The 52,877-nt window shown below is 35.2% G+C and carries 41 protein-coding genes (1 of these 41 only partly in view); 9 read left to right on the plus strand and 32 right to left on the minus strand.

The features are described from left to right. The 3 genes in view from mukB to mukF are tightly spaced (at most 43 nt apart) and all read right to left on the minus strand, a layout consistent with a single transcriptional unit that may run on beyond the window. Window positions 1-3,044: the 5' portion of a chromosome partition protein MukB gene (gene mukB / locus ACYIAM_RS05360; protein ID WP_483747526.1), read on the minus strand. Its footprint begins 1,375 nt before the window's first position; only the first 3,044 of its 4,419 coding nucleotides appear in the window; its start codon is at window positions 3,042-3,044; its stop codon lies off the left edge, out of view. A 2-nt stretch (window positions 3,045-3,046) separates the two neighbouring features. Then, a complete protein-coding gene (mukE, locus tag ACYIAM_RS05365; RefSeq protein WP_174796748.1) occupies window positions 3,047-3,778 on the minus strand; it encodes a chromosome partition protein MukE in 732 nt (243 codons plus the stop codon). Between the two features lie 43 nt (window positions 3,779-3,821). Continuing rightward, the gene (mukF, locus tag ACYIAM_RS05370) at window positions 3,822-5,144 is read right to left on the minus strand and encodes a chromosome partition protein MukF (protein ID WP_174796663.1); all 1,323 of its coding nucleotides are present in this window, start codon (window positions 5,142-5,144) and stop codon (window positions 3,822-3,824) included. Window positions 5,145-5,466: 322 nt separating this feature from the next. Here mukF and pntA point away from each other — a divergent pair, with 322 nt between their 5' ends. After that, on the plus strand, window positions 5,467-6,999 hold the full coding sequence (pntA, locus tag ACYIAM_RS05375; protein ID WP_483747527.1) for a Re/Si-specific NAD(P)(+) transhydrogenase subunit alpha: 1,533 nt from the start codon (window positions 5,467-5,469) through the stop codon (window positions 6,997-6,999). Window positions 7,000-7,014: 15 nt separating this feature from the next. After that, window positions 7,015-8,406, plus strand: coding sequence for a Re/Si-specific NAD(P)(+) transhydrogenase subunit beta (gene pntB / locus ACYIAM_RS05380; protein WP_483747528.1), 1,392 nt, complete (start codon window positions 7,015-7,017; stop codon window positions 8,404-8,406). A gap of 1,341 nt (window positions 8,407-9,747) precedes the next feature. On the opposite strand, the gene fabR is transcribed toward pntB, so the two are convergent. Next, window positions 9,748-10,392 carry an HTH-type transcriptional repressor FabR gene (gene fabR / locus ACYIAM_RS05385; RefSeq protein WP_065638342.1) on the minus strand — a complete coding sequence of 215 codons (645 nt, stop codon included), beginning with the start codon at window positions 10,390-10,392 and terminating at the stop codon, window positions 9,748-9,750. A 39-nt stretch (window positions 10,393-10,431) separates the two neighbouring features. Then, window positions 10,432-11,358 (minus strand): DNA-binding transcriptional regulator OxyR, encoded by a 927-nt coding sequence (gene oxyR / locus ACYIAM_RS05390; RefSeq protein WP_065638341.1) that lies wholly within the window; start codon window positions 11,356-11,358, stop codon window positions 10,432-10,434. A gap of 436 nt (window positions 11,359-11,794) precedes the next feature. Here oxyR and pcnB point away from each other — a divergent pair, with 436 nt between their 5' ends. The 6 genes from pcnB to sppA all read left to right on the plus strand — a co-directional run bounded on the left by pcnB (window position 11,795) and on the right by sppA (window position 20,442). Beyond that, entirely contained in the window at window positions 11,795-13,129 is a 1,335-nt protein-coding gene (gene pcnB / locus ACYIAM_RS05395) for a polynucleotide adenylyltransferase PcnB (protein WP_483747556.1), read from the plus strand. 75 nt (window positions 13,130-13,204) lie between these two features. Then, window positions 13,205-15,571 (plus strand): LPS assembly protein LptD, encoded by a 2,367-nt coding sequence (gene lptD / locus ACYIAM_RS05400; RefSeq protein WP_483747529.1) that lies wholly within the window; start codon window positions 13,205-13,207, stop codon window positions 15,569-15,571. A gap of 82 nt (window positions 15,572-15,653) precedes the next feature. Then, window positions 15,654-16,967, plus strand: a complete 1,314-nt coding sequence (gene surA, locus ACYIAM_RS05405; RefSeq protein ID WP_483747530.1) for a peptidylprolyl isomerase SurA — start codon at window positions 15,654-15,656, stop codon at window positions 16,965-16,967. Further along, window positions 16,960-17,757 carry a 16S rRNA (adenine(1518)-N(6)/adenine(1519)-N(6))-dimethyltransferase RsmA gene (gene rsmA, locus ACYIAM_RS05410; protein ID WP_483747531.1) on the plus strand — a complete coding sequence of 266 codons (798 nt, stop codon included), beginning with the start codon at window positions 16,960-16,962 and terminating at the stop codon, window positions 17,755-17,757. The genes surA and rsmA overlap by 8 nt, the downstream gene beginning before the upstream one ends. A gap of 4 nt (window positions 17,758-17,761) precedes the next feature. Continuing rightward, complete coding sequence (gene apaH / locus ACYIAM_RS05415) at window positions 17,762-18,595, plus strand: bis(5'-nucleosyl)-tetraphosphatase (symmetrical) ApaH (protein WP_483747532.1); 834 nt, start codon at window positions 17,762-17,764, stop codon at window positions 18,593-18,595. Between the two features lie 14 nt (window positions 18,596-18,609). Continuing rightward, window positions 18,610-20,442, plus strand: coding sequence for a signal peptide peptidase SppA (sppA, locus tag ACYIAM_RS05420; RefSeq protein WP_483747533.1), 1,833 nt, complete (start codon window positions 18,610-18,612; stop codon window positions 20,440-20,442). Window positions 20,443-20,515: 73 nt separating this feature from the next. Here the strand turns inward: sppA and ACYIAM_RS05425 are convergent, their stop codons facing one another. The 5 genes from ACYIAM_RS05425 to moaC form a co-directional block, all read right to left on the minus strand. Further along, window positions 20,516-22,360 carry a sulfatase-like hydrolase/transferase gene (locus tag ACYIAM_RS05425; RefSeq protein ID WP_483747534.1) on the minus strand — a complete coding sequence of 615 codons (1,845 nt, stop codon included), beginning with the start codon at window positions 22,358-22,360 and terminating at the stop codon, window positions 20,516-20,518. Window positions 22,361-22,533: 173 nt separating this feature from the next. Next, entirely contained in the window at window positions 22,534-23,232 is a 699-nt protein-coding gene (locus ACYIAM_RS05430) for a Bax inhibitor-1/YccA family protein (protein WP_483747535.1), read from the minus strand. Between the two features lie 59 nt (window positions 23,233-23,291). Next, window positions 23,292-23,735: a molybdopterin synthase catalytic subunit MoaE gene (gene moaE, locus ACYIAM_RS05435; RefSeq protein WP_483747536.1), complete on the minus strand. Its 444-nt coding sequence runs from the start codon at window positions 23,733-23,735 to the stop codon at window positions 23,292-23,294. 4 nt (window positions 23,736-23,739) lie between these two features. Beyond that, window positions 23,740-23,985 (minus strand): molybdopterin synthase sulfur carrier subunit, encoded by a 246-nt coding sequence (gene moaD / locus ACYIAM_RS05440; RefSeq protein ID WP_483747537.1) that lies wholly within the window; start codon window positions 23,983-23,985, stop codon window positions 23,740-23,742. 10 nt (window positions 23,986-23,995) lie between these two features. After that, complete coding sequence (gene moaC, locus ACYIAM_RS05445; protein WP_342354062.1) at window positions 23,996-24,481, minus strand: cyclic pyranopterin monophosphate synthase MoaC; 486 nt, start codon at window positions 24,479-24,481, stop codon at window positions 23,996-23,998. A 218-nt stretch (window positions 24,482-24,699) separates the two neighbouring features. Between moaC and priA the strand changes: the two genes are divergently transcribed. Then, entirely contained in the window at window positions 24,700-26,874 is a 2,175-nt protein-coding gene (gene priA, locus ACYIAM_RS05450) for a primosomal protein N' (RefSeq protein WP_483747538.1), read from the plus strand. A 43-nt stretch (window positions 26,875-26,917) separates the two neighbouring features. Here the strand turns inward: priA and ACYIAM_RS05455 are convergent, their stop codons facing one another. From ACYIAM_RS05455 to ACYIAM_RS05560, 22 genes are all read right to left on the minus strand, one after another. After that, entirely contained in the window at window positions 26,918-27,229 is a 312-nt protein-coding gene (locus ACYIAM_RS05455; RefSeq protein ID WP_174796676.1) for a ComEA family DNA-binding protein, read from the minus strand. A 153-nt stretch (window positions 27,230-27,382) separates the two neighbouring features. Beyond that, complete coding sequence (locus ACYIAM_RS05460; protein ID WP_483747539.1) at window positions 27,383-29,242, minus strand: SurA N-terminal domain-containing protein; 1,860 nt, start codon at window positions 29,240-29,242, stop codon at window positions 27,383-27,385. A gap of 133 nt (window positions 29,243-29,375) precedes the next feature. Beyond that, window positions 29,376-31,811 carry an endopeptidase La gene (lon, locus tag ACYIAM_RS05465; RefSeq protein ID WP_483747540.1) on the minus strand — a complete coding sequence of 812 codons (2,436 nt, stop codon included), beginning with the start codon at window positions 31,809-31,811 and terminating at the stop codon, window positions 29,376-29,378. Window positions 31,812-32,001: 190 nt separating this feature from the next. Continuing rightward, window positions 32,002-33,267, minus strand: coding sequence for an ATP-dependent protease ATP-binding subunit ClpX (gene clpX / locus ACYIAM_RS05470; RefSeq protein WP_446718882.1), 1,266 nt, complete (start codon window positions 33,265-33,267; stop codon window positions 32,002-32,004). 19 nt (window positions 33,268-33,286) lie between these two features. After that, window positions 33,287-33,889: an ATP-dependent Clp endopeptidase proteolytic subunit ClpP gene (gene clpP / locus ACYIAM_RS05475; RefSeq protein ID WP_174796680.1), complete on the minus strand. Its 603-nt coding sequence runs from the start codon at window positions 33,887-33,889 to the stop codon at window positions 33,287-33,289. A gap of 92 nt (window positions 33,890-33,981) precedes the next feature. Continuing rightward, window positions 33,982-35,283, minus strand: a complete 1,302-nt coding sequence (gene tig, locus ACYIAM_RS05480) for a trigger factor (protein WP_483747541.1) — start codon at window positions 35,281-35,283, stop codon at window positions 33,982-33,984. 107 nt (window positions 35,284-35,390) lie between these two features. Further along, window positions 35,391-36,419, minus strand: coding sequence for a UDP-3-O-(3-hydroxymyristoyl)glucosamine N-acyltransferase (gene lpxD / locus ACYIAM_RS05485; protein WP_483747542.1), 1,029 nt, complete (start codon window positions 36,417-36,419; stop codon window positions 35,391-35,393). A gap of 2 nt (window positions 36,420-36,421) precedes the next feature. Beyond that, the gene (locus tag ACYIAM_RS05490; RefSeq protein WP_174796683.1) at window positions 36,422-36,907 is read right to left on the minus strand and encodes an OmpH family outer membrane protein; all 486 of its coding nucleotides are present in this window, start codon (window positions 36,905-36,907) and stop codon (window positions 36,422-36,424) included. Between the two features lie 34 nt (window positions 36,908-36,941). Then, window positions 36,942-39,365 carry an outer membrane protein assembly factor BamA gene (bamA, locus tag ACYIAM_RS05495; protein WP_483747543.1) on the minus strand — a complete coding sequence of 808 codons (2,424 nt, stop codon included), beginning with the start codon at window positions 39,363-39,365 and terminating at the stop codon, window positions 36,942-36,944. 25 nt (window positions 39,366-39,390) lie between these two features. After that, window positions 39,391-40,710, minus strand: a complete 1,320-nt coding sequence (rseP, locus tag ACYIAM_RS05500) for an RIP metalloprotease RseP (RefSeq protein ID WP_483747544.1) — start codon at window positions 40,708-40,710, stop codon at window positions 39,391-39,393. Window positions 40,711-40,724: 14 nt separating this feature from the next. Continuing rightward, complete coding sequence (locus ACYIAM_RS05505) at window positions 40,725-41,567, minus strand: phosphatidate cytidylyltransferase (protein WP_483747545.1); 843 nt, start codon at window positions 41,565-41,567, stop codon at window positions 40,725-40,727. Continuing rightward, entirely contained in the window at window positions 41,561-42,292 is a 732-nt protein-coding gene (locus ACYIAM_RS05510) for an isoprenyl transferase (RefSeq protein WP_483747546.1), read from the minus strand. Before ACYIAM_RS05510 ends, ACYIAM_RS05505 begins: the two co-directional genes overlap by 7 nt. A 52-nt stretch (window positions 42,293-42,344) precedes the next feature. Next, on the minus strand, window positions 42,345-42,974 hold the full coding sequence (gene crp / locus ACYIAM_RS05515) for a cAMP-activated global transcriptional regulator CRP (RefSeq protein ID WP_174796688.1): 630 nt from the start codon (window positions 42,972-42,974) through the stop codon (window positions 42,345-42,347). Window positions 42,975-43,063: 89 nt separating this feature from the next. Beyond that, complete coding sequence (locus ACYIAM_RS05520; protein WP_174796689.1) at window positions 43,064-43,270, minus strand: YheU family protein; 207 nt, start codon at window positions 43,268-43,270, stop codon at window positions 43,064-43,066. A 279-nt stretch (window positions 43,271-43,549) separates the two neighbouring features. Then, the gene (locus ACYIAM_RS05525; RefSeq protein WP_483747547.1) at window positions 43,550-44,569 is read right to left on the minus strand and encodes a hypothetical protein; all 1,020 of its coding nucleotides are present in this window, start codon (window positions 44,567-44,569) and stop codon (window positions 43,550-43,552) included. Window positions 44,570-44,683: 114 nt separating this feature from the next. Further along, entirely contained in the window at window positions 44,684-47,362 is a 2,679-nt protein-coding gene (locus ACYIAM_RS05530) for an inverse autotransporter beta domain-containing protein (protein WP_483747548.1), read from the minus strand. Window positions 47,363-47,776: 414 nt separating this feature from the next. Next, window positions 47,777-49,294: an amidophosphoribosyltransferase gene (purF, locus tag ACYIAM_RS05535; protein ID WP_483747549.1), complete on the minus strand. Its 1,518-nt coding sequence runs from the start codon at window positions 49,292-49,294 to the stop codon at window positions 47,777-47,779. A gap of 18 nt (window positions 49,295-49,312) precedes the next feature. Then, a complete protein-coding gene (locus ACYIAM_RS05540; RefSeq protein ID WP_483747557.1) occupies window positions 49,313-49,798 on the minus strand; it encodes a CvpA family protein in 486 nt (161 codons plus the stop codon). A gap of 72 nt (window positions 49,799-49,870) precedes the next feature. Further along, window positions 49,871-50,449, minus strand: a complete 579-nt coding sequence (locus tag ACYIAM_RS05545; protein ID WP_483747550.1) for an SPOR domain-containing protein — start codon at window positions 50,447-50,449, stop codon at window positions 49,871-49,873. Between the two features lie 12 nt (window positions 50,450-50,461). Further along, the gene (gene folC, locus ACYIAM_RS05550) at window positions 50,462-51,733 is read right to left on the minus strand and encodes a bifunctional tetrahydrofolate synthase/dihydrofolate synthase (RefSeq protein WP_483747551.1); all 1,272 of its coding nucleotides are present in this window, start codon (window positions 51,731-51,733) and stop codon (window positions 50,462-50,464) included. Between the two features lie 6 nt (window positions 51,734-51,739). Next, window positions 51,740-52,630 carry an acetyl-CoA carboxylase, carboxyltransferase subunit beta gene (gene accD / locus ACYIAM_RS05555; protein WP_065639050.1) on the minus strand — a complete coding sequence of 297 codons (891 nt, stop codon included), beginning with the start codon at window positions 52,628-52,630 and terminating at the stop codon, window positions 51,740-51,742. 160 nt (window positions 52,631-52,790) lie between these two features. Next, window positions 52,791-52,871 carry an integrase core domain-containing protein gene (locus tag ACYIAM_RS05560; protein ID WP_141670356.1) on the minus strand — a complete coding sequence of 27 codons (81 nt, stop codon included), beginning with the start codon at window positions 52,869-52,871 and terminating at the stop codon, window positions 52,791-52,793. Window positions 52,872-52,877 lie beyond the last annotated feature (6 nt).

Raw genomic sequence — 52,877 nt, forward strand, 5'->3', positions numbered from 1 at the left:
TGATATTGTTGCATTTGACTACGCGCTTCAGATCTTTGCGCTTCAACCACTTCTAATCGAGACCGCAATTTTTCATTTAAATCACTATTTTCACTCAACATGCCAGCCGAATCTTCATAACTAAAGTGAGCTCGGCGTTGTATGACTTCAGTTAACGCAAAGACTTGTTGGCGAATCGTTTGTTGCTGTGCTTTGACCATGTTGTAATGTTCACGAAGCGATTCATTTTGTTCAGGATCACTTTGTAATACTGCCACAATCGGTTCAAGTTCTGAAACGGTATTACAATTACGGTTAACATATTGCACAGAATCTTGCGCTTCAGCTAATTGTTCACGTAATTCATCAACCCGATCCGCTAAATCTTCATCTGCAAGCAAGTGCATCTGAGCAGCAAGCTTATTAACAGTAGCTAATTGCTCTTTGCAATTAATAACTTGCTGTTGGTTTTGCTGATCAATACTTTCTTGAGATGATAATTGACGTTCAATTTCGGTGCGTCTTGTCGCTAATTTTTGCGCTTCCGCTTCAGGGTCGATATCAAAAGCAACCGCAAGATATTGACCTATAAATTGTCCAACATTTTGCTCAATGCGTTGTAATTTTTGTAAATCAAATGAAATTGTTGCATAACGTTCATGTAATTCATCACGTTCAACCGATAGTTTTTCAAGATGAACTTCACGCGCTGCTCGACCAAATAGTGGTACACTTGGAAAACTTGAAAATCGCCATTGGCGATCGCCTGTTTTGACTAGTACGGATTTATTCATCTCTTCACAATCAAAAACGCTATCATCAAATGATGAAGGATCACCTTCAATAAAGTAGATATCTTCAGGATAATCTTCATCACTTGCAGTAAGGCTTTCTAATTGCTGTTTAACTAATGATAAGTCTGGTACAACGATAGCTTGCCTTGCTGGACCATAGAGCGCTGAAAAGTAAGGCGCATCATCAATGGTTACGTCTTCATAAATTTCAGAAAGTAATACACCGTTGAAGCGTTCAGACAATGCAGATAAACGACCATCATCAACACCACTAGGTTGGTTAAGTTGCTCAATTTGGACATCTAATTGATTACGTCTAAAGCTAATTTGATCTCGTTCAGTAACTAATATTCGCTCTCTTTCAAGCAACTTTTGCATATGTTGAGTTACGGCTTGACTGTTATTAAACGTTTCACCGGTTTGTTCTTGCAAAGCAATTAACGCATCTTGAGCTTTTAACCATAATGGTGCTTTTTGGTGATAATCAGTAATTTTCGATTGAATCTGCTCAAGTTCTTGTCTAAATTCAATACGCTTTTCGCTTGATTCGTTAGCCCGCTCCGCATTCTCATCTAGTTGGGATTCGATCTCTTGTTTTAATTCGTCAAGCTCATCATAATTAATTTGTCGTCCAATACGTTTACAAAACTGTGTTAGTAATGATTCTGCTTCTTTTTGCTCAAAAAAGCGTTGTTCTAGTTCATCAAGTTGTAGCTGTAAATGTTGCGCTTGTTCAGCTTGATAACATTGTGATGGCCATTTTCTTAATGCTTCTTTCGCTGCAACAAAGGCATCACTACGTGTCACATCACCAACTAATTTAATCACCAATTGATAAGCCCGATCAAATTGATTAATGGCTGCATCAGATACACTTAATTTTTGTTCAAGTTCAAGAACTTGTTCGGTGATCTCTTTTTGCTTTTCATCAAACACGGCAAAGTGATCTTCGATATTGCTAATACCTAGTTTTGGTAGCTGACATAATGACTGCGCATTTTTTAGTGCCTGTAAAGCCTGTTGGTATTGAATTGCTCGTGTTTGTTGAACATCAAGTGCTTGCTGATAATCCGCCAACTGTGTTTTGATTTCATCGACTTCTTGCTCTGTTTCGTTAACCTGATCACGATAAACTTGGTACTGTTCATTCGCTTCAAGTACCACTTCGTTTTGTTCTTCAAGCTTTAAATTTAAGTCATCTAAATCTGCTTGATAGCGGTCGATTTTTTCTTGTTGGCGTAGCGCTGTTTGTGCTAAGTTGAGGTGATCATTAGCGGCTTGTAAATCAGTTTCCAAATCGCTTTGCGCTTCTTGATACTCTTTAAGTTCTTTCGCCGTTTCTACTTGGCGGTATTGATTACTAATAAGCTGATCTTGCGTTTTAAACATATCACGACGCAAGCCAAGTACCGATTCAATATGCACTCGGCGTTCGTTAGCATGACGCATATAATCGGCCGCGACATAATTGGTCGATTCAGTAATAAGATGTTTGAATAAATCCCGATCGGATTGTGTAACTCGAATCGCTTCTAATGTCATTCGGTTTTCACGCAGTGCCGCTTCCATATCTTGGAAAGCTTTACGCACCCCACCATTTTCAGGTAATAAATAGTCACGTAGTGAACGTGTAATAGCACTTGAGATACCACCATAAAGTGAAGCTTCGATCAATCGGTAATATTTACTTCTATCTGATGGTGAACGTAAGCGTTTTGGTAAAATGCCAAAATCAAACATAACTGAATGATAATCAGTAATCGAGTTAAATTGTTTGAAGATAATACCATCCATCAATTCAACTTTATCTTTTAGTTCGGGTAACGATAAAATGCGAGCTTGTTTGTCATTGAGTCGTTCTGTTACCAATTCTGTTGGGCTTATACCAATAGGTAAACCTTGCAGTAAAAATGGTTTGATATCGACTTTTTTATCGCGACCTGCAACTTGTTGTAAGCGGACACCACAAATAATACGTTGGTTACGAGAATTAATCACATCAAGCATAGAATAACAAACACCCGGTTTTAATTTACCATGCAAGCCTTTGTCTCGTGAACCTGAAGTCGCCCCTGCCTCCGTTGTATTTCTAAAGTGTAATAAGGTTAAGTCAGGAATTAATGCAGTTACAAATGCCGCCATTGTGGTTGATTTACCAGCCCCATTACCACCCGATAGTGTTGTGACTAATTGGTCTAGCTCAAAAGTTCGCGCAAAAAAACCATTCCAGTTAATTAACGTTAATGAGTGAAATTTACCGTGTCCAATCATGTTTATTCTGTCTCCTCATTAACGTCTTCATCTTGTTCTTCGCTGTTATCATTATCTAAAGTCAGTGATGATTCAATTTTAATTGCTTCACCATCTCGGATTAAGCGCAATTGCGCTTCTTGCGCATCATCGCTACTACGTACATCTGCCCCAAAACGGAAGATAGCTTCGTTAATACGAAAACGATTGCTGTCATTGCCAACAATAAAAAAAATCATGCCTAACCGACGTAAGCGATTTAAGGCTGTTTTTACTTTATCAAAGAGTTTTTGGCGATCTAAATCTGAACCGGTTGAACGCTGGTTGACTAATTTTAGTAATTTATTTTCATCAGCTAACGAAACCAGCTCATCAAATAGCTCTTGTAAGGTAAAAATGCCTTCATGAGCCAATCGTTCTGGACTTAAATATAGATAACAAAGTACTTTACCAACAAGCATATCAAGTTCCGATAATACTGAACGAGGAATTAATGTTGTAGAGCGTGGACGCAAGTAGAAAAAGCCTTCTGGCGCTCGAATCAATTCAACATTATAACGTTGATAAAATTGCTCAAGCTCAAGTTGGAAATCCATTAGAAAGGCATGATGATCAAGCTCATCAATACCAATATGCCGCCCTGATCGTAGTAAGCTATCAAGTTCTGGAAAAATTGGATTAGCAATCGCCTGCGCTAATTTTACAGGCATATATTTATCGATTGATGCTTGAGAACTGGCTGCAATACGCCCCATAACTTTATCAAGGTGCTGGGCTGTTGATTCTATTTCTAAATTTTTAGTATTTGTTGATGACATGTGCTTGTACCTTAGCTCCATAATCGTTAATCAGTTTCCATTCGGCAGGGATACCTAGCAAATCGTCTTCGGCAATACCTAAACGAATAGCTTGATCGATAAATAACCTTGCAATATCAAAATGTTGTTCGCGTGGGAACTGCGCTAAATAACTGCGAATGGCAATACTCATATCAAGAGGTTTATTTTCTTGCTTAAAGATCAGTAGATTTTGTTCAATATGCGCAATAATATGCTCTTGGATTTCTTCAATCATTTCAAATTCGAGCTCTGATGGTAATTCGCCAGTTACCTCTGCTTCGTGTAAGACTAATTCTTCATCACGCATATCAAGCAAACGATCAGCATTAGCAAAAGTCAGTGACCAAGGCAAATCAAAGTAATTTTGAATTGATTTACGTAAACGCTGCGAAAAAACGCGATTCTTATCTAAATCAATTGCGGTACGAATAAACTTATGTACATGGCGATCATAACCTATCCAAAGATCTATCGCTTTTTGCCCCCAACCAATAATCCGGTCAAGTTTGCCCTGTAAATCTATAATCACATTGTTAATTTTATCAAGATCAGGATTGTCCAATATTGCATCTTGGATCAAAAGAAGACTAGCTTGTAGCTTATCCCCTGCAGCAGCTAAAGTATCTTGTAACTCACGCAAGGTCTGCGATGTTTCGGTGAGTAAACCTTCACAACTGCTAATTGCTGCTTGCCAATCTTGGCTTAATAAGGCTGAAATGTTTTGCTTCACATCTGCCTGCTGCTCATCCATAACACGTTGCGTGATATCAATACTGTCAAAAATCTCAGCAACAGAATATTTTAACGGCGCAAAAACATTTCGATGCCAATGCAGATCATCTCCCCCTTCAAGCGCAGCGTCGGCAGCACGTTTTAACTCTTGTGCAACTATAGAAAGTTGAAGAGATAAACGTAAGGTAGAAAACTCTCGCTGACGAATATAATAATCAGTAATACCTATTCCCAATGGCGTCAAACGGTAGATAGAAAACCCATCAGTCATTTCACTCGTAAATCGAGTAATAAAACGTTGGCGAACGAGATCGTTTATCGCATTGTTAGCTCTAACAGTTATCGTTTCTTCACTCTGTTCGAAAATTTGCGACACATGGCGAAAGGCATCAACTAATTCAGATTCCGTCATTTCACCATCAAACCGTTCACTATTTAATACCGCTATTGCTAATAAAAAAGCAAGCCGTTCAACTGGTAATAAGATCGAAAAATCATTTTTTTTTGCCCAAGCAACCAATTCTGGCACTGATTGGGAAAAATCAATCATAAAGAATCCTTAATTCAAGGAGAACAAAATCGAAACATACCTCAGAGGTTTTATCTCTGTGCGGTATCAATAAAAATGCTATCAATTATATAACAATATAGAGTAAATTTGTAATGGAATTCGATGAAAGGGTTAAAACTGTATTATTTAAATTATGGCTATTTAGAGATAGCTTCATAATAATATTAATTAATAAATATCACTAAAATAATTTAAAATCTTATTTCTTGAATAAAAAATAGATTCCCTACTCGCACAGAAACCTATTTATGCTAAAATCACCATACATTCTATCTATAAACTAACATAAGGACGTAACGAAATGCATATCGGTATACCTAAAGAACGGTTAGCCAATGAAGCTAGAGTTGCAGCAACTCCTCAAACTGTTGGACAACTGTTAAAACTTGGCTTTACAGTCTCTGTAGAACAGGGCGCTGGACATGCTGCTCATTTTGAAGATCAAGCTTTTATTGATGCTGGAGCAACCATTCAAAACACGCAAGAAATTTGGCAAAATGATCTGATTTTAAAATTTCATGCGCCAACAGATGATGAAATTGCTTTAATGAAAGAGGGATCAACCCTTATCAGTTATATTTATCCAGCCCAACATAAAGAACTATTAGAAAAACTTGCCACTAAAAATATTACTGTTATGGCAATGGACTGTGTGCCACGTATTTCACGCGCACAATCTTTAGATGCATTGAGTTCAATGTCTAATATTGCCGGTTACCGTTCAGTTATCGAAGCAGCAAATCAATTTGGTCGATTCTTTACCGGTCAAGTTACTGCTGCAGGTAAAGTTCCTCCAGCTAAAGTATTAGTTATTGGAGCTGGTGTTGCTGGACTGGCAGCTATTGGCGCAGCGGTGAGTTTAGGTGCGATTGTTCGTGCTTTTGACACCCGTCCTGAAGTTGCTGAGCAAATTAACAGCATGGGGGCCGACTTTTTAGAGCTAGATTTTGAAGAAGAAGCCGGTTCTGGCGATGGCTATGCTAAACAGATGTCAGCCGCCTTTATTGAAGCTGAAATGGCCCTATTTGCTGAGCAAGCGAAAGATGTTGATATTATTATCACAACAGCATTAATTCCAGGCAAGCCTGCACCAAAACTTATTTCGAAAGAAATGGTTGAATCAATGAAACCTGGCAGTGTTATTGTTGATTTAGCAGCATTAACTGGCGGAAACTGTGAATTGACTAAACCAGGTGAAGTTTTCGAAACAGATAACAATGTAAAGATTGTTGGTTATACTGATTTAGCTAATCGTATGCCAGCGCAAGCATCACAACTTTATGGTACGAACATTGTTAACCTATTAAAACTGCTTGCTAAAGAAAAAGACGGGAATATTGATATCAATTTTGAAGATGTCGTAATCCGTGGTGTAACGGTGGTTAAAGACAAAGAAATTACTTGGCCAGCACCGCCAATTCAGGTATCAGCTCAACCTCAGAAAAAAGCAGCTGAACCAATTGCTAAACCTGAACCTAAACCAATGGATCCTCGTAAAAAATATGGCATTTTAGCTTTGGCTCTCATTGCTTTCTTCTGGCTTGCTCACTCTGTTCCTGAAAGCTTTTTAGGACATTTTACTGTATTTGCATTATCTTGTGTTGTTGGCTATTACGTAGTATGGAATGTCACACACTCTTTACATACTCCTCTGATGTCGGTAACAAATGCAATTTCTGGGATTATATTAGTCGGTGCAATATTACAAGTCGGCGATGATAATAGTTTAACTACGGCGATTGCCTTTGTTGCTATTTTGATTGCTAGTATCAATATTTTTGGTGGATTCTTTGTTACTCAAAGAATGCTGAAAATGTTCCAACGTGGCAAGTAAAGGAGAGCATACATTATGAGTAATGGAATCATTCAAGCAGCCTATGTTATTGCTGCATTACTTTTTATCTTTAGCTTACGGGGTCTTTCTAACCAAGAATCGGCCAAATCAGGAAATATCTACGGTATGATTGGAATGGCAATTGCACTTATCGCGGCAGTTGCTAGTATCAAAGGTGGATTACACTGGATCATCATTGCTATGGTTATCGGCGCTGCAATTGGTTTATATCTGGCCAAAAAAGTTGAAATGACACAAATGCCAGAACTTGTTGCACTACTTCATAGCTTCGTGGGAATGGCTGCGGTTCTTGTTGGCTTAAATAGCTTTTTAGATTCTCACATTCAAGATTTTCACGGTGGTGAACTGACTGTACATTTAGTAGAGATTTTTGTTGGCGTCTTTATCGGTGCAGTAACCTTCTCAGGCTCTATTGTCGCATTTGGTAAATTAAATGGACGCATTAGCTCAAAACCATTATCCATACCAAATAAGCATTATTGGAATCTAGCTGCAATTGTTGTTTCTACCATTTTAATGTTTGTCTTTGTTAAATGCGAAAGTGGAGTAGGTGCTACAATTAGCTTATTAATCATGACAATTATTGCATTCGTTTTTGGTTTCCATTTAGTGGCCTCAATTGGTGGTGCTGACATGCCTGTTGTTATTTCAATGCTAAACTCTTATTCGGGTTGGGCAGCGGCAGCGGCAGGCTTTATGCTAGGTAATGATCTTCTAATTGTAACTGGTGCATTAGTTGGTTCATCAGGTGCTATTCTTTCATATATTATGTGTAAAGCAATGAACCGTTCATTTATCAGTGTTATTGCTGGCGGTTTCGGTAGCGATGGTAGCGCAGCTAGTTCATCTGATGAAGAACAAGGTGAGTACCGTGAAATGCAACCAACCGAAGTTGCGCAAACATTAAAAGAAGCGCGTTCTGTTATCATCGTTCCTGGCTATGGTATGGCTGTTGCACAAGCACAAGGTGCTGTAAGTAATATTACCGAAAAACTACGCGCAATGGATATCGAAGTAAGATTTGGTATTCATCCTGTTGCTGGACGTTTACCTGGTCATATGAATGTATTGCTCGCAGAAGCCAAAGTGCCTTATGATATTGTTCTTGAAATGGATGAAATCAATGATGACTTCCCTGATACGGATGTTGTTTGGGTTATTGGTGCAAATGATACAGTAAACCCAGCTGCTGAAGAAGATCCAAATAGTCCAATTGCTGGCATGCCAGTTCTTGAAGTTTGGAAAGCAAAAACGGTCGTTATTTCTAAACGATCAATGAATACAGGGTATGCAGGTGTACAAAATCCACTATTCTTTAAAGAAAATAGCTATATGCTATTTGGCGATGCGAAAGATAGTGTTGAAAAAGTATTACAAAACCTTTAATTAACCGCAACCAATACTATTGTGGCATTTTCCACAATAGTATTGGATATATGTCCTTACCACTTATCTGCAAATTTGAGTAATAAAAATTCAGACTATTGATAATAACTCAGCTAGCCAAATAATATTCATCTGTAGAAATTAATCGCCCGATTGACAGTAATTTAAGAAAATACGGTAATAAATACACAGAAAAAAACAAAACTAATGCCGTATCACAGACGAGAGATATAACAGTTATATCATAAAGAAAAGATAACCATTACCACTTTAGCCAAATGCTTTATGGTTAGTCGACCGACCATCTATAATGTGTAAAAAAAAGCCCAATTGAAACTGTTTATCCTCTTTAACCGGTAAGAACAAACGTTATAAAAACATGAGTGATGGTATTAACCATCTGGTTAAAATAGAAAAAGCCAATGAATATAAAACATGAATACAGGTAACGTAATTTTTTACGTGAGTTTTGCACTCACTATGGGATATTTACACAACTGCTCACTTTTTCAGTTATATTTTTTGTAAAAAATATTCAGGATTCTATACCGTTTCGCGATTAATTGAAAATTCACAGCATCGATTGGTTAAACAAAAAATAACCATGGTATCAATCAAAACTTCGCAAAATCTGACAGTTAATAAATGAATGAGCAAGCCGAAAGCGATAGGTGCTTTAATGGAGATGTGATATTTACTTTTAGGTTAAATTTTTGTAAAAAATATTCAGGATTCTATACCGTTTCGCGGTTAATTGAGAATTCACAACATCGATTGGTTAAACAAGAAATACCCATGGTATCAATCAAAACTTCGCAAAACCTGACAGTTAATAAATAAATGAATGAGCAAGCCGAAAGCGATAGGTACTTTAATGGAAATGTGATATTTACTTTTAGGTTAAATTTTTGTAAAAAATATTCAGGATTCTATACCGTTTCGCGGTTAATTGAGAATTCACAGCATCGATTGGTTAAACAAGAAATAGCCATGGTATCAATCAGAAATTCGCAAAACCTGCCAGTTAATAAATGAATGAGCAAGCCGAAAAGCGTGATACGGACTTTCATGGCAAGGTGGCATCATCAACAAATCGTTAGCGATTAAAAAGATAGAAAACAAAAGATTAAGTGATTTATTCACTTTTATAATGTGGTTCAACCGTATAAAGCGATTCCCAGTAAAATACTTTATGCATTTTTAGAGGATTATTTTAATCATAACGAATAAACAACCCAATGTTTTCCTACAATTAATCTATTTATTACTCACTAAGTACATATTTTATTTTGTTAAATAGTTTCAGGAAAGTATGTGTTTCAGTATAAAATAGCATTTATATTAATGATTATCTTTTTTGATTTGTTCTTTATGATAAAGATAATAAGCACCTCGAGATACCATTCTAAGTTGGAAAATAAGATCCTCAATTAATTTTTCACGCTGTACCAAATCAAAATCAATCGCTTCTGCACCCGCATTAAATGCAATAGTAACCATTGCTTCTGCTTGAGCTTCGTTATAATGATGAGGCATTTGGTTGGCATCATCAAGATAATCGACAAGCTCTACAATAAAGTGTTGAATTTCTCGAGCAATAGCAGAACGAAAAGCTGCTGATGTTCCCGCTTTTTCACGAAGAAGTAATAAAAAGACTTTTGGGTTTTTATCAATAAATTCAATAAATGTGGTGACTGATGTCCGTAATACACTACCGCCTTTTTCAATACGTTTACGTGCTTGGCGTAATAATTGGCGAAGAGTTAAACCACTTTCATCAACCATGGCTAAACCCAACTCATCCATATCACGAAAATGGCGATAAAATGAAGTAGCCGCAATCCCTGCTTCACGTGCTACTTCTCGTAGGCTTAAACTAGCAAAACCTTGCTCAGCATTGAGTTGATTAAATGCTGTTTCAATTAAAGTACGGCGAGTTCTTTCTTTTTGTTGAGCTCGAACCCCGCCGATCTTGATATTTTTCATTTGATAGCTCAATTTTAATATTTTATACCTAACCTACCATTAATTAGCGGCTTTTAATAATTGCTCTTTTTCAGCAAGGACTTTTGGCATATGTTCGCGAATAATTTTAGCTATGGTCTCATAGCGAGCACGTAATGGCGAACCAGGGCGATAAATCAAGGTAATCCTACGTGATGGTACCGGATCTGTACACGGAATATAGCAAATATTATCACGAATTCGCTCGTTAGGTGCAGCAAGCTCTGGAAATAAAGTGATACCACGACCTGCTGAAATCATACTTCGCAGTGTTTCAAGGCTGGTTGCTTTGAACTGTTTATCTTCATCAATGCCAACTTGGAAACAATACCCCATTGCATGTTCACGCAAACAATGCCCATCTTCTAACATTAAGAATTTTTGTCCTTTTAAAGCAGATAATTTAACGGTCTTTTTGCTAGCTAACTCGTTATTTGCATGAACCGCTAAAAACATAGGTTCATCAAATAATGGCAGTTCAATAAATTGTGCAGTTTCCTTAACTTGCGCAACAATGGCACAATCAAGTTTACCGCTTTCGAGCTGAGCAACTATGCTTGCAGTTTGTGCTTCGTGTAAATAAAGCTCTAATTGAGGAAAAGATTCATGTAAAACAGTAATGACATGTGGTAAAAGATAAGGCGCTATAGTAGGAATCAATCCAATATGCATTGGTCCAGACATTTCTTCACCTTGACGGCTAGCCATTTCTTTTAAAATTTGGATATTACGCAAAATCTCTTTGGCCTGTTCAACTAGCATCATACCCGTTTGTGTAAATAACACCTTGCGGCTAGTACGTTCTAATAACATTACGCCTAATTCATCTTCTAATTTTCTAATTTGACCACTAAGAGTTGGTTGACTCACATTGCAAGCATCTGCTGCTTTACGAAAATGGCGAAATTCAGCTAACGAAACAAAATATTCCAAATCACGAATATTCATAATGTCCCCAATAAGTTATTAGTTAATGGTATATACTCAAACAACTTCCATATGTAAGGTTATAACAAATAACATTAAAAAGCTCTTCATAATTTTTTTAAACTATAATGCTTTATAAATAATATTCTGTGAAACAAATAAGTAAGAAGAAGTTTTGAGTATAGTTTTATTTATCTTAATCAGTTAGTTAAAACATTCTAACCAGAGCAAAACAAAATTTGTCGTTTTTAATTAAATACTACTAATATTACTATACTAATTACTATTGTTGATAATTATGTTTAAAAAATCAAATATAATATTTAAGTCATCTTAGAAAATATAATTTTACTGAGTGAAAAAACCGATTCTAAGAAACATGGAAACTTATTATCAATTACGATATAATCGCGCGCTATGATTGTTATTAAGCCAAAAATACTTTTTGAGGTGCACTATTTTTAAACAAGTTACACGTTTTTATCAAAAGTTTTTTCGTCATGAGGAACAACAAAAAGTTGGCTATGTGTCCATTCCACGCAATGAACACAATATATCCCGTAAAGAAATTAGTGAAAATGCATTAAAAGTCCTTCATCGATTAAATAAACAAGGGTACGAAGCTTATTTAGTTGGTGGATGTATCAGAGATCTCATCTTAGGTAAAACACCAAAGGACTTTGATATCACAACCAATGCAACCCCAGAACAAGTTCAGAAAATCTTCCGTAACTGTCGCCTAGTCGGAAGACGATTTCGTCTTGCTCATATTATGTTTGGTAAAGAAATTATTGAAGTAGCTACTTTCCGTGGCGATCACGGTTCTCAGGAAGGAAAAACCAATATTTCTAAACGTTCACAATCAGGTATGCTATTACGCGATAATGTCTATGGAACCATTGAGCAAGATGCAATTCGTCGCGATTTCACCATGAATGCACTTTATTACAGTGCAAATGATTTCACCTTACGCGATTACTGTGGGGGACTAAAGGATTTACAAAAAGGCATTATCCGATTAATCGGCGATCCACAGACACGTTATCGAGAAGATCCTGTTAGAATGCTAAGGACTGTTCGTTTTGCTGCAAAATTGAATATGAAAATTGAGCCAACTACAGCTGAGCCAATTCGAGATCTTGCGCCATTATTGAAAAATATCCCCTCTGCTCGACTTTTTGATGAGTCACTTAAACTATTACAAACTGGAAATGGCTATAAAACTTATAAATTACTAAGAGAATATAATCTTTTCGAACAACTATTTCCTATTATTGAACGTTTGTTTGCCAACAATCAAAACGGTTATTTAGAAAAAATTATTGAGCAAGTCCTAAAAAATACTGATTATCGTATTGCAAACAACAAACGAATCAATCCTGCATTTTTATTTGCTGCGTTTTTCTGGTATCCAATTATGGAACAAACACAAGCAACATGTGTCGAAAGTGGCTTACCATTCCATGATTCGTTTTCGATGGCAATTAACGAAGTGCTAAGTGAACAATGTAAAAATATTGCCATACCTAGACGCTTAACCACCATCATGGGGGATATTTGGCGTTTACAACTACGTATGAAAAAACGAGATGGCAAACGTGCATTTGTTATTTTAGAGCACCCTAAGTTTCGAGCTGCTTATGACCTTTTAGAAATGCGAGCCTCCATCGAAAAAGGAGAACTATTGGAGTTAGCTAAATGGTGGGATGAGTTTCAATATACTTCTGTCGAAAAAAGAATAGTGATGGTAAAACAACTTAATAAAATCAATAAACGCAAAATGAAACGTTAATTTTTAATTCGCACTTTTATAAATAACCGCTATAATGTTGTAATTAAAATAATCATAATAACTTTTTAATCATTGATGAAAAAATTAGCGCCTTCTCTTATTGCAATAGCCATCACCCTTTCTTTGTATAACAGCTCTAGTTATGCTATAGATTTCCCTAAAGCAGCTGTTAGCAATAATCCTCAATGTCTTATAGACGTTCCTAGGTTTGATCGCCCTTTAGTCAATGGAGATATCGATACCTTACCTGTGAATGCTGAGGCTAACCAATTTGAAGCAGTCTATCCAAGCATTGCTATCTATAAAGGTGAAGTATTAATAGAACAAGGTAACCGCACTGTTCAAGCAGATAAAGTCACAATTGACACCCATGATAAGAATAATCGAACCGTGACATTAGAAGGCGATATTACTTATCAAGATAATTTAATAAAAATGAAAGGCAATAATGCATCAATGAATCTAAATAATAATGATGCAAATATGACTCCAAGTGACTATCATCTTGTCAATAGACTTGGTCGTGGTAATGCTGATCAAATGAAACTGGCAAAAAACCGCTATGTTATTTTAAAAAATGGTAGTTTTACATCTTGTCCTGTTAATGACAGCACATGGGATATAAAGGGAACAACGGTTATTCATGACAATGAAGAGCAGTTACTAGAAGTTTGGAATGCCGTATTTAGTATTGGCAAGGTACCCGTTCTATACTCGCCTTATTTACAATTACCAACCGGAGATAAACGTCGTTCAGGATTATTAATGCCTAATTTAGGCTATGACAATATTGATGGAATTGATTTTTCACAACCAATATATTGGAATATTGCCCCAAATTATGATGCTACCTTTACGCCAAGATTCTTGCAAGAACGTGGTGTACAACTACAAACAGAATTTCGCTATTTAAATAAACTGGGCTTGGGCACACTTGCGTTTGACTGGCTACAACATGATAGTAAATATGATAAAGATAGAACCACTCATTTAAATGGCAATAATTATGATGACAATCGCCACCGGTGGTTATTTCATTGGAAAAATGAAGAATTAATAAACTATAATTGGCGTTTTTATGCTGATACAACTCGAGTTAGTGACAATCAATATCTGACAAATCTAAGCTCTAAATATGCTTCCCAGACTGCTGGGTATTTAACGCAGTTTTATAAAATTGCTTATAATGACGAGTATTGGGATATCACGTTAGGCTATAAACACTTTCAGCCATTTCACTCAGAATTAAAAAATTCACTTTACCAAACCGAACCACAGTTGGATATGAGTTATTATAATAATGATTTAGGTCCTTTCAAATTTAGAGCATTTTCTCAAGTGTCTCGTTTTTTGACATCTGGGCAACATAAACCTAAAGCATGGCGAGCACATTTTGAACCTACACTTAATTATACCTTAACCAATTCTTGGTCATCATTAGCCACTGAAATGGGTTTTATGGCAACTCATTATAATCAAGATAATATTAGAAAAAATATTGATCAATATAAAGATTTAGATAAAAACGTAAATCGTTTTTTACCAAAATTTAGTATTGATGGTAAAGTCATCTTTGAGCGAGATATACCTATTATTGATGGCTATACACAAACCTTAGAGCCACGCGTAAAATACATCTATATTCCATATCGAAAACAATCCAATATTGGCGCCTATGACTCGACTATATTACAATCGGATTATATTGGCTTGTTTAGAGATCAGCCTTATAGTGGCCTAGATAGAATTGCTTCAACTAATAAAATATCAACGGGAGTAACCACTCGGTTTTATGATAATAACAAAGTTGAAAAGTTTAACCTATCAATTGGACAAATCACTTATTTTACAAAATCAAAAACGAGTGAACACAATAATGATTTAGATGAAAATTCTGATACCGGTAGTATTACTTGGGCAGCAGATAATTTTTGGCGCATAAGTGATGATATAATCTTTAGAAGTGGCGTTCAGTATGATACTCGAATTGATACCATTTCATTAGCCAATACAACATTTGAGTATCGACCATCGGGCGATAAGTTAGTGCAATTATCTTATCGCTATGCAAACCGTAACTATATTGATACTGTAGATAAAAATTCTTTTTATAGAGGTTATAGACAAGATATTTCCCAAGCAGGAATGATGACAGCTTGGCCACTATCACAAACAGTCAGCGCTGTTGGTTCATATTATTATGATGTTAAATTAGGACAATCAGCAGACAGTTTTGTTGGATTGCATTATAGTGACTGTTGTTGGGGCACTACGGTGCAATATGGTAGAAAACTCACAGACTGGGACAATACTTCTCGCAAAAGTAAGTATGAAAATAAGCTATCTATTAACTTCGAATTACAGGGATTAGGTAACAACCGAGATACCAAAGCTAAAATGCTAAATTTCGGCAAGCTACCCTATACAACAACATTTGAATAAGATATTACTTTAAACTAAATTACCAATAAATTTATTGCAAACATGTCAATCATGCTGCAACAACAAAATGAGTTGAGTGAATATGAAATTATTAAAACTATTTATCGTTTTAAACCTAAGTGTAAGTTTAGGTATTTTAACTCCATTATCAGCCAATGCCGCACCTAAAGTTATAGAAAAAGTTGCAGCAATTGTTAATAATAATGTCATTTTAGAAAGTGATGTTAACGATATGTTAAAAACGATTAAAGCGAGTACCGATCCCAAAAACCTGCCTAACGATAAAGTACTTAGACAACAAATTATTGAGCGTTTAATTATTGAAAATCTAATTTTACAAAAAGCGGCTAAAGCTAAAATTACAGTTAGTGATGACGAGGTAACCGGTGCTATCGATAGAATCGCAGCTGAAAACGGTATGACCATCGATCAACTACGAAGCAGACTTTCGACAATGGGAATCAGCTATGGCGCCTATCGTGAAAGGATCCACAATGACATGTTGATAGAAGAAACGCGAATGCATGAAGTAAGACCTAGAGTCAAAGTTTCAGAAAAAGAAGTGGAAAACTTGGCAAAAAATATTGCTCGCCAGTCAACCAACAATATTGATGTAAAAATCAGTCATATTTTGATTTCTGTTCCCGAAAAAGCATCTAAACAACAAATCGATAACGCTACAAATAAAGCACAAGATATTATTAATCGAGCTCAAAAAGGTGAAAACTTTGCCAAATTAGCCACTTCATATTCAAATGATGATCTTGCTTTAAAAGGTGGCAGTATGGGTTGGCGTAAACTTAATGAATTACCCACTATCTTTGAAGAACGTTTAGTGCGCGCGCCAAAAGGTAGTATTATTGGTCCTATCCGTTCAGGGGTTGGTTTACATATTCTCAAAGTTGATGATACACGTTCTGAAGCACCAAAAAAAATTACAATTCAAGAAGTCAATGCTCGCCATATATTGATTAAAACCAATGTATTAGTTACTGACCAAATTGCAAAACAAAAACTAACCGATATTCGAAAATCAATTACCAGTGGTGCAACAACCTTTGAGGCTGCCGCTAAAGCGAGTTCAGAGGATACAGGTTCGGCTAGTAAAGGAGGCAACTTAGGTTGGAATCGCCCAGAAGTTTATGATAATGGATTTAAAGTTGCTCTAACTCAGCTAAAAAAAGGAGAAATTAGTCAACCAATAAAGTCATCTTATGGTTGGCATTTAATTCAATTAATTGATACAAGACAAGCTGATGGAACAAATGCAATGAAAAAGGATCAAGCTTATCGACTTATTTTTAATCGTAAATTCTCTGAAGAAGCTCAGGTTTGGATTCAAGAAGTAAAAGGTGACGCTTATATTAAAATCACAGGTGAAGATAACCATGAATAGTCGCGTTCACCAAGGTCATTTCGCTCGTAAGAGATTTGGGCAAAACTTTTTACATGATAATGGCATTATCGAAAGTATTGTTGCCGCTATACAACCGAAAGCAGATCAAGCACTAGTCGAAATTGGTCCAGGACTTGCAGCATTAACAGTACCTGTCAGCAAACATGTTGATCATTTAACCGTTATAGAAATTGACAGAGATCTAGCCAGTAGATTAATTGAGAATCCATTTTTAAACAATAAAATAACGGTTATTGAACAAGATGCGCTAACCTTTGACTTTAATCAGCTAGCAGATCAATTCGGTAAACCATTAAGAGTGTTTGGTAACTTACCTTATAATATCTCAACACCGTTGATGTTCCATTTATTTCAATATGCAAATATCATCACTGATATGCATTTTATGCTACAAAAAGAAGTAGTAACTCGTTTAGTTGCAGCTCCTAACAGTAAAGATTACGGTAGATTGAGTGTCATGGCGCAATATTATTGTCAGATAATTCCTGTTCTTGAAGTCCCGCCCACATCATTTAAACCAGCCCCAAAAGTTGACTCAGCAGTCGTTAAATTAATACCTTATAAGGAAAAACCTTATTTTGTTAATGATATCAAAATACTTTCTCGGGTGACTACAGAGGCATTTAATCAACGACGTAAAACTATTCGTAACAGTTTAAGTAATATGTTTACTGCTGAACAATTAACTAAATTAAATATTGATCCAAGTTTACGTGCTGAAAACTTAACAGTTCAACAATACTGTCAACTTGCAAACTCATGGAATTAACAGTATGGCAAACTTACTTATTGGCGATATTCATGGTTGTTATGATGAGTTTATGCGAGTGCTTGAAAAAGCAAAATTTTCATCATCAGACACCTTATGGCTAACAGGTGATCTCGTTGCTAGAGGCCCAAAATCATTAGAAGTCCTAAGATTTGTTAAACATAATGCCAAGCAAATTCGACTGGTATTAGGTAATCATGATCTACATTTATTATCTATCCATGCCAATATTACGCTGGCAAAAAAAAAGGATAATCTTCAAGATGTCATTCATGCAACAGATTTTGATGAATTGATGAATTGGCTCCGTAAACAACCTTTGGTGCAAATTGACGAATCTTTAAAGTTGATTATGACTCATGCTGGCATTTCCCCACAATGGGATCTGGAAACGCTAAAAAAGTGTGCTCACGATCTGAATGCTATCTTATCGAGCGATTCTTATCTCCTATTCCTTGATAAAATGTATGGTAATTTTCCTGATGAATGGTCTTCTGAATTACAAGGTTTAGATCGACTGCGTTATATTGCTAATGCGTTAACTCGTATGCGTTTTTGCTACGAGGATGGCCAACTTGATTTTTATTATAAGCAATCACTTGAGCAAGCACCCTCAAAACTCAAACCTTGGTTTTTGTTACCCAGTAAAATTCCAAGCGGATATAGCATCGCGTTTGGACATTGGGCAGCATTAAACGGAAAGGGTACGCCAGAAAACATTTATGCACTTGATACAGGATGTTGTTGGGGAGGAAAGCTAACATGCTTACGTTTTGAAGACAAAAAATACTTTAAAAAGAAAAATATCGAAGCAAAAAAATTAGATAAACTACTATGAAAGGGTCATTTATTATGTCTGCTTTATCTGTCATTAAATCAATATGGAAAATAATTAACTTTATTAGAGAAATATTTCTTAACCTAATATTTTTAATTATTATTATTTTAATCTTTAGTACTATCGCACTAATCAAAGAAGCAAAAAAACAAGAAATTGTGCCACAATATGGTTCATTGGTTTTGGACATTGAAGGTGTTATTGTCGATAACACACTTTATAGTGATGAAATCTATGCTTTACAGAATAAAATTTATGGCAAAAAAGTAAATACCTCACGTGAAAATAGCTTGTTTGAATTAACTCAGAAAATAGCTCAAGCAACGACAGACCCAAAGATTACAAGCATCATCCTTAAATTAGATCATTTCGTTGGTGCAGATATGAGCTCACTACAATATATTGGCAAATATTTAACCAAATTTAGTGAGGCAAATAAACCAATTTATACATATGGTTCAAATTTCAACCAAAGCCAATATTATTTAGCCAGCTATGCTAATAAAATCTATTTAACACCACTTGGTGCTGTTAATGTATATGGATTAGCAGCAAACAACCTATACTATAAAACCTTACTTGATAATTTAAAAATTAATACGCACGTTTTTAGAGTGGGAACCTACAAATCAGCCATAGAACCATTTATTCGGGATGATATGTCTGAAGAAGCAAAAAGCAATACAACACGTTGGTTAACACTTATGTGGAACAACTACCTTAATGATATTTCGTCACAACGAAAAAAAGCCGATACACAATTAGTTCCGACACCAGAGACTATGTTGGCAAATTTAAAAGCGACTAATGGCAATATGGCTCAATATGCTATATCTAATGGATTAGTCGATGTCATTGCATCTAATTACCAATTTGAATCTGAGCTGACTCATCAACATCAAATCAGCATTTATGACTATCAACTTAAATCAAAAAATAAAAATTTAGATGGTGATAACGAGGGCAACAAACCACTGATTGCAGTTGTATTTGTCAATGGCACTATCACCGATGGTGAAAATAGTAGTAATATCGCTGGTAGTCAAGACATTGTGGAACAGCTAAGAAACATCCGTAAAAACTTAGATAAACATAACATACAAGCAATAGTTTTACGAGTAAATAGCCCTGGGGGGAGTGTAGATGCATCAGAAGCAATTCGTAGTGAATTAGAGGCTTTACGTGGTTATCAAATTCCCATTGTTATCTCTATGGGAGGAATGGCTGCATCGGGTGGATATTGGATATCAACTGCATCTGATTACATAGTTGCAAGCCCAAATACAATTACTGGCTCTATCGGTATCTTTGGTATTATTCCAACATTTGAAAAATCTTTATCTCATATTGGTGTTTATAGCGATGGCGTAACCACATCACCATTAGCAAATAATACAGCGACTAAAGATCTACCACTCGAAATGAATCAATTAATTCAAATGAATATTGATAATGGCTATCAAACATTTATTTCTTTAGTAGCAAAAGCACGAAATATGACAACCGAGCAAGTTGACAAAATTGGTCAAGGCCAAGTTTGGTTAGGCTCAGAAGCCAGCAAAATTGGACTTGTTGATAAATTAGGTGATTTTGATGATGCCGTTGAAACTGCTGCAACATTAGCTAATTTAACTGATTATGAAATTGACTGGCAAAAACCACAAGGAAATTGGTTTAATGCATTTTATTCAGATATGATAGCTATGTTACCTAAATCAACTGCAGAGATATTTTTTGAACAACTTCCAGAAGCAAAAGAGCTTCAACAGCATGTTTCCTTATGGAATAAATTTAACGACCCTCAAAATCGCTATATTTATTGCCTAAATTGTGCCGATGTACGTTAATAACCAGATCATTATCCACCACCTCGTGTGGTAGATAATGATTCCCCCGTTTTTTTCTCACCAATTTTATAACTTAATTGTTTTTATTTTTTAAACTATTTTTTCCTGGTTGAAAAAAATAACGCATATGATTCATCGCCTCTTGAATAGATTGATAATTCGGTGTTTCATCAGTTTCACGATTATGCAAATCCATATAATGACTAATTCCTAATCGATTTACAAAATAAATATTTTCAGATGTTCTAACCGCATACGAGCTATAATTTGACATCAAAAGCCAATTACGATTAGTTATCGGATTAAATAAGTCATAACCCGTCGAGTAATCGCTTATATCATTTTTCACATATAAATAATGTTTCATTAAAGTAGGAATGACATCTTCATGACTCGTCATTTTGACACTATTATTTTTAAGGTTTTCTAACTCTCTTGCCCCAATAAGAATAAAAGGCACCTTTGTTTGTGCATCAGTATAATTACCATTATGCCCCCAAAAGCCTAGTTTATTATCATTCATCTCTTGGGCATGATCACCAGTGATAATCAAAATTGTATCATCTAACGAATTTGATTTAGCAAGTTCATCATAGACATTTTGTAATAGAGAATCATCATAATAAACACTTTGTTTATAACGATTAAAAATTGGCAAAGGATCTGTGTCATTATTCAACGTCATATAATTAAGATCACCAATAGGTTTAAATTTCACTGGAAAACTGTCGGGAAAGTCATAAGCATGGGGAGCATCATAAAATAAAAAAGAAAATGTCGGTCTAGAAGTATCTCGTCGTTTATACCATGCGAGCCAATCATCAGTGATTTGCTTATCTCGACTAGCAGCCGAACCATCATTACTACTGATTCTCAAATTTTTGATAGTGACAAATGCTGTTCGATCAAATTCCGGAGCGGTAACTTTAGCGGAAGTAAAAATACCAATATTATAGTTTTCTTTCTGTAAAGTTGTGATAAATAGTGAAGGAATACTATTACGTAAAAATGAATCCCAATATGTACCAGGAATACCATAAAACAACCCAAAAATACCAGTACGCGTCGCATTACCTGTTGAGTGATGGTTATTAAAAATCACGCCATTATTTTGCTTAACAAAATGAAATGTATTAGGAGAAATATCTTCACTAAAGGTATCATATCGCCAAGAATCTAATACAATAAACATAATATTTTTAAGTTTATTATTTTGAGGGTTAATCACTAATGGATTTTTCGGATAATCAACGCTAGCATTGCTATTATCCTTGCTATACACAACTTTTCGTTGCCCTTTTTCATCAAAAAAACTCATGATTTTTTTCGACGTAAATGGCCGATAAAGTGGAATATATTCCTTCACTACCATAATAGGCGAATAGGCATAATAAAAAGCAATCATGTGCACAACATGACTAATTAAAAATGAGCTAAAAAGAAAAACTGTTGATAACAAAACAATTCTCGATTTTTTATGCGGTAAAATCAATTTATTGTTGACTATGTAAAGAATAAAACACTCAGCGCAAAACGAAATAACAATAAGCACAAACATTAAAAAGTAAGTCAATATAGAGAAATCAACAACTTGTCCAGAAAAAACCATTGATAAAACAGACTGATTTATATGAAATCGGTATTGCTGAAAAACAATAGTATCAACATATAACCCTATTTGAAAAAAGCTGAATAATATAGCAAGAATAATATTACGAATAGGTGGTTTAAACCAAAGCAAAGGAGTGCAAACAATTAAAAGCAATAGGTAGGCGGAAAAAAAATGCCCCAAAACAGCAAATACTGAAAATGCCACCCCTACAAAATTAAATGATGCACCAGGAACAAAGAAGAATCGAATTGCTATTATTGATGAGATAAGGATATTAATTAGAACAAAGAGATATAATTTTTTCATAATATTTGCGATTAAGTAATTCAATATACATTATACGCATATTACAGCATTTTATACTTAAACGTAGTGCTTTCCTGAATTTTTTTAATAAAGTAGCACTACAAAATAAATTACTAATAGAATTTTAACAAAAAGGGCTCAACTTAGAGCCCTTTTATTTGAATTAAATAAAATTATCGACGATCTGCAAAGATTCTTAATAACATAATGAATAAGTTAATGAAATCAAGGTAAAGGGTTAGTGCACCTAAAATAACAAACCGTCTAAACATATTAGGGTCATCTTGTGATAATTGATCACCTAATGCTTTAAGTTTTTGCGTATCATAAGCAGTTAATCCTGCAAAAACAAATACACCAATATAAGTAATAGTCCACATTAACGGCTCGCTATGCATAAAGATATTAACTATTGAAGCAATAACGATACCAATTAATCCCATAAATAAGAAACGTCCAAAACCAGATAGATCTCGTTTAGTTGTATAGCCGTAAAAAGCCAAAGCAGCAAACATACCAGCTGTAATAAAAAATACGCTTGCTATTGAAGATGAAGTATAAACAATAAAGTAAATCGAGAACGTACACCCATTTAAAACTGAATAAAGCATAAATAATGTGGTCGCAACCGATCCAGACAGGCGATTAATCAAGCCCGAGATGACAAAAACTAAACCAAGTTCAGCTATAAGCAATACCCACATACCTTTATATAGTATGTTCAAAAGCTCAAGATTATTAGATGCAAACCAAGCTACCAAAGCTGTTAATAATAATCCGACTGTCATCCAACCATAAACATGGCTCATATATGTTTGAATGCGACTACCTGTTTGTTCAATAATTGAACCGTTAGGTGAATAATTGTTCATTAATTACCTCTCAATAAAAAGAATGATATAACTTTGTACTATTATAACCTAAATAACCGCTAATACCATTTTTTCAATGCCTTTATATCTGTTTTTTTTGCCTCAATCCAACTTTCTCCATAAGGCGTTCGCTCTTTCTTCCAAAAAGGAGCTTCGTTTTTTAAAATATCCATAATAAACTCTGTGGCAGCAAACGCATCTGAGCGATGTGCACTACTTACTCCCACAAAAACAATCTGTTCATTTGCATCAATTTCGCCCACTCGATGGATTATTGCAATTCGGCTTAATTGCCACCGCCCTCTAGCTTGAGCAATAATATTCGCCAATACTTTTTCAGTCATTCCGGCATAATGTTCTAAAAAGAGACTTATCGTTTGTGATTCATTACAACGGACTTTGCCCATAAAAGAGACAACAGCACCATCTTGCGGTAATTGTGAAAGCCAATCGTTTAGCTTATTAACATTGATAGGCTCTTTACTAACTTTGATAAGATCCATAACGTTACCCGCCTGTTACAGGCGGAAAGAATGCAATTTCATCGCCACCTTGAATTATATAATTAAGATCAACCAATGTTTGATTCACCGCACATAAAACAGTATTTTCCTTAAATGCTAATAACCATTTCTCGCCACGTTCACTTAACTGATCGATAAGGTGAGATACTGAAAGTTGATTAGCATCTAACATAATACAATCAGTTCCGACTAATTCTCTAATTTGAGCAAAAAAAATAACTTTATTCATCTTATCTCTATTAAACTTTTTGGGCGATAAAATCGCCTGACTTGCCACCACTCTTGGTTAATAACCTTACTTGACTAATTACCATATCCTTTTGTACTGCCTTGCACATATCATAGATAGTTAAGGCTGCAACTGATGCGGCAACCATCGCCTCCATTTCAACACCTGTTTGTCCATTTAATCGACAAAAAGATTGGATTCGAATACAATTTTTGATTCTATCTGCTTCTATGTTAATTTCAATTTTACTTAAACAAAGAGGATGACAAAGTGGAATAAGCTCCCAAGTTTTCTTGGCTGCTTGAATGCCTGCAATTCTTGCCGTTGCAAAAACATCGCCTTTATGATGTTTACCTTCAATAATCATATTCAGTGTATCAGAATTCATTAAGACCAATGACTCAGCGCTGGCTTCTCGCGTTGTTATCTGTTTATCTGAAACATCAACCATATGAGCATCACCACGCTGATTAATATGAGAAAATGATTTGTGCACCCTTAAATCCTCAATAATTTATAAATCATCAACTATATCCAAGATAGCAAATTTTACCAATAGTTACCACTTTTCGATTTTATCCTATGAAGAAATAAATACCGATAAGTAAACAAAATATTCTAATAATAATAAATTGCTTCTCATAGTTTTTGCGGGTTAAGTAAAAACTGCGTACAATATAGTTTTATATTAATTATAATATTTGTGATTTTTTAATGCTTATCGCTCATATAGCCTTACCTGTTCCACTTTACCAACTATTTGACTATCACCTAACAAAGCCTGCCCAAATCGGAATGCGGGTTAGAGTTCCTTTTGGCAAACGTGACGCAGACGCAATAGGGATTATTGTTAGTATTGATGAAAAAACTGAATTTGATATTAAAAATTTAAAAACTGTTACTACAATTATTGATACGGAGCCTGTTTTTACGCCATCTATTTGGCAGTTATTAAACTGGGCTGCTGGTTATTACCATTATCCAATTGGTGAGGTTCTATTCCATGCTATGCCTACTTTACTCAGGCAAGGACATCTGGCAGTCAAAGGTGAAACCAAACAATGGCAATTAACAAAATTGGGGAAGCAGATTGATTTGCAATCGCTATCACGAACCCCAAAACAAAAATTATTACTATCATCATTTAGAAATAATACTATTTCTGACACTAACGTAAGTAACACCATCTATCACGAATTACAGAAAAAACAACTTATAGAACAAGTCAGCTACCAGCCAGAAGATGTTCAATGGCAAACAAACTTTTCGACTAATGCGAGTTCAATTCAGTTAAATAAGGAACAGTCATATGCTATAGAAACAATCAATAAACAAAATCACCAATTTGAGGTATTTTTGCTGGAAGGTGTCACTGGCTCAGGCAAAACAGAAGTTTATTTAAATGTACTCTCTAATATTTTAGCTGCTGGTAAGCAAGCATTAGTACTCGTTCCTGAAATTGGATTAACACCACAAACAATTAAACGTTTTGAACAGCGTTTTAATGCACCAATTGATATTTTACACTCAGGATTAACCGATAAACAAAGATTCACAGTTTGGTTAAGAAGTAAAAAAGGAGAAAACGCAATTGTTGTAGGTACACGATCGTCGCTCTTTACCCCATTTAAAGATTTGGGTGTAATTATTATTGATGAAGAGCATGATAGTTCTTATAAACAACAAGAGGGGTGGCGGTATCATGCACGAGATTTAGCGATTATTCGAGCTAAATTTAACAATATTCCGGTTATTTTAGGATCTGCAACACCATCGCTTGAAACACTCAATAATGCACAAAACCATAAGTACCATTTATTACAGTTAACCGAAAGAGCCGGTAATGCAACACTGGCCAGACAGTCGATTTTGGATTTGCGAGGGTTAGTACTTGCGGCCGGTCTATCTCAACCACTAATAGAGCAAATAAAAAAACATTTAGCTAATAATAATCAAGTAATGTTATTTTTAAATCGTCGAGGATTTTCACCATTATTAATATGTCATGATTGTGGTTGGATTGCTGAATGTCCTCGTTGTGATAGGCCTTATACACTTCACCACAAACAACAAAAATTGATTTGCCACTATTGTGATACACCTAGAACAATCCCAAAACAATGTCCAAAATGTGGCTCCACTCATCTAATACCGATTGGATTTGGGACTGAACAACTGGAACAACAGCTTGAGATTCTTTTTCCAAAAATTAAAATTAGTCGTATCGATCGAGATACAGTGAGTAAAAAAAGTGCATTAGATAACTATCTACAAAGTATCGAACAAGGTGGGGCTCACATTTTAGTTGGCACACAAATTTTAGCTAAGGGACACCACTTTCCCGATGTTACTTTGGTTGGAATTGTTGATGTTGATGGTGCTTTATTTTCAAGTGATTTTCGAGCAACAGAACGGTTTGCGCAGATTTATACTCAAGTATCAGGAAGAGCCGGCCGTGAAGCAAAAGCAGGCCAAGTTATTTTACAAACGTATCATCCGGATCACCCTTTACTCAACGTTTTACTTACTGAAGGCTACCCAAAATTCGCTAAACTGACACTACAAGAACGGCAACAGACACAATTACCACCATTTAGTTACCAAGCATTAATCCGTGCCGCAGATCGCAATAATCATAATGCTCCAGCATTTTTACAGCATATTCATGATTGGCTAAAAGTTCATTGTGATCATACTTTATGGCAACTTGGACCAATGCCGGCTAATCAACCAAAGAAAGCGGGTTATCATCGTTGGCAATTACTTCTTCAACATACAAATAGGCAACAATTACAACGAATATTGGATCAATTATTAATCATAATCGCTAAATGGAGTGAAACATCAAAAGTAAGATGGAGTATTGATGTAGATCCTATTGATAATTAGGATGCTATTATTTCCACCAATATTAATTGGTGGAAATAATAAATTATAATGTGATTTTGCCAGCATTTTTGTCCAGTATTGCCTGTCCAATACCCGAAACATCTTTTAATTGCTCAACTGAAACAAAAGGTCCAAATTTTTCTCGATACTCAATAATTCTTTTTGCTTTACTCACTCCAATCCCCGTCAATACTTTTGATAGTTCTTCTGCCGTTGCAGTATTAATATTGACTTGGACAACTTGTTTTTGTTCCTGTTTAACTGGTGCAGGCGTTGCAGGAACCGAGTCGGCAAAACTTGTATTTGGAACAACAAAACTTGATAACAAAATACCTAATAGTAAAAATGCTTTCATTTGATTAACCTCTAAAAATAGTTACGCAAGTAAATTTGCTTTATCACTATCTCAATTAATCAAATAAAAAAATTTCATGAATTATAAAAATGCGAAAAGCCACCTAGGTGGCTTTTCTTTTTTTCTTTTATTGCTACTATTTTGGGAGTTAAATCACAAATTCGAATCAGGCATAATTTCTATTTTGGCTTTAGAACGTATATCTGCAGCAAGATAAGAATGTGTATTATTAATGAATAGAGGTAACAACTCAGAAGAAATATCTTTATATTCATTTGGTGTATCTACCTTAGTTAGTGCAACAATATAAGCATTTTTATCATCTAAAACTTCCGCACCATAAACAGGTTTTCCTGATGCAGAAAGATTTAAATTAAAGACCATATTAACAACTTTTTGATCGAGTTCAGTTGAATTTCGACTCAAAGTGTATTTTTTTGCAAACTTCACATTTTTAGCACTGCCAGTTTCATTTAATTGGGTCAATATATTATTAACACTCGATTTAAATTGGTTTTGAGCCATTTCGTTAAAGAGTTTTTTATGAATTTTATCTTTAACTTCATCAAATGGTGCTATACCTTCAGGGCGATAGTCCATTGTTTGCACAACAAAATCATACTGCCCATAATTTCTGTTAGCTGTGATTAAATCAGAAATTTTTTCCGTTGCTTTACCATCTACGATCATTTCTTCACTAAAAACGACATCGCTAACTTCAGGATGAGTAGTAATTGATAACTTATCATTGAAAGACATCCAATCAGTACTTCTTACTTCAAGCCCAACTTTGTTAGCAAGTTCTTCAATAGTCTTTGGAGAATCTTTCAATGCATTTTTAATTTTATTTTCTTCACTTTCTAAAGCTTGTTGTATTTTTTGTTTATTAAGTTTTGAGTCAATTTGATACTTCACAAAATCAAAAGCCATAGATTTTGCCGGTTGTACACCGTCTAATTTCACTATTGCATAACCACCATCAACGGGGATTGGTGTTGAAACTTTCCCAATTTTTTTTAACTGGGCATCTTTAAACACTTGAGGTAAAGAGTCATCATCAGCAAACCAACCCAATGAACCATTTTTGCCATATGGTGAAAGATCACTATTTTGATTAATTGTTTTAGCTATACGTTCAAAATTAGCCCCAGATGAAAGGTTTTTAGCAATATTCCTAGCTTGTTCTTTATCCGTAGTAAAAATTATACTATAAGCTTTCTTAGCAGGATATGAATAAATTTTGATATTTTTATTATACTCATTTTTAAGCTCGTCTTCAGTAACACCAATTGTTTTTCTCACTATATCTTCAGAAATCACAATATATTTTACTTTTACGCGCTCATTTTTAAAAAACTCTTTTAAATGTTCGTTGTAATATTTTTGTTCGTCTTCTAAGGTAATATTCGCCTCATCAATATCACTTACAGAAGTATCAACTGAGGTTGCATATACGCTTCTAATTTGATTTTTGAGTGAAGATATTTCAGAATCAATTGGCAAAACAAAACTACTACTTGTTAGCGCATTAATTGCTTGTTGTTGCTGTAATACAGTTCTTATAATTTCAGCATAACTATTTGGAGTAAAATTATTTTCAGCTAAAAGATTTAAATACGTCTGATTATCAAATTTACCATTTTTAAAAAAATCTTTCTGTTTTACGATAAATTTTTTAATCTGATCATTACTGATAGCCAGATTAATATTTTGTGAAAATTTATAAGCTAAATAATTATCAATCTGATAAGATAACACATTACGACGCAGCTGTTTAATAAAGGAACTATCTCCTCCAGCATTTGCTGTTACTGCTCTAGCTTGAGCTTCAAATTCAGCTCGACTTATACCATCACCATCAACTTTTGCGATATATTGCTGCTGATCGCGTGCACTATTACCACCTCCAAAGCCTAAAAATCCGACGCCAGTGAAAATAAAACATAAAATAATTATTGCAAAAATAATCTTAACAACAATATTATTTGCTGCTGTCCGGATTGTTTCCATCATTTCTTGCGATTCTCCAAATACCTAATGTGAATTTTGAAAGTATAGCATATTTAACTAAATTGGCTATTGTCTGAATGTTAAGTCTCCAAAAAAAAAGATCAACATTAAGTTGATCTTTATTAATAAAAAATAATTAGTTTAATCTGACAGAACTATCAACACTACTTTTTAATTTATTAATAGCCTTTTTAGACGTTTTTTTTAATGTTACTTTTTTATCCACTGGTTCCATACCAAATGGGTTATTTTGCAGTGCAATTGTGAGCACCTCGTCAATCCATTTGACTGGATGTATATCAACTTCAGATTTCACATTATCGGGGATTTCTTCCAAATCTTTTACATTATCTATTGGAATCAATACAGTTTTAATTCCCCCTCGGTGTGCAGCTAATAACTTCTCTTTTAGTCCACCGATAGGTAAAACTTCGCCACGTAATGTTATTTCGCCCGTCATTGCAACATCAGAACGAACAGGATTACCCGTTAATGTTGAAATTAGCGAAGTACACATTGCAATACCTGCACTTGGTCCATCTTTTGGCGTTGCTCCATCGGGTACATGCACATGGATATCGCGTTTTTCATAAAAATCACTACTAATACCCAATTTTTCTGCACGAGATCGAACAACCGTTAATGCGGTTTGAATTGACTCTTGCATAACATCACCTAATGAACCCGTGTAAGTTAATTTTCCTTTACCTAATACACTTACTGATTCAATGGTAAGCAAGTCTCCACCGACTTCAGTCCATGCAAGACCAATAACTTGACCGATACGGTTTTCATTATCCGTTTTACCATAATCAAAACGCTGTATTCCCAAGAAATCTTTTAAGTTATCTTGTGTCACAATAACTTTCTTCAATTTGCTATCTAACGCTAATTGTTTAACAACTTTACGGCAAATTTTTGCAATTTCTCTTTCTAAACTTCGAACACCTGCTTCCCGAGTATAATAACGAATAATACCGATAATAGCTGAGTCATCAATACTAATTTCTTTTGTTTTTAAACCATTATTTTCTATCTGTTTAGTAATCAAGTGCTGCTTGGCAATATTCATCTTTTCGTCTTCCGTATAACCAGAGAGACGAATAACTTCCATTCTATCCAACAATGGCGCAGGAATATTCATAGAGTTAGCGGTAGCAACAAACATCACATCAGATAAATCATAATCAACTTCTAAATAATGGTCGCTAAAGGCATTATTTTGCTCTGGATCAAGTACTTCTAATAATGCTGACGCAGGATCACCTCGCATATCCGAAGCCATCTTATCAATTTCATCTAATAAGAATAATGGGTTCTTAACGCCTACTTTTGCCATACGCTGAATTAGTTTTCCTGGCATTGAGCCAATGTAAGTGCGTCTATGCCCACGAATCTCTGCCTCATCGCGCACACCACCTAAAGCCATGCGAATATACTGGCGTCCTGTTGCTTTAGCTATCGATTGACCTAGCGAGGTTTTACCCACCCCAGGAGGTCCAACCAAACATAAAATAGGACCTTTAACTTTATTAACACGCCCCTGAACTGCCAAATATTCTAAAATTCTATCTTTTACACGTTCAAGTCCATAATGATCCTTATCTAAAACTTTTTGTGCACCTTCAATATCTTTTTTAACTTTACTACGCTTATACCAAGGAACTTGAATCATCCAATCAATATAACTTCGAACAACTGTCGCTTCAGCAGACATTGCCGGCATCATTTTTAATTTATTAAGTTCAGCTAATGCTTTGTCTGTAGCCTCTTTTGGCATTTTAGCTTTAGTAATTTTTTCTTTTAACTCTTCATATTCATCAGGTTTACTATCTATATCTCCTAACTCTTTATGAATAGCTTTAATTTGCTCATTAAGATAATACTCTTTTTGAGCCTTTTCCATTTGCTGTTTAACACGTTGTCGAATGTTTTTTTCAACTTGTAATAAATCAATTTCTGATTCCATCAATGAAATAAGCAATTCAAAACGCTTTACAAGATTAGCGGTTACCAAAATCTCTTGCTTTTGTTCGACCTTTAAAAATAGCGTAGCGGCAATAGAGTCTGCTAAACGAGACGGTTCTTTAAGTAAGCGAATAGAATCAACAACTTCCTGAGTTATTTTTTTGTTAAGCTTTGAGTATTCATCAAAATTAGATAAAGTTAAGCGAATCATAGCTTCACTTATATCATCAGCTTTTTTTACTTCGCTTAATGGCTTAACTTCTGCAATCAAAAATTCATTGCTCTCCTGCTCAACAACATTAATCATTTGAGCCCGTTCAACACCTTCAACTAGGACTTTTACTGTTCCATCAGGCAATTGAAGTAACTGTAAAATATTAGCCACAGTTCCGACTTCATATAGATCATCAATCTTTGGATCATCTTGAGAAGGATTTTTTTGAGTTACAAGAAAGACTTGCTTATCCATTTCCATTGCCCCTTCTAGGCAACGTATTGATTTACTTCGACCAACAAAGAGAGGGATTACCATATGTGGAAATACAACAACATCACGCAATGGTAAAATAGGCATAGTCATGTGTTTGGTTCGTTTTATTTTCATTTCATTCTCTCTAGTAGTACAAATCCATTAGATCAATATTGGGATCGTTTTAAGATATTCAAGTCGATCTTTCTGGATTTAAACATACACTATTTCTGGAACATTTTGACAGCATTTATGGAAATTTGACTTAAATATGAGTTTGAGGTTATCGTTCTTGCCATCATATATATGATGGCAAGTTTTTATTTCAAGCAGAAAGTTCAGCACCTTCACAATGCACTAACTTCGGCGATTGGGATCGCTCAACAGTTTCTTTTTCTACAATCACTTTTTTTATAGCAGTCATTGATGGTAAGTCGTACATAGTATCTAATAATATATTTTCCACAATCGAACGCAAACCTCGCGCACCAGTTTTTCGTTGCATTGCTTTTATAGCAATAGCATCCAACGCTTCTTTAGTAAACTCAAGTTCGACACCATCTAACTCAATTAAAGTTTGAAATTGTTTAGTCAAAGCATTTTTAGGCTCAGTTAAAATATTAATTAAGGCATTTTTATCCAGTTCAGATAATGTACCTATAACGGGTAATCTTCCTATAAATTCTGGAATTAATCCAAACTTCACTAAATCTTCAACCTCAATTTGTGCTAATAATTCTGATTCAGAAACTTTATTTTTAGTGCTTTTTACATCAGCGCCGAAACCTATTCCTGTATTAGTTGACACACGATTTTCGATAACTTTATCAAGCCCGCTAAATGCTCCGCCACAAATAAACAAGATCTTTGAAGTATCCACTTGTAAAAACTCTTGCTGAGGATGCTTACGTCCACCTTTTGGCGGAACAGAAGCAATAGTACCCTCAATAATTTTCAATAAGGCTTGTTGAACCCCTTCGCCTGATACATCTCGAGTAATAGAGGGATTATCCGATTTTCGCGAAATTTTATCTATTTCATCAACATAAATAATCCCGCGCTGAGCTTTTTCGACATCATAGTCACAGTTCTGTAATAATTTTTGGATAATATTTTCTACATCTTCACCAACATAACCAGCTTCAGTTAACGTTGTTGCATCCGCCATTGCAAAAGGTACATCTAAAAAGCGAGCTAATGTTTCCGCTAATAATGTTTTACCACTACCTGTTGGTCCTATGAGCAAAATATTACTTTTACCTAATTCAACATCACTGCGACGTGCATAATTACGTAATCGCTTGTAATGATTATACACAGCGACTGCTAAAACTTTTTTTGCACGTTCTTGACCAATCACATACTCATCAAGATGTTTTCTAATTTCATGTGGTGTTGGTAATGGTTGATTGATAAACTCTTCGTGAGAAAGGAAACTTTTTGTCTCTTCTTTTAGAATATCATTGCATAATCCTATGCATTCGTTGCAAATATAAATAGATGATGGACCAGCAATAAGTTTACGGACTTCATGCTCGCTTTTACCACAAAAAGTACAATAGAGTAATTTTTCTGAACTTTCTTTATTCACTTTTACCACCTATTTAATATTAAGATCGTTTACTATATATGGCATCAACTAAGCCATATTCAACCGCTTTATCGGCAGACATAAAATTATCACGATCGGTATCTTTTTCAATCACACTAATGTCTTGACCTGTGTGCATTGCTAAAATTGTATTTAAGCGATTTTTTACCTGTAAAATCTCTTGCGCATGTATTTGAATATCAGAAGCCTGACCTTGGAAACCACCTAATGGTTGGTGAATCATTACTCGAGCATTAGGTAAACAATAACGTTTACCTTTAGTACCCGCTGTTAGAAGTAATGATCCCATTGAACACGCCTGTCCTAAACAAATTGTACTGACATCTGGTTTTATAAATTGCATTGTGTCATAAATAGCCATGCCAGCAGTCACAACACCACCTGGTGAATTAATATATAAATAGATATCTTTATCAGGATTTTCAGCTTCTAGAAATAACATTTGAGCGATAATTAGATTTGCCATATTATCTTCAACTTGTCCAGTCAAAAATATAACTCGCTCTTTTAATAATCGTGAGTAAATATCGTAAGCTCGTTCGCCACGAGAACTTTGCTCAACAACCATTGGAATAACACCCATATATGGTTCTAAAGGCATTTTTATCTCCTAATTAAACAAAATAGCCCAAACAGACGATCCTTATTTGGGCTTTTAAGTGATTTTTTAAATTAAATGAAAAAGCTAATAGATTAAGCAATTTGCTGGTTCATTAATTCGGAAAACGAATAATTCTTTTCTGTTACTTTTGCACTAGCTAATAATAGATCAACAACTTGATCCTCTAATGCTACAGCTCGAATATTTTCCATCGCTTTTTTATCTTTGCGATAATATTCTAAAACTTCTTTTGGATCTTCATATGCAGTTGCAATCTCATCAATTAATGTCTGAACACGCTCTTCATCAGCAGTCAATTTATTACTTTCAATAATTTCACTAAATAATAAACCAGTAGCAACCCGTTTTCTTGCCTCAGCTTCAAATAGTTCTTTAGGTAACTCCATACCTTGTTTTACATTACCACCAAAACGAGATAATGCTTGTTTACGTAATACATCAACTTCACGATCAATTAATGCCACTGGTACATCAATTTCATTATTTTTAACTAAACCATCAATAGCTTGTACTTTGACTTTATTACGAATTGTTGCATTGAGCTCACGTGTCATGTTCTTACGAACTTCAGCTCGCAGGCTTTCAACAGTACCATCAACAATACCAAATCGTTTAATAACATCTTCAGTAAGTTCTGGTAATTCAAGTTCTTCAACTTTTTTTAGTGTTGCCGCAAATATAGCCGGCTTACCTTTTAAATTTTCAGCATGATAATCTTCAGGGAAAGTCACATTAATATCAAATTGATCACCTACTTGACGACCAATAATTGCATCTTCAAAACCAGGAATCATACGACCTTGACCCAATACCAATGCAAAATCATTAGCCTTACCACCTTCAAATTCAGCACCATCGACTTGACCAACAAAATCCAAAGTAACTCGATACTGCTCTTTAGCGGCTTTTTTAACTTCTTTCCAAGCACCTTGTTGCTTGCGTAAAGTTTCAATCATTGTTTCGATATCAGCGTCTACAACTTCTGCTACAGGCTTTTCAACTTCAATTTTGTCTAAATTCTCAACTTTGATTTCAGGGTAAACTTCAAATTCAACAGTAAACGTATAGTCTTCGCCATCTTTATATTCTTGTGGCGTATAAGTTGGGGCACCTGCTGGATTTAATTTTTCTTGAATAATTGCTTCAACAAAATTTCGTTGCATTAAATCACTTAATGCATCTTGCAAAATAGAAGCGCCATAACGTTGCTCAACAATTTTTAAAGGTACTTTTCCTTTACGAAAACCGTCAATACGTACTTTTTTTGCAGTACTAATGAGTTCTTTATCAACCGCTTTTTTGATGTCTTCTGATTTAATTGTAATTGATAAACGTCGACCTAAACCTTGTGTTGTTTCTATCGAAACTTGCATCTTTATACCTCGAGATTATTGAATATTATCTGCCCATAATTATATAAAAACGATAACTGAGCTAAAAAATTTAAAAAATAGGCATGCATTATACCGACCGTAACCGCCTACGTCGAGACATTTAATAGTTTCTTCTCAAGCGATTTCAAACGTTTATTCATTTCGTCAATATGTAAAACTAATGAAGCCGTTTTTCGCCATACTTTATTCTTTTGTAATGGAATACCTGATGAATAAACACCCGGCTCAGTTATTGGACGCATCACCATCCCCATACCAGTGACTGTAACTTGATCACATATTTCCATGTGCCCATTAATAACACTAGCACCGCCAATTAAGCAATGGCGTCCAATGGTTAGGCTTCCAGCCATAATAACACCACCCGCTACCGCTGTATGATCGCCAATAATATCGTTATGCGCTATTTGGCATTGATTATCAATAATCACACCGTTACCTATAACAGTATCATCTAACGCACCACGATCAATTGTTGTTGAGGCACCAATTTCAACATTATTACCAATAACAACACGACCTAATTGGGGAATTTTAATCCATTTCCCTTTATCATTTGCATAACCAAAGCCATCTGCACCAATCACAGTGCTTGATTGCACTAAGCAATTTTCGCCAATAACACAATTATGATAAACTGTGACATTAGCCCACAATTTTGTACCTGCACCTATTGTTGTATCTTTACCAATAAAGCAACCAGCACCAATAATACAATTATCGCCTAATACAACACCGCTTTCGATAACTGCATTAGCGCCTATCGAAATATTGTGACCGAGCTGAGCAGTTGAATCAATGACTGCCGTTGGTGCAATATCTTTTGCTGGTGTTGGCGTTGTATCAAGGATTTGCGCTAATTTTGCGTATGCAAGATAAGGATTTTTTACAATAAGAGCAGCCCCGTTCCAATGTTCAAGGCTTTCTTCAGTCATGACAACTGCAGAAGCTCTACACTCTAATAAATTACTTTGTAACTTTTTATCAGACAAAAAAGTAATTTGTCCAAATACTGCACTTCTCATTGATGCTATACCAGTGATAGTTAAATCACTATCACCGTGTAACTTAGCATCAAGTTGCTCAGCCAGTTGCGCTAAACGAAAAGCAAACATTATTATTTAACCTTTTCCAGCACTTTATCTGAAATATCAACTGCATCTGACGCTGATAATGTTGCTTCGGCTTTTAAGATAATATCGTATTTTTCGGTTGCAACAATATCTTTTACAGCCTCTTGGATTTTAGTTAATAATTTACCTGCTTCTTCAGTTTCACGTTTACGATAATCCGCTGAAAACGCCTTTGCTTTATTTTCAAAATCAGAAATTGTCTTATTTAATTTCGTCTTTTCAGAAGAAGACAATGTTAAACCATCTTTCTTCAGACGAGCGGCAGCTTCGCCTGCCTTTTTTTCTTCTGCTTGTAATGATTTAGCTCTCGCTTCAAATTCACTATCCAATGCTTTACCAACCGATTCGCGTTGAGGCATACGTTGTAATACACCCATAACATCAACGACACCAATTTTAACTTCAGCATTTGCAAAACCTGCAAATAGTAATGCTGCACTAACACCAAGAACAGATATAATTTTTTTCACTTTAATCACCTATGTTTTTATTTATAACATGGAATTACCATGTAGAACCTATATTAAATTGAAACTGTTGCGATGAGTCACCGTCATATTTCTTAAATGGTTGAGCATAAGAAAAGACCAAAGGACCTAATGGTGACATCCACTGAACCGCAAGACCTGCTGACATTCTAATATCCGATGGCGAACTATAATCAGGGATATTATGTCCTTTTAAGCCCCACTCGGTATCCCATACAGTACCTGCATCAAAAAATAGCGATGTTCTAATATTATCGGCATATTTTTCGCTAGCAAATGGAGTTGGAACAATCAGCTCAGTACTGGCAAACGCTATGGCGTTACCGCCTACTGCGTCTTTTGATTTTGTGCATCCAGATGTATTTTCTAAGCTATCACAAACATTACTTTTATTAAAGTATACCGCTTTAGGACCAACAGTATTTGATTTGAAACCACGTAGTACTGACGCCCCACCGGCATAGAAGTTTTCGTAAAATGGTAGCTCTTTACCACCAAAACCACCACCATAGCCGAATCGAGCACGAGTTAGGAAAATCCAATTATGTTCATTATCAATTGGGTAATAGTAAGAGGCATCTGAAACTAGTTTATAGAAGCGATTATCAAACAATGGCGCTGTGACTTTAGCGCTAGCAGTCATCTTTAGACCATCTGTTGGGAAGAACCCACGATCTAAGGAGTTATATGTCCAATAAGCATTTAATAATAAATCATTGGTATCAAAAGAAATAGAGTTTCTGTCTTTTACCTTTTTGCCCACGGATTCAAAATAACGCCACATACCGTATTGCGCTTGCATATCGGACAACTTATGATTGGCATATTCAGTACCAAAACGAACAAAGTTATTTTCACTAATTGGAAAACCTAAATTAGCAGATGCCCCCCAAGTCTTACTTGAATATTCAGACTCATCATCTTTATCGTCATTTTTATAGGTATTATAATAAATGCTACCACCTAGGCTTACACCATCGACCGTAAAATAAGGGTCAACGATAGAAATAGACGCAGTTTTATCAGTATCAGTAGTGTTAATATCAAATGAGACACTATTGCCTGTACCTAACCAGTTATCTTGAGAAATACCCGCATTGAAACTAAGACCACTATCAGAACCGATACCTACACCAAATTTGATACTACCTGTATTACGTTCAGCAACTTTATAAATAATATCAACTTGATCATCCACACCAGACACTCGTTCGGTATTTGCTTCAACAGTATCAAAAAAACCAAGACGACTTAAACGCTCTTTTCCTAATTCAACTAAACCATTACTTAGCCAAGCTCCTTCCATTTGACGAAGCTCACGACGGATTACGCTTTCGCTTGTTACCGTATTACCAACGATTTTGATATTACGAATATAATAACGTTGACCAACATCAACCAGTACATTTAATTTAACTGTATGTGCACTATCATCCATTTCTGGTTGGATTGAAACCCTAGGATATGCATAACCAAAATTAGCAAGTAAACGCTTAACCTTATCTTCAATTTCGGTAATCTTTTTACCATTATAGAGCTCACCAATTGATACTTTTTCATTAGCAATTTTGGCAATCGCTTCTTTATGACCTGCAAAATTACCCATCAATTCAAGTTTAGATAGTTTATACTGTTCACCCTCATGAATATTGATTGTCACGTAAATGCCTTTTTTGTCTGGCGTTAAACTGACTTGAGTTGACTCGATATTAAAACGGGCATAACCGCGGTTTAAGTAAAAACTTTGCAATTCATCTAAATCAGAGGCTAATTTTTGTTTTTGATATTTACGATCGCCAAGCATGTTCCACCAAGGTACTTCATCGCGCAAAGTAAAACGCGAAATAAGTTCTTCTGATGAAAACGCTTTAGCTCCGACAATGTTGATCTGATCGATTAATGCTGATTTACCTTCAGCAACAACTAATTTTAAATCGACACGATTACGAGATAGCGGGGTGACAACAGCTTTAATTTGAGCATTATATTTACCAACACTGTAGTAAAAATCTTCTAGGCCCTTTTCTATACCAGAAAGCATTGTACGATCTAATGCTTCGCCTTCACGAATACCAGAACTATCTAGATTCTTTTTAAGCATGTCGTTTTTGACTGATTTATTACCAGAAAAAGTTATGCTAGCTATCGTCGGGCGTTCTTGAACATGAACAATTAGTCTGTCGCCATCACGAGAAACAGTGATATTATCAAAGTTACCACTAGAATACAGTGATTTGATTATACGACCTAAATCAGCTTCATTAACATAGTCACCAACTTGGATTGGCATTTCAAGCAGTGCAGCACCAAGAGTGACACGCTGTAAACCTTCGAATTTGATATCTTTTACTACAAAATCATCAACACAAAATGCATTGGAACTATATACAGCTGTAGTACCGAACAGCAAAGATGCTATAAGTAATTTATTTATTTTCATCGTAAATGTTTATAACCTCATCCCATCACAATCGTAAAATATCATTAAATAGTGCAATTCCCATTATTACCATTAATAAAACAAACCCAATACGAAAAAAACGCTCTTGTGATTTATTTGATAAGGCACTTCCTTTTATCTTTTCAAATAATAAAAAAACAAGGTGTCCGCCGTCTAATATAGGTAATGGAACAAGATTGATAACTCCCAAACTTATACTAATAAAGGCTAGAAAATATAAGTAAGAGGTTAAACCATAACTTGCTGTTTGCCCTGCGCTTTTTGCGATTGTTATTGGTCCTGATAAATGTTGTAGACCAATAACACCAGTTACTAATTGATAAAGCGAACGAATAGTTAACTTTGTAGTTAATACTGTTTGCGCTATACCTTTATTAAATCCTTCTAAAAAACCATACTGTACAACTCTAGCATCAGATGTGGGATATAAACCAGCAACGCCTTCTCCGTTTTTTTTGACTGTTGGTACGAGTTTAAGATAAATATTTTTATCTTCTCGATTAATCTCTAAAACCATTGCTTGAGCTTTTTTAATTGTACTGGAAAAATCATTCCAATCTACATATGATTGATTATTATAACCGATAATTTTATCACCAACACGTAAACCTGCTTGTTCTGCAGCCGAACCCGATACAATTTTACTCACTATTGGATAAATTTCCAACTTTTTAGGCACAATCCCAAATGCGGTAATCGCCGAGTCTTTTTCTATATCAAAATGCCAATTACTAATATCTACACTATTTTTAACTTCTTTTTGATCACTACCATCTGTACTATCAATATAAGAAAAAGTGACATTAGCTTTTCCCATCGCACTAATTAAAGCTAAATTGACATCATTCCAAGTTTCTACTTTGACATTATCAATGGTTTTCAATTCGGCATCAGCTGGAATTGCTACAGTAGCAGCGGGTGTATTTGGTATCACGTTTTTTATTTTAACAGGGTAAGTTACTGCACCTGTCAAAAAAATAACCCAGTAAATAAGCAAAGCTAATACGAAATTAGCAAATGGGCCTGCAAAAATAATTGCCGCTCTTTGCCAAATTTTCTTTTGATCAAACGCAAATTTTTCGTTATTGCTTGATAATGTTGTTGCTCTACCATCAAGCATTTTAACATAACCACCCAGTGGAATCATAGCAATTACCAATTCGGTTCCACTTAAAAATTTATAAGACCACAATTTTTTGCCAAAACCAATTGAAAAACATTCAACACGAACCTTACATAAGCGAGCAACGCAAAAGTGCCCAAACTCATGAATAGTAACTAATATACTCATGGTAATAACAAATAATAACAGTGACCACAACAAAATCTATCACCTTTTTATAATATGTAAAAAGATAATGCAGCAAAAACAGGAACTGCAGCAGTTAAACTATCAATGCGATCTAATATTCCACCATGTCCAGGAATTAAGTTACCACTATCTTTAACACCAGCTTCACGCTTAAACATACTTTCAGTTAAGTCACCTAAAACTGAAACTAAAATTGCTAACAAAGAGCTAATAAAAAATGCGCTGAATCGAATATTAAAAAAATTGAACATGTAAGCAATTACACTAAGTGCAATCGCTAAACTAACACCACCAATAAAACCTTCTACAGTCTTACCGGGTGAGACTTTTACTGCTAATTTCCGTTTACCAAAAGTTCGTCCTGCAAAATAAGCGCCAGTATCTGTCGCCCATACTAGCACAAAGACATAAAGCAACCAAATTGCACCTGTATAAGAATTAGAATTATAGTTTATTGATCTTAATTCAATCATACTAATAAAAAACGGCACTAGCGTAAAAAAAGCAAATAGTAATTTTGTAACAATTGAATTGCCCCAATATCTAGTGGTAGCGGGATAGCTGCCCACTAAACACAACGCAATGAGCCACCATACAATTGATAAAGATAAGATAGTGGTATATAGCCTCATTTTTAACTCAACTGAATTTGGAATCAAATAAAGTACACTTAATAAAATGACGATTGAAAGGGCAAAGATTAACCTTGAGGACTTTTTAGTAATATGAAGAAACTGAGTCCACTCCCACGCGGCTAATCCACAAACTAGAATAATAGTTAAAGAAAATAAGGGTAATGGAACAAAAAAAAGAACCACTATTACAAGTGGAATAAGTACAATTGCAGCAAGTATACGATGGATTAACATAAATGTTCCTTATTATGAAGGCCACCAAAACGTCGCTCTCGGGTATTAAATACATTGATTGCTTCATCGAATAAATTTTGGTTAAAATCAGGCCATAAAGTATCAGTAAAATAGAGTTCAGAATAAGCAATTTGCCATAACAAAAAGTTACTGATTCGGTATTCACCGCCAGTGCGAATAACTAAATCAACTTCAGGAAATTCACTCATACACATTGCTGAAGCAAAACGGCCTTCTGTCATTTCATCTAGAGTGATTTCGCCTGTTGCAACTTGCATGGCCATTTTTTTAGCTGATTGCAAAATATCCCAACGACCGCCGTAGTTGGCAGCAATGTTCAGCACTAAACCAGAATTATTTTTGGTCAAATTTTGCGCATTAATAATCATATTTTGCAAATGCTCACTAAAGCGAGAAATATCACCAATAATATTTAAGCGGACATTATTTTTATTCAAACTTTTAATTTCTCTATTTAAAGCATAAATAAAAAGAGAAATTAACGCTGAAACTTCATTAGCTGGTCGCTTCCAGTTTTCGCTGCTAAATGCGTACAAAGTAAGAACTTTTATCTTTAAGGTTGCTGCATAAGTCACAATTTTTCGCACAGTCTTTAAGCCTGCTCGATGACCACTTGCACGCATTTGATTACGCTCTTGCGCCCAGCGACCATTGCCATCCATAATTATAGCCACATGACTTGGAATATATCTTTCTTGTGTCATGCAATATCTCGTATTATATCAATCATTGTAGTAATTATATTATTTTGGTCAATTAACGTGTTCCATAAACGACAATCGTTTTACCATGTGCAGAAATCAAATGTTGATCTTCAAGCATTTTTAAAATTCGTCCAACTGTTTCACGTGAACAGCCAACAATTTGACCGATTTCTTGACGTGTGATTTTGATTTGCATGCCATCAGGATGTGTCATTGCATCAGGTTGTTTTGCAAGGTTTAAAAGTGTTTGCGCAATACGCCCAGCAACATCTAAAAAAGCTAAATTACTCACTTTTTCAGATGTAACTTGTAACCGACTTGCCAGTTGGCTAGCTAAGCGCATTAAAATATCAGGATTGACTTGGACAAGCTGCTTAAATTTTTTGTATGAAATTTCGGCCACCTCACAACTTGTTTTGGCTTTAACCCAAGCACTTCGTTCGGTACCTTCTTCAAAAAGACCTAATTCACCTAAAAATTGATTTTGATTTAAATAAGACAAAATCATTTCATTACCTTCGTCATCTTTAATCAATACTGCTACAGAACCTTTTAAAATATAATAGAGAGTTTCTGCTTTTTCGCCTTGGTGTATAAGGGTACTTTTAGCTGGATATTTATGAATATGGCAATGAGATAAAAACCATTCTAAAGTTGTATCCGATTGCTGTTTACCAATCATTACGCCTACCTCTCCATTTAATTTACAACTATGACACTATAACAAAGTTAGACAATAAATCATATACTAACAAACAATCATTTTGACCATTATTTAATTCGCTTAATATCAATTGTTTCATGTAATTGCGACCAATAGATTGCAACCGAACCATTTGCTAATTGAAGTTTAACATCATTAACTTTTTCTTGTAGTGATTTTTCTTGTAAACCGTAGTCTGTACCCTCGCGCAACACGAAGTATTCTATAAGGTTATTTAACGTTTCAGGATCTAAATCTTGCCAAGGAATATTCATGTAAATTACATTAATTTAAAATTAGTGCTATTTTAAATTATTAATTTAAGAATAAGAAGTGTGAATTTAATTATCTTTGCTCTGCTTGCTGTACATTTTACATTAAGGAACAACATAGGCCTATTGAGAGTTTATTTAAAATAGTCACGCCATATTTTTGACAGAGATATAAGTAGGTTCTAAATAGTATTTTATAAAATATGTTTAATATTAAATTAACAAGATAAATGAATACAAAAACCACTCCGAAGAGTGGTTTTAATAGTTTTATAGCTTAACTTATGGGGTGGTGACAGTTATAAACGAAAGTTGGTAACCTTGAATACCTGCTTTATGAGTTGAAAAACTTGAGTAAATGCTATTATGTTTAGCGGCACCTTGAGGAGAACCTAACCAGATAGTATCATTTATACCTTTTCTATTATTAGTATCCGCCGTAAGCGCAGTACTTTCGGCTGGTACGTTGCCATTTTCAAGAATTCCAGCGCCTACTACATGCCATTCAAACTTATAACTACCGGTATACTCAGCCTCACCGGCATCGACGTTATTATCGCTATTTGCATCGTTCCATACTACAGCTGCATATCTTTCGCCATATTTAGGGTTTAAACCATTAGAAGCATAGTTGCTGCTTTGAATCACACCATTAGTATCAATTAAGAAAATACCTGTTTGATATTGTGCAGGCACAATTGGACCAGGAGTAATACCTGGTGGTGGAACACCAGGACCCGTATTATCGCCAGGTGTCCCAGGATCATCATCAGATGCACCAGAACCATTCGAGCTAAAAATATCACCAACATGTACCCATTTACCTATTGAAGGGGCACCAAAATCAGTTCTTTCTAAGACTTTAAAACCAATTTTGCTTTTTCCAGCAAAATCATTCGTAATAGGGAATGAGATTGTAGCCTTGCCATCAGATTCATGAGCTATAGTGGCATTTATTGTCATTTCATCCCAAGGAGAACTCGCATCTTGTCTTGCATAAACTTTTAATGTATCTTTCAGTGCATCAGCGGCATCCGTATCGCCATCTGCATCTTCTAATACATATGAAATATGAATAACATCACCAACCATAACTGGGTCGCCTGCTGCAATATCTGAACCATCTGCATGCTTGATAGTAACAGCCGTTCTATGAGCATCTGTTCCCCCAGGAGCTTTCATTACAGGCGCATTACCTTGAATAGTAGCGTTTGTCACTGCTGTTAATGCAAAAGCACTACTTGCTGCATAACCAGCTAAAAATAAGCCTAATGCAACCTTTTTAATTGTAAGATTTTTCATGTTTAACTTCCTATTTTTCTGTGTAAATTAACATGTTGTATTTATATAAATACACCATTACTTGGTGTTCCCTTTTTGATTACCGACGTAAGCCGATAATCTAAATCTTTATTATTATAAAACTGTAACTTGTAATTTAAATCCTTGATCCCCAGCGCACGCAGAAATAGAGGCTGACTGTGGTGTTAAATCTAAATAGCCTGGCGCACCTGCAACAGCTGGAATGCTAGTTCCTAATGTAGCGTAACTTGTACTATTTGTTTGTATTCTATAAGGAACATCCATCCCCATAGCAACGTTAAACCACGGCCCTGTAGGTTTGTTAGAAACATCATTTGGTAATGATGTCACTGAACTAGGGCAGGCTATTTCATTTGAACCGACCAATGACCAAATCACAAAAGGATTAACAATTGGATCTCCACCTGCGGTAAACGCTTTAACATGATATTCATTACCCACTCGCCACTCGTTTGGACCCGATGGAGAAAATTGAAGTATAGACCCTGAGCTGCTGGCGATTTTTATTCCATCAGCATTCCACACTTCAATACTACCGGCTCTACCACCTGAAAAATCGACGGAAGCTTTATTAAATGACGAACCAAAACCATACTGATCTAGCGAAATTGAGAAATCAACCATTCCTTCAACATTTGAAGCGACATCTAATGCATAACTATCACCAATCACATCTAAACCAGCGGCAGTTGAAGCATGAGATGATACTTTTTGACCTTTTACAATTTTTTCAAATGATTTCACAATGACACAAGGTTCTTGTCTTGGACATTCATTTATACTACCTGAAGTACCATCAATTAAAGCAATTTTTTCACCATTACTAGTTGCAGTCCACAGCCCAACAAATTCGTCAAAAGTTTCAGGTATACGGCCCATTAGTTCATCATCACTAAAACCATCTACATCTTGAAATGAATTGATTGTGCCATTGTTAACCTTGGGTTTAACGAGGGTTGCTAATACTGTCAAACTACTTGAACCATCTGCAGTTTGCGTCGCCAAAGTTGTTTTGTTACCCAAACTATCAACTGCCCATACCCCAATTTTACGCATTGCTGGATCTGGCACTACTTCAAAACTAATAGAGTTGGATGTTGCAGATTTATTGCGACTATCTGTAACGGATACCGATAAAGAATATTTACCATTTGTACTCGCAGGACGACGCTGACCATTTTCATCAATATAACTAGGCGCAACAATTTTCCAGTTATTTGTGTCAACTGGTGGATTCAACCAAGAAGAAGCAGAACAAATCCCAGTTGTCGCACATAAGAAACCACCACCAGCATCAATTTCTAGCATATCGCCAGACCATGCTATACTTGATAAGTTCTTAGCGTTATGAACACTGATACTTAATGGATAAGTTTGCCCTTCAATTAACTGAGTTTGTTCAAGACCCAAATCGACCGACATTTTCTTTTCTTTATATTCAAGAACGATATAGTTATTACGATCAACTAAATCATAACGGCTACCCTTCAAAGAACGCGCAGATTGAACCATATCTGGATCCAACTGGTCTTTCAACGGTGTACCTATACGATAGTTCATTGTTAACTCAGCTTTAGTTGCTTTTTGATTATCTTGACCTCGTTTATGTTCGGCTTTAATAGTGAAAAGTGGAACTGGCGTATAATCGAGACCTACCGTCACTGCTCTTGGATCTTTTTGTAGATTGTCTTTACCAAATAAAGCGACTTTATCACCAAAGTATTGTTCATACATAAGTGATCCACCTAAATGTGGATATTGTGGTAAATAACCTTGGAATCGAATATCAAAACCTTTTGCCGCACGTTCTAAGTAATCATCAAAATCTTTGGAATCTTTCCAGTCTGATAAAGGATGATAATAGTTAGCCGCAAACTTCATATAATCACTCCACGCTTCGGCACCAATACCTAAACGGTTATGCGAACGTTGGAAATCATGGTCAAAAAACACGTTATAACCCAGTAACCATTTGTTATCAGCCACATCCCAACGCTGACCAATACCAAAGTTACCTATTCGACGATTATGTTCATACTCTTGAAATGATATTTGACTAAATATTAACGTATCTTCAGTGTCATACCATGGGCTAAATAACTTCAAGTTAACGTTATTAAATTCGCCTTTATCACTTAAATCAAATTGTAATTGAGCAGTACCAAAACGACCTAAAAAATCTTGAACTGCGTTACGAGCAGGATCAACAATTTGGCTTTTAACGCTGTTACGTACATAACTTTCTGCGTAATCTTTACCTCTGTTTTTCAGTTGTCCAGATAAACCACCATTATCTGACGATGTTAATTGCTTCCAGTCCTGACTAGCTAAGGTCTGCAATGTTGAAGCAACTTGACTTGCAAGTGCATCTTTGTCTTTTTTCACATCATAATTATCGTCTGAACCTAACTTAGGTAAATTCGCATACTTGTCATCTTTGTCATCTTTTATTTTTATTGCAGGCAATAAAGGGGAATTTTCCGGCAAGACTAAACGCTCGCCAACATCAACAACATCTTTTTTATCAAAACGCCCCGCGTTCATTGTGCGCAATTCTGAAATAGAGATACTACTTAAAAGTGCAATTTGATAAAGGCTACGCTGTTGATTGTTAATCATCTCGCGAGCTTTTGAGCCATCTTTTAATTCAATTATCTTATTACTATCTACAGGACCTTGCGATACCTGAGCATCAGCAGCAAAAGCAGATTGCCATCCTAGTGTAGCAATTACTAATGCAGAGATAATTGTTAAATTAAGATTCTTTCTCATCTTAACATTCCTTATATTTCACCGACAAAGCGCATCACATATAATGTCTTGTTAATACCTATTTGTCTTTATTAAATATCAACGTGATTATTTATTTTTATACAATTAATCTTTTCGGACAACTTTTTTCTTTAAATTTCTTTACAAAGTTTTTTTCAACTTTTGTGATTTTATTACAAAAAAGTCATAAATCAAAATATTTTATTATAATTTTTTGACATTTTTTTATTGTTTTATTATTTATTATTAAAAATCAAATTTTTAATTCGTAGTGATTAATGTTAATTTTTAGTCAATTAGGTGAATATTACAGATAATAAACTGGCAACATGATTTAAATGAATAAAAATGACATATACATGACATTGCGTGTCTTTATATAATATTTTTGTCATTTACAATAATTATTGTCGTTTATTGCTCTTCATTGTAAAGCTCTAGGTTTTCTGACTCTTTACAAGTTGGAGATCTTTTGTTGTCACTTCTCTTTTGCTCTAATAATGATAAATAGCTATCATCAATCCCTTCAGTAACATATTTGCCATCAAAAACAGAACATTCTAAATGATGTATGTTTGGATTTTGCGCTGTGATTGAATAAACCAAATCAGATAAGTCTTGAAAAATAAGCTTATCAGCGCCAATATCTTTAGCGATTTCATCAACCGTTCGGTTATAAGCAATAAGTTCACTGGCAACAGGCATATCGATCCCATAAACGTTTGGATGTCTAATTTCTGGTGCTGCAGACGCTAAATAGACTTTTTTGGCACCAACTGAACGTACCATGTCAAGAATTTCTTTTGAGGTTGTGCCTCGCACTATGGAATCATCAACTAATAAGACATTTTTACCTTCAAATTCAATACGGTTAGCATTGAGTTTTCTTCTTACTGACAATTTCCGTGCTCTTTGCCCCGGCATGATAAACGTGCGGCCAACATAGCGATTTTTAACAAATCCTTGCCGATAAGGTTTATTTAAAATACGGGCAATTTCAAGCGCAGCATCACATGATGTTTCAGGAATAGGAATGACAACATCAATATCAATATCTTTCCACTCTTTTGCTATTTTTTGCCCCAGTTTTTGCCCCATTAAAATTCGTGATTGATAAACCGATACGCCATTCATCAATGAATCTGGTCTTGCAAAATAAACATACTCAAAAATACATGGGTAATATTGCGGATTATCTGAACACTGCTGAGAATATAATTGTCCTTCTTGAGTAATATAAATTGCTTCGCCCGGCTGGACATCACGCATAAACTCAAAATCAAGAATATCTAAAGCTACGCTTTCAGATGCAACCATGTACTCAATTTTCTGATTATCAAGCACCCTTTTACCAATGACTAAAGGACGAATTCCATAAGGGTCACGAAAGGCGACAAGACCATGCCCAATAATCATTGCTACACAAGCATATGCGCCTTTAATGATGTTATGAACATTATGTATGGCAGTAAAAATATTATCGGCAGTTAATGGATAGTCGGGGAACTTATCAAGTTCATGGGCAAATATATTGAGTAATACCTCTGAGTCGGAATTTGTATTAATATGGCGCCTTGCAAGTTCAAATACTTTATTACGTAGCTCATCTGTATTGGTTAGATTTCCATTATGAGCAAGCGCAATACCATAAGGTGAATTGACATAAAAGGGTTGTGCTTCGGATGGGCTAGAGCTACCGGCTGTTGGATAACGAATATGTCCTATCCCCAAATGACCTTGCAACCGTTGCATATGATGTTCTTGAAACACATCTTTGACCAAACCATTCGCCTTGCGTAAACGAAAGCGATTTTGATTATCAATAGTTACGATTCCTGCTGCATCTTGCCCTCGATGTTGCAAAACAGTCAACGCATCATAAATAGATTGATTAACAGCACTACATCCTACAATACCCACAACACCACACATACTATGGTTACCTCAAATTTACCGGACTAAAAACGAAGAAGACTGTTGTATAAAATCGAAAAACCAACGAATGATAAAATGAAAATGTGGAATTAGCTGTGATTGATTCCAATACGATGATTGAGATAACGGCGTAAAGGTATCAACCAAAAAAAGGACTGCCGCAACAACTAAAATTCCACGTAGCACGCCAAAACAGACACCTAATATACGATCAGTACCTGATAATCCTGTTTTTTGGATTAATTGACCAATAATATAAGACACAATTGCACAAACTAATAATGTAGCAACAAAAAGAATAACAATCGCAACAGCAATGCGTATCACATCGCTATCAAAATAAGTTAAATAATCAGTAATATAGATATAAAATCGGCTGGAAATAAAAAAAGCTAAAATCCAGCTAATGAGTGATAATGCTTCTCGCACAAAACCTCGTACGATGCTAATTAATGCAGAAAAAGCAATCACACCAATAATAGTAAAATCAACCCAATTCATCATAATAACTCATAATTTTATATTAAAAATGTTTTATTTTAATTATTGTTTGCAACACAAATAGAACAGCGATTAATTAGCAACAATAATACCTTGCAATTTTGTTAGGTTATTTAAGTTAATAATGACTTGTTCTGCTTGCTCTTTTTTAGCATAAGGACCAACCTGTAACTTAATTAACTGATTAGGTTCTGGATTTTGAGGTAGAGTTCTAACGCTATAATTATTTAACCTTAACAACGCAACTAACTCTTCTATTTTTTGCTTATTTTTTAATGCGGTAAGCTGAATCATATAAGGTTTAGTTTCTTGTTGTGATGTTGCAGGTTTTATTGTTGTTGAGGTATCAACATCATCATCAATGTCAGGTAAAACGAATGTACTTGCATTTTGCTCTGAATCAGGTATGTAAGGAACTTCAGATACATTATTGGTCTCGTCATCAACAACATTGAATGGTGCTTCGTTCTGATTTTGTTGAGTCACACTTTCAGCCTGAAAAATAGGCGTTGTTGAAGTGCGCAAGTTGGATTTGTCCGTTATTATCCATGGAGCAATTGCTGCGATAATAAGCAATAATGTAGCAAAACCTACCAGCCGATTTCTTACTCTATTTTGTTTTTTTGAATTAATTTGTTGATTGTTCGCCATGATTAATTTCGCTTAATGCTCAATTTCAGCTAAAACATCAGATACAGTATGAAATGAGCCACATACCACAATAATATCTTCTTCTTTAGCCTCTTGTATTGCCTTTTGATAAGCTTTAGATACTGTATCAAATGTTGATACATCAAGCTCACCTTTATTTAACAAGTGTTGTTTTAACAACTCGGCACGACAACCTCGCTCGCCATAAAGAGAAGCACAATACCACTTGTCACCTTTTAAAATGGATAAAGTACTTTTAATATCTTTATCCTTAAGCATACCAACAACAAATCTAACTTTACCAACATTTAAATATTCGGCTTTTAGTTTTTCTAATTGTTGAGTTAAATAAACTGCTGCGTGTGGATTATGTGCTACATCGAGGATCACAAGTGGTGATCTTTGAATAATTTGAAAACGGCCTGTTAAATTAGATTTTGCCAACCCTTTAGTTATTTCGTCTTGTGTTATTTTAAGTGATGAATAACTTAAGGCGGCAATTGCAGTTGCAGCATTCGCTAAGGGAACATTAGTAATAGGTAAGCGGTTATATTGTTTTATTTGCGATTTAAACGACCATGAATCTTTGTTAACTTGTTGATAATACCAGTCACAATTTACCACATAAAGCGGGATTTTGACTGAGTTAGCCACATTTAAAATGGATTTGGGCATTTCTGGTTCACCAACAATAGCAATACTTTTAGTTTTAAAAATACCTGCTTTTTCACGCCCGATGCTCTCACGAGTATCACCTAAATAATTAACATGATCGATACCAATAGTTGTCACGATAGCAATGTCGGCATCAACAATATTGGTTGCATCAAGCCGCCCGCCAAGACCAACTTCTAATATCACAACATCTAATTTTGTTTGTTTAAATTGATAAAGCGCAGCAAGGGTTGCATATTCGAAATAAGTCAGTGATATATCACCTCTGGCCTTTTCTATTTCGACAAAGGCTTTGACTGTCTCTTGTTCACTTGATTCTTGATTGTTAATTCGTACTCGTTCAGTAAAACGTAATAAATGAGGAGAACTATAAACACCAACTTGTAAGTTTGCCTCAAGCAATATCATTTCAAGTGTTCGGCAAGTTGTTCCTTTACCATTGGTGCCAGCAACAGTAAAAACATATGGTGCTGGTTGTAATAAATTAAGATGCTGAGCTACCGTCCTTACGCGTTCTAAGCCTAAGTCGATGGTTGTGGGATGTAATTGCTCTAAATAACAAAGCCATGTCTTTAGATCTGACATGGCATTCGGCTGTTTGTTTTGCATACTCAATCAAACGGTCTCGTTAAGAGCAACATCATTAAAAGGATCCGGTAGTTTCATTAATTTTGTGATTAAACTTGCAATTTTAGGCCGCATATCTTTACGATGAATAATCATATCTATTGCACCTTTTTCGAGTAAAAACTCACTACGTTGAAACCCTTCTGGTAATATTTCACGAACAGTTTGTTGAATCACTCGCGGCCCAGCAAAACCGATTAGCGCTTTAGGTTCAGCTATATTAATATCCCCCAGCATTGCCAAACTTGCTGATACCCCTCCCATTGTAGGATCGGTCATTACTGAAATATAAGGTAAACCTTCATCTTGCATTTTAGCAAGAATAGCACTGGTTTTTGCCATTTGCATTAATGAAAATAGTGCTTCTTGCATGCGCGCCCCACCACTTGTTGAAAAACAAATTAAAGGGCATTTATCTGCAATGGCTTGCTCTGCAGCACGAGTGAATAATGCACCAACAACAGAAGACATTGATCCACCAATAAACGCAAACTCAAAACAAGCTACCACGACAGGAACGCCAAACAATGTTCCCTTCATTACAACCATCGCTTCTTTTTCGTGAGTCTCTTTTTGTGCGGCAGTTAAACGATCTTTATATTTTTTAGTATCTTTAAATTTTAAGATATCTTTAGGCATAAGATCGGTACCGATTTCGACATCCGAACCCTCGTCTAAAAAACGATATAAACGCACACGGGCAGGAATATGCATATGGTGATCGCATTTTGGACAAACTTCCAAATTAAGATCAAGTTCAGCTTGATAAATGACTTGTTCACAGTTACTACATTTAGTCCAAACACCGCCTGGAATATTCGCCTTTTTATGATCCGACGATATATTATTTTTACTAAGAATTTTTTCAATCCAGCTCATTATGAATCTCTCATTCTGGCACTCTTTACAAATTTGCGGCTATTGTACAATACTTTGCACTAATTCTTAATAGTTGTTTTTATTTTTATCTTATTTTGTAAATCAATTTTGCAGAGGAAATGTAAATACCCCAAACCTAGTACACAACTCACGTAGAAAATCATGCTGCTTGTTTTAGTGTTTTATACTCAATCGGTGTCATGTTATTTAACGCCTCATGCGGTCTTTCGGTATTATAAATCGTTAA

Source organism: Gilliamella sp. X-60, from assembly GCF_057063585.1.

Coding starts and splice junctions, on each gene's coding strand:
- ACYIAM_RS05530 (WP_483747548.1), bottom strand. CDS start 47,362: ATGAGAAAGAATCTTAATTTAACAATTATCTCTGCATTAGTAATTGCT.
- accD (WP_065639050.1), bottom strand. CDS start 52,630: ATGAGCTGGATTGAAAAAATTCTTAGTAAAAATAATATATCGTCGGAT.
- ACYIAM_RS05510 (WP_483747546.1), bottom strand. CDS start 42,292: ATGACACAAGAAAGATATATTCCAAGTCATGTGGCTATAATTATGGAT.
- fabR (WP_065638342.1), bottom strand. CDS start 10,392: ATGAAAAATATCAAGATCGGCGGGGTTCGAGCTCAACAAAAAGAAAGA.
- ACYIAM_RS05460 (WP_483747539.1), bottom strand. CDS start 29,242: ATGATGGAAACAATCCGGACAGCAGCAAATAATATTGTTGTTAAGATT.
- moaE (WP_483747536.1), bottom strand. CDS start 23,735: ATGGATCTTATCAAAGTTAGTAAAGAGCCTATCAATGTTAATAAGCTA.
- tig (WP_483747541.1), bottom strand. CDS start 35,283: ATGCAAGTTTCGATAGAAACAACACAAGGTTTAGGTCGACGTTTATCA.
- lptD (WP_483747529.1), top strand. CDS start 13,205: ATGAAAAAATTAGCGCCTTCTCTTATTGCAATAGCCATCACCCTTTCT.
- ACYIAM_RS05425 (WP_483747534.1), bottom strand. CDS start 22,360: ATGAAAAAATTATATCTCTTTGTTCTAATTAATATCCTTATCTCATCA.
- pntB (WP_483747528.1), top strand. CDS start 7,015: ATGAGTAATGGAATCATTCAAGCAGCCTATGTTATTGCTGCATTACTT.
- ACYIAM_RS05455 (WP_174796676.1), bottom strand. CDS start 27,229: ATGAAAGCATTTTTACTATTAGGTATTTTGTTATCAAGTTTTGTTGTT.
- purF (WP_483747549.1), bottom strand. CDS start 49,294: ATGTGTGGTGTTGTGGGTATTGTAGGATGTAGTGCTGTTAATCAATCT.
- ACYIAM_RS05505 (WP_483747545.1), bottom strand. CDS start 41,567: ATGTTAATCCATCGTATACTTGCTGCAATTGTACTTATTCCACTTGTA.
- ACYIAM_RS05540 (WP_483747557.1), bottom strand. CDS start 49,798: ATGAATTGGGTTGATTTTACTATTATTGGTGTGATTGCTTTTTCTGCA.
- rsmA (WP_483747531.1), top strand. CDS start 16,960: ATGAATAGTCGCGTTCACCAAGGTCATTTCGCTCGTAAGAGATTTGGG.
- lon (WP_483747540.1), bottom strand. CDS start 31,811: ATGAAAATAAAACGAACCAAACACATGACTATGCCTATTTTACCATTG.
- oxyR (WP_065638341.1), bottom strand. CDS start 11,358: ATGAATATTCGTGATTTGGAATATTTTGTTTCGTTAGCTGAATTTCGC.
- lpxD (WP_483747542.1), bottom strand. CDS start 36,419: ATGTTTGCTTTTCGTTTAGCGCAACTGGCTGAGCAACTTGATGCTAAG.
- pntA (WP_483747527.1), top strand. CDS start 5,467: ATGCATATCGGTATACCTAAAGAACGGTTAGCCAATGAAGCTAGAGTT.
- crp (WP_174796688.1), bottom strand. CDS start 42,974: ATGATTGGTAAACAGCAATCGGATACAACTTTAGAATGGTTTTTATCT.
- mukE (WP_174796748.1), bottom strand. CDS start 3,778: ATGGGGCGTATTGCAGCCAGTTCTCAAGCATCAATCGATAAATATATG.
- bamA (WP_483747543.1), bottom strand. CDS start 39,365: ATGAAAATAAATAAATTACTTATAGCATCTTTGCTGTTCGGTACTACA.
- ACYIAM_RS05520 (WP_174796689.1), bottom strand. CDS start 43,270: ATGAATATTCCTTGGCAAGATTTAGATCCTGAAACGTTAAATAACCTT.
- moaD (WP_483747537.1), bottom strand. CDS start 23,985: ATGAATAAAGTTATTTTTTTTGCTCAAATTAGAGAATTAGTCGGAACT.
- ACYIAM_RS05545 (WP_483747550.1), bottom strand. CDS start 50,449: ATGGCGAACAATCAACAAATTAATTCAAAAAAACAAAATAGAGTAAGA.
- ACYIAM_RS05430 (WP_483747535.1), bottom strand. CDS start 23,232: ATGAACAATTATTCACCTAACGGTTCAATTATTGAACAAACAGGTAGT.
- sppA (WP_483747533.1), top strand. CDS start 18,610: ATGTCTGCTTTATCTGTCATTAAATCAATATGGAAAATAATTAACTTT.
- priA (WP_483747538.1), top strand. CDS start 24,700: ATGCTTATCGCTCATATAGCCTTACCTGTTCCACTTTACCAACTATTT.
- clpP (WP_174796680.1), bottom strand. CDS start 33,889: ATGCCTTTAGAACCATATATGGGTGTTATTCCAATGGTTGTTGAGCAA.
- mukF (WP_174796663.1), bottom strand. CDS start 5,144: ATGATTGATTTTTCCCAATCAGTGCCAGAATTGGTTGCTTGGGCAAAA.
- folC (WP_483747551.1), bottom strand. CDS start 51,733: ATGCAAAACAAACAGCCGAATGCCATGTCAGATCTAAAGACATGGCTT.
- ACYIAM_RS05525 (WP_483747547.1), bottom strand. CDS start 44,569: ATGAAAAATCTTACAATTAAAAAGGTTGCATTAGGCTTATTTTTAGCT.
- surA (WP_483747530.1), top strand. CDS start 15,654: ATGAAATTATTAAAACTATTTATCGTTTTAAACCTAAGTGTAAGTTTA.
- apaH (WP_483747532.1), top strand. CDS start 17,762: ATGGCAAACTTACTTATTGGCGATATTCATGGTTGTTATGATGAGTTT.